The 41,659-nt window shown below is 35.3% G+C and carries 31 protein-coding genes and 2 pseudogenes; 12 read left to right on the top strand and 21 right to left on the bottom strand.

The window, feature by feature from the left end; all coding sequences use genetic code 11:
• Window positions 1–2,614, top strand: a 2,614-nt coding sequence (locus tag F6K27_RS17695) for a HEAT repeat domain-containing protein (protein ID WP_287277668.1), incomplete at its 5' end; no start/stop codon positions are given.
• A 544-nt stretch (window positions 2,615–3,158) separates the two neighbouring features.
• On the opposite strand, the gene rlmN is transcribed toward F6K27_RS17695, so the two are convergent.
• Window positions 3,159–4,199 (bottom strand): 23S rRNA (adenine(2503)-C(2))-methyltransferase RlmN, encoded by a 1,041-nt coding sequence (gene rlmN / locus F6K27_RS17700; protein WP_287277670.1) that lies wholly within the window; start codon window positions 4,197–4,199, stop codon window positions 3,159–3,161.
• Window positions 4,200–4,700: 501 nt separating this feature from the next.
• Window positions 4,701–4,796, bottom strand: a pseudogene (locus F6K27_RS33730) (helix-turn-helix domain-containing protein); the annotation flags it as partial.
• Window positions 4,797–4,910: 114 nt separating this feature from the next.
• On the opposite strand from F6K27_RS33730, the gene F6K27_RS17705 reads away from it, so the two are divergent.
• Window positions 4,911–5,063 carry a hypothetical protein gene (locus F6K27_RS17705; RefSeq protein ID WP_287277672.1) on the top strand — a complete coding sequence of 51 codons (153 nt, stop codon included), beginning with the start codon at window positions 4,911–4,913 and terminating at the stop codon, window positions 5,061–5,063.
• 229 nt (window positions 5,064–5,292) lie between these two features.
• Here F6K27_RS17705 and F6K27_RS17710 read toward each other — a convergent pair whose 3' ends face one another.
• On the bottom strand, window positions 5,293–5,643 hold the full coding sequence (locus F6K27_RS17710; RefSeq protein ID WP_161564577.1) for a hypothetical protein: 351 nt from the start codon (window positions 5,641–5,643) through the stop codon (window positions 5,293–5,295).
• A 329-nt stretch (window positions 5,644–5,972) separates the two neighbouring features.
• On the opposite strand from F6K27_RS17710, the gene F6K27_RS17715 reads away from it, so the two are divergent.
• Entirely contained in the window at window positions 5,973–7,277 is a 1,305-nt protein-coding gene (locus F6K27_RS17715; protein ID WP_124145502.1) for a serine hydrolase, read from the top strand.
• A gap of 83 nt (window positions 7,278–7,360) precedes the next feature.
• Here F6K27_RS17715 and F6K27_RS17720 read toward each other — a convergent pair whose 3' ends face one another.
• A complete protein-coding gene (locus tag F6K27_RS17720) occupies window positions 7,361–7,654 on the bottom strand; it encodes a zinc ribbon domain-containing protein (RefSeq protein ID WP_353736007.1) in 294 nt (97 codons plus the stop codon).
• Between the two features lie 99 nt (window positions 7,655–7,753).
• Here F6K27_RS17720 and F6K27_RS17725 point away from each other — a divergent pair, with 99 nt between their 5' ends.
• The gene (locus F6K27_RS17725) at window positions 7,754–7,870 is read left to right on the top strand and encodes a hypothetical protein (protein WP_287277674.1); all 117 of its coding nucleotides are present in this window, start codon (window positions 7,754–7,756) and stop codon (window positions 7,868–7,870) included.
• On the top strand, window positions 7,855–8,142 hold the full coding sequence (locus F6K27_RS17730; protein ID WP_287277676.1) for a reverse transcriptase domain-containing protein: 288 nt from the start codon (window positions 7,855–7,857) through the stop codon (window positions 8,140–8,142). The genes F6K27_RS17725 and F6K27_RS17730 overlap by 16 nt, the downstream gene beginning before the upstream one ends.
• 311 nt (window positions 8,143–8,453) lie before the next feature.
• Here the strand turns inward: F6K27_RS17730 and F6K27_RS17735 are convergent, their stop codons facing one another.
• From F6K27_RS17735 to F6K27_RS33735, 7 genes are all read right to left on the bottom strand, one after another.
• On the bottom strand, window positions 8,454–8,699 hold the full coding sequence (locus tag F6K27_RS17735; RefSeq protein ID WP_287277678.1) for a helix-turn-helix domain-containing protein: 246 nt from the start codon (window positions 8,697–8,699) through the stop codon (window positions 8,454–8,456).
• A 125-nt stretch (window positions 8,700–8,824) separates the two neighbouring features.
• A complete protein-coding gene (gene clpB / locus F6K27_RS17740) occupies window positions 8,825–11,437 on the bottom strand; it encodes an ATP-dependent chaperone ClpB (RefSeq protein ID WP_287277679.1) in 2,613 nt (870 codons plus the stop codon).
• 420 nt (window positions 11,438–11,857) lie between these two features.
• Window positions 11,858–13,585: a HAMP domain-containing sensor histidine kinase gene (locus F6K27_RS17745; RefSeq protein ID WP_287284421.1), complete on the bottom strand. Its 1,728-nt coding sequence runs from the start codon at window positions 13,583–13,585 to the stop codon at window positions 11,858–11,860.
• 868 nt (window positions 13,586–14,453) lie between these two features.
• A complete protein-coding gene (locus F6K27_RS17750) occupies window positions 14,454–14,975 on the bottom strand; it encodes a hypothetical protein (RefSeq protein WP_287277683.1) in 522 nt (173 codons plus the stop codon).
• Between the two features lie 515 nt (window positions 14,976–15,490).
• Complete coding sequence (locus F6K27_RS17755; protein WP_287277684.1) at window positions 15,491–18,631, bottom strand: DNA polymerase I; 3,141 nt, start codon at window positions 18,629–18,631, stop codon at window positions 15,491–15,493.
• A 198-nt stretch (window positions 18,632–18,829) separates the two neighbouring features.
• A complete protein-coding gene (locus F6K27_RS17760; RefSeq protein ID WP_161564931.1) occupies window positions 18,830–18,979 on the bottom strand; it encodes a hypothetical protein in 150 nt (49 codons plus the stop codon).
• Between the two features lie 424 nt (window positions 18,980–19,403).
• Window positions 19,404–19,508, bottom strand: a complete 105-nt coding sequence (locus F6K27_RS33735) for a helix-turn-helix domain-containing protein (protein WP_161564595.1) — start codon at window positions 19,506–19,508, stop codon at window positions 19,404–19,406.
• 406 nt (window positions 19,509–19,914) lie between these two features.
• Between F6K27_RS33735 and F6K27_RS17765 the strand changes: the two genes are divergently transcribed.
• Window positions 19,915–21,063 (top strand): J domain-containing protein, encoded by a 1,149-nt coding sequence (locus tag F6K27_RS17765; protein WP_287277686.1) that lies wholly within the window; start codon window positions 19,915–19,917, stop codon window positions 21,061–21,063.
• A gap of 346 nt (window positions 21,064–21,409) precedes the next feature.
• On the opposite strand, the gene F6K27_RS17770 is transcribed toward F6K27_RS17765, so the two are convergent.
• Window positions 21,410–21,592 (bottom strand): EAL domain-containing protein, encoded by a 183-nt coding sequence (locus tag F6K27_RS17770; protein ID WP_124145718.1) that lies wholly within the window; start codon window positions 21,590–21,592, stop codon window positions 21,410–21,412.
• Between the two features lie 37 nt (window positions 21,593–21,629).
• Between F6K27_RS17770 and F6K27_RS34365 the strand changes: the two genes are divergently transcribed.
• The 4 genes from F6K27_RS34365 (at window position 21,630) to F6K27_RS17785 (ending at window position 23,691) form a co-directional block, all read left to right on the top strand.
• Window positions 21,630–21,911 (top strand): aldo/keto reductase, encoded by a 282-nt coding sequence (locus tag F6K27_RS34365; protein WP_375339691.1) that lies wholly within the window; start codon window positions 21,630–21,632, stop codon window positions 21,909–21,911.
• 19 nt (window positions 21,912–21,930) lie between these two features.
• Entirely contained in the window at window positions 21,931–22,233 is a 303-nt protein-coding gene (locus F6K27_RS34370; protein ID WP_375339692.1) for an aldo/keto reductase, read from the top strand.
• Between the two features lie 335 nt (window positions 22,234–22,568).
• Window positions 22,569–22,850: a DUF2470 domain-containing protein gene (locus tag F6K27_RS17780; RefSeq protein WP_287277688.1), complete on the top strand. Its 282-nt coding sequence runs from the start codon at window positions 22,569–22,571 to the stop codon at window positions 22,848–22,850.
• 274 nt (window positions 22,851–23,124) lie between these two features.
• On the top strand, window positions 23,125–23,691 hold the full coding sequence (locus tag F6K27_RS17785; protein ID WP_192901147.1) for a Uma2 family endonuclease: 567 nt from the start codon (window positions 23,125–23,127) through the stop codon (window positions 23,689–23,691).
• Between the two features lie 1,557 nt (window positions 23,692–25,248).
• Here F6K27_RS17785 and recG read toward each other — a convergent pair.
• The 8 genes from recG to F6K27_RS17825 all read right to left on the bottom strand — a co-directional run bounded on the left by recG (window position 25,249) and on the right by F6K27_RS17825 (window position 37,647).
• Window positions 25,249–27,741 carry an ATP-dependent DNA helicase RecG gene (recG, locus tag F6K27_RS17790; RefSeq protein ID WP_287277690.1) on the bottom strand — a complete coding sequence of 831 codons (2,493 nt, stop codon included), beginning with the start codon at window positions 27,739–27,741 and terminating at the stop codon, window positions 25,249–25,251.
• A gap of 1,613 nt (window positions 27,742–29,354) precedes the next feature.
• Window positions 29,355–30,347: a hypothetical protein gene (locus F6K27_RS17795; RefSeq protein ID WP_124154312.1), complete on the bottom strand. Its 993-nt coding sequence runs from the start codon at window positions 30,345–30,347 to the stop codon at window positions 29,355–29,357.
• A gap of 302 nt (window positions 30,348–30,649) precedes the next feature.
• Complete coding sequence (gene tsf, locus F6K27_RS17800; protein ID WP_287277692.1) at window positions 30,650–31,309, bottom strand: translation elongation factor Ts; 660 nt, start codon at window positions 31,307–31,309, stop codon at window positions 30,650–30,652.
• A 426-nt stretch (window positions 31,310–31,735) separates the two neighbouring features.
• Complete coding sequence (gene rpsB, locus F6K27_RS17805; RefSeq protein ID WP_124145725.1) at window positions 31,736–32,557, bottom strand: 30S ribosomal protein S2; 822 nt, start codon at window positions 32,555–32,557, stop codon at window positions 31,736–31,738.
• A 331-nt stretch (window positions 32,558–32,888) separates the two neighbouring features.
• Entirely contained in the window at window positions 32,889–34,286 is a 1,398-nt protein-coding gene (locus F6K27_RS17810; protein ID WP_287277694.1) for a glycosyltransferase family 39 protein, read from the bottom strand.
• A gap of 475 nt (window positions 34,287–34,761) precedes the next feature.
• Window positions 34,762–35,427, bottom strand: coding sequence for an HAS-barrel domain-containing protein (locus F6K27_RS17815; protein WP_287277695.1), 666 nt, complete (start codon window positions 35,425–35,427; stop codon window positions 34,762–34,764).
• A gap of 866 nt (window positions 35,428–36,293) precedes the next feature.
• Window positions 36,294–36,488 carry an NAD(P)H dehydrogenase subunit NdhS gene (locus F6K27_RS17820; protein ID WP_287277697.1) on the bottom strand — a complete coding sequence of 65 codons (195 nt, stop codon included), beginning with the start codon at window positions 36,486–36,488 and terminating at the stop codon, window positions 36,294–36,296.
• Window positions 36,489–36,576: 88 nt separating this feature from the next.
• Window positions 36,577–37,647, bottom strand: a complete 1,071-nt coding sequence (locus tag F6K27_RS17825; protein WP_287277699.1) for an Mrp/NBP35 family ATP-binding protein — start codon at window positions 37,645–37,647, stop codon at window positions 36,577–36,579.
• 503 nt (window positions 37,648–38,150) lie between these two features.
• On the opposite strand from F6K27_RS17825, the gene hemF reads away from it, so the two are divergent.
• Both hemF and F6K27_RS17835 read left to right on the top strand, forming a co-directional pair.
• On the top strand, window positions 38,151–39,185 hold the full coding sequence (gene hemF / locus F6K27_RS17830; protein WP_287277701.1) for an oxygen-dependent coproporphyrinogen oxidase: 1,035 nt from the start codon (window positions 38,151–38,153) through the stop codon (window positions 39,183–39,185).
• Window positions 39,186–39,253: 68 nt separating this feature from the next.
• Window positions 39,254–39,628, top strand: a complete 375-nt coding sequence (locus F6K27_RS17835; protein WP_287277703.1) for an STAS domain-containing protein — start codon at window positions 39,254–39,256, stop codon at window positions 39,626–39,628.
• A 633-nt stretch (window positions 39,629–40,261) separates the two neighbouring features.
• Here the strand turns inward: F6K27_RS17835 and F6K27_RS17840 are convergent.
• Window positions 40,262–40,948 (bottom strand): annotated as a pseudogene (locus tag F6K27_RS17840) (chromophore lyase CpcT/CpeT).
• Window positions 40,949–41,659 lie beyond the last annotated feature (711 nt).

A 41,659-nucleotide genomic window follows, 5' to 3' on the forward strand; every position in this document is an offset into this window, starting at 1 on the left:
TAGGGCGTTGATGGAACAGTTACGGAGTCGGAATTTTATTTTGTGTTTTGTTGGGGCTGAATATTATGCTTTTGTGCATCGGACTTTTTTGGAATATTTTTGTGCTAGGGAGTTTGTTTGGCAGTTTAAGGAAACACAAACTCTTTCAAAATATGAGCTGAAGGAAGATGTTTTTGGTAAGCATTGGCGTGATGAAAAATGGCATGAAGTCTTGCGGTTAATTGCTGGAATGATAGATGCTAAATTTGTGGGAGAAATTATTAGTTATTTGATGGAGCAAGATGGGGAAGAGGAAAAGTTTGTGAATTTATTTTTGGCGAATAATTTATTATCTGAAGTGAGGAGTCGTCTGGCTATTACTGATGTAGAGTCTCAGTTATTAAATAAGTTAAAAGATTTGACTGAGTATGACCTTGATTATTTTTATGAATCTTATAGCAAGGAGGAAAACCTGGTTTGTGAAATTCGTACTCAAGCTGTAGAAGTGGTAGCTGCAACCTGGAGGGATGACCATTCAACTTATACTTGGCTCAAACAAAGGGTTAAATTTGATGATAATTCAGATGTGCGAGAAGAAGCGATACAACAACTAGCTACTGGTTGGAAAGATGACTCAGAAACTTTACCCATTCTCAAACAATTAGTAGAGTCTGATGATGATAATTCAGATGTGCGACGAGAAGCGGTGCGACAATTAGCTATTGGTTGGAAAGATGAGCCAGAAATTTTACCCATGCTCAAGCAATTAGTACAGTCTGATGATGATCGGTGGGTGCGACGAGAAGCGGTGCGACAATTAACTACTGGTTGGAAAGATGAGCCAGAAATTTTACCTATGCTCAAGCAATTAGTACAGTCTGATGATGATCGGTGGGTGCGAGAACAAGCAATTCGACAAATAGCTATTGGTTGGAAAGATGAGCCAGAAATTTTACCTATGCTCAAACAATTGGTACAGTCTGATGATGATAATTCAGATGTGCGACGAGAAGCGGTGCGACAATTAGCTATTGGTTGGAAAGATGAGCCAGAAATTTTACCTATGCTCAAGCAATTAGTACAGTCTGATGATTGGTGGGTGCGAGAACAAGCAATTCGACAAATAGCTATTGGTTGGAAAGATGAGCCAGAAATTTTACCTATGCTCAAACAATTGGTACAGTCTGATGATGATAATTCAGATGTGCGACAAGCAGCGGTTAAACAATTAGCTACTGGTTGGAAAGATGAGCCAGAAATTTTACCCATACTCAAACAATTAGTACAGTCTGATTATAATTGGCAGGTGCGACGAGAAGTGGTGCGACAATTAGCTACTGGTTGGAAAGATGAGCCAGAAATTTTACCCATGCTCAAACAATTAGTACAGTCTGATTATAATTGGCAGGTGCGACGAGAAGTGGTGCGACAATTAGCTACTGGTTGGAAAGATGAGCCAGAAATTTTACCCATGCTCAAACAATTAGCGCATTCTGATGATAATTCAAATGTACGAGAAGAAGCGGTTAAACAATTAGCTACTGGTTGGAAAGATGAGCCAGAAATTTTACCCATGCTCAAACAATTAGTACAGTCTGATGATCATTGGCAGGTGCGATTTGAAGTAGTACGACAAATAGTTAGAGGTTGGAAACTTCACCCAGAAACTCTGCCTATGCTTCAAGAATGTGTAAAGTTAAATGTTAATTGGGATGTCCGAGCATTAGCAGTAGAGCAAATAGCTAGGGGTTGGAAACATCATCCAGAAACTTTACCTTTGCTCAAACAATTAGCGCATTCTGATAATAATTGGCAGGTGCGGTTTGAGGCAGTACGACAAATATTTAGAGGTTGGAAGCATCACCCAGAAACTTTACCTTTGTTCAAACAATTAGTGCAGTCTGATAATGATCGTTTTGTGCGAGCAGTAGCAGTACAACAAATAGCTACTGGTTGGAAACATTACCCAGAAATTTTACCTTTGCTCAAACAATGGATACAACTAAATAGCAATTGGGATGTGCGAATAGTAGCAGTACAACAAATAGTCATAGGTTGGAAACGTCATCCAGAAACTTTGCCTTTGCTCAAACAATTAGTGCAGTCTGATGATGATTGGCAAGTAAGAGTTGGAGCTGTAGAACAAATAGTCATAGGTTGGAAACATTGTCCAGAAACTTTACCTTTGCTCAAACAATTAGCACAGTCTGATGATGATTGGCAGGTACGCTCAGAAGCATTAGACCAAATAGCCAAAGGTTGGAAACGTCATCCAGAAACTTTACCTTTGCTTCACGAATGCGCTACAAATGACCCTTTTGAAAACCATCTTGATGTTGAAGAAAACCTTCGACTAGCTCTAGAGTTTGTCAGGTTTAACTTGTTGAGCAATTACGACTACAACGACTCCCTCTATGAATTTATTAGGGAGGTCGAAGACCATGACTCTTTTGAAAGTAAAAATTATGATGAACTCAACGAATTCAACCCTCGACAAATTGCACTAGAAGCAATAGTCAAACATTACCCAGACCATCCGCAAACCCTCCCACTATTACAAGACAGAGCAGAAAATGACCCAGACGAACAACTGCGGGAGTGGGCAAAAAAGAAATTGCAGGAATTAGAAAATTAGTCCAGGTCATTTCAGTTATCAGTTATCAGTTATCAGTACCTCTGTCTATATTTTTTGGTCAGATTTTTCGCTTTTGTTGGGTTGCGTTGTCGCTTAACCCAACCTACCTACTCAGTTATCAGTTATCAGTTAGCCTCCTATCGGAGGAACTGCGTTAACAGTTATCAGTACCTCTGTCTACATTTTTTGGTCAGATTTTTCGCTTTTGTTGGGTTGCGTTGCCGCTTAACCCAACCTACCTACTCAGTTATCAGTTATCAGTTAGCCTCCTATCGGAGGAACTGCGTTAACAGTTATCAGTACCTCTGTCTACATTTTTTGGTCAGATTTTTCGCTTTTGTTGGGTTGCGTTGCCGCTTAACCCAACCTACCTACTAAGTTAATGTTAATTATTCTTATGTTTGCTTCTCCCCTGACTTCTGACTTCTGACTTCGTTAACTCCCCCACTCCTCTACTTCCCCTCCTGGGAGGGGTTAGGGGTGGGTTAACTTCTGACTTCTGACTTCTAACTTCTGACTTCGTTAACTCCCCTACTCCACAACACTAACTAACCCGTGACGCCCGTAACTGCCCACAAGCGGCATCAGCTTCTAAACCACGGGAATAACGAACGCTAACTGCAATATGCTTTTCTTCGAGAGCATTAACAAAAGCATTGATATCTTCTCCTGTTGGTCTTTGATAGTCCACCTCACTAATAGGATTATAGGGAATTAAATTCACATGGCACTGAAACCCCCGCAGATTTTTAGCTAATTCTTTAGCATGATCTGGTAAGTCATTAAAACCCGTTAACATCACATACTCAAAACTAATTCTTCGCTTTGTGAGGTTGACATATTCACGACAATCTGCTATCAAATCCCCTAAAGGATAAGATTTAGCACTAGGAATCAGATGTTCCCGCAATCTTTGATTAGAAGCATGAAGACTAACAGCGAGAGTCACTTGCAATTTATGTTCGGCTAATTGACGAATGCGATCGCGAATCCCCACAGTTGAGATAGTTATATTACGTTGTCCAATACCCACATCTTGATTCAGAGACCTAACTGCAGCCAAGACATTTTTAGTATTCAGCAACGGTTCTCCCATTCCCATAAACACAATATGGCTAACTCGTCGCTCAAAATCTTCTTGCACAGTCAGCACCTGGTCGATAATTTCGTATGCTTCTAGGTTGCGGGTAAAGCCTCCTTTACCAGTAGCACAGAAATCACAGGCCATTGGACAACCGACCTGAGAAGACACACATACAGTTAGACGTTTATGGCTAGGAATGCCCACAGTTTCAATAATATTACCGTCTGATAGTTGCAGCAGATATTTAACTGTTTTGTCTGGAGCAACGGAGCGGTAATGTATGGCAGATCTACCTATGGGAAAATACTTAATCTCCTCGCGCCATTGTTTGGAAAACACAGTTATATCTGCCAGAGACTTAGCCCCTTTTTGATATATCCATTGATACAGTTGTTTGCCTCGATAAGCAGGTTGTCCTTGCTGTTGTACCCACTCTGTTAACTCAGATAAAGATAAGCCTAAGAGAGGAGTTTGGGTAGGAGTAACTAAGGATTGAGTCATTTGAGTTTAGTAATTAATTTATTTGTATAAATAAGCGGTTGAATACTTTTAGGCTTCTTCAACTATACTATAAACTATAAAAGTCGCCTAAGTAGGTAGGTCTAATTAAGGGTTAAAAATACGAACGGCGGTTTAAATCATTCAATGACTGTTGTCATATAGCAATCCTAAATAGATCGTGACAAATCAAAAAGTAAATAAAAACACTGAAACTCTTACCTATTCACTGTTCCCAGTTAAGTGTTCCCAGTTAAGTGTTCCCAGTTCCCTAAAAAGCAGTAAGATTTTTGACACGAATAAAATAGGATTGCAATAGGACAATAGAAAGTTTGCCATTGCACAATCAGGAATGATGAAATCCGAAAGTAGATATTTTTGGATTATTCTTTCCTAAATATATGTACAGTTTAAAATCTATTATCATTCTTTAATGTGCAACCCCGAAAGTTTTGATAACCATTCCCTATTTTCCGTCTTTTTTGGTTGAGTAATAAACAGCTTTTATAGTTCAGAATTAATCTGTTGATTCAATCCTAATTTATACTTGTTTTGACAACAAGCTAGATCATAGTTCCAAACCACACGCACACAAACAAATAGCTTTGCTCATTGGTATTTTTTTTGGTGTTGGATAAATGCGATACTTAAATCTAGCTTTGATAATTTTAATCTAAACTATAGCGTTTCTCAGACTAATAAGGTACATCCATCTTGGTTTCTATTCTATTCCCTATTCTCTGTACCCTAAAACAAAGGAATTTTGGTGTTGGTGAATTAATGTATGATATTAATCTTAATTATTTAGGAGTCAGGAGTCAGGAGTCAGGAGTCAGGAGGAAAGAAAGAAAGAAGAAGAAAGAGTAGTAGAAGGAGAAAGTTTTTTGTTTGCGCTCTTATCCGGACAAGATATCATACCTCTTTTCACCAACGCCGGAATTTTGTACCTCACACTTCTTGGGAAATGCCATATACAGTTATGATAGTATATTTATCAAATAAAAACAAGTTAAAAAGTAGTCCTATCAGGGCGAGGCTTCAAACCCAATTTTTCGGTGAATAATCATGAATCAGAATAATCTTTTCTGGGTTTCTGTCATCTGTAGCAAGTTGCCCATTTTAAAAATTTCCTCCATGCTTTTAGCGATATTTTTTTTAATGTATTAGCTGTTAGCTGTAAAACAACATTATCAACAGAAGAAAAAGTATCTTTCGCACCATCAGAAACTCCTCTATCCTGATCGGATAAATTTAATGGAGTAAGATGAGATTGTTGAGACCCAAATTTCCCAACGTCGTATGATTGCCCTGGAACCCAATCAACCCAGATATCGGATTTTAATAGTGTCGGAAAATCGGAAATTGAGCCAATCAAGGGTGGTATGTGAAAATGCGAATCAAGGGTATCAAACGTTATTGAGTTGTCAGTCAGATTTACCGTAATCACAATTATGATTTTGATGACAAATTAATGCTAACAGCAACTGGATGGCTGGAACTTATACCTAATAGCAGCATAAATAATTAAATTACTAAGCAAATATATCAAATTTTCATTTTAATTTTTTCCTAACCTAAGTTATTTCCCAACAACTCTATTATCTCTTTTCTGCTGCTTACTTTGTTAAAAGATTAATAGGAGTTGACAAAACCACTAAAATATAATAAAAAAGACTATATATTTGTATTCAGTTAGACAAGTTGATACAGTAAAGATTAAAAGATTGTATTTTTATTGGTCAGCAGAAAATTATTTATTTGTGTGGGGCAAATTCAATGCACGGAAGACTAAAAATCAGATATATTCTGACTAGCACTTTAACAACAATAGCTAGTATTACTATAATTTCAATTGGGAGTATAGAGATTTCCTGGGCAGAAGAATCTTATACTCAGTCTTTACAAGAACTCTATGAGCTGCGCGATCGCACAGTTGCGAAATTAGAATCTCTACCTACTCCCAGAAAGCCATTATTCTTTTCTGATCAGAATAACAGTGTATTAGAAAAGCAACAAAACTTACTACAAAAATTACAAGAAATTGAAGTTCAAATATTAATTGAACAACGAGCAAATGATAACTGGAATCAAGCATTAGCCCTTGGCAATCAAGCATCAGAAGTAGGAGGAACGCCAAATGCAACTGTCAAAACTAGAGAAACAGAAAAACACCTCTGGCAACAAGCTATTTATAATTTAGAAGCAATTCCCACCGATTCATTTATAGCAAAAAAAACTACTAAAAAGATCGAGGAATACAAGCGTAGTCTAGATGATTCTTCTTATCAATTAAATCTAACCAAATCAAACTTTTTAGAGAAAATTCGTAAAGACAGTGGTCTATCTAGCAGAGCAACGATCGCTATTTGTAACCTCCGGCGAGAATGTTTAGACCTAAACGGGAATAAACCACCCGCTAGTCCTGCTAGTTTAATTAAAGTTCCAATTGCTGTAGCAACAATGCAGAAAGTATCCAAAGAAAATATCAGTTTAGATACTCCTATATATGTGAGTAGGGGAAACTTTACCGAAGATGCCTCAGAAATTAGGGCAAGAAAACCCTATCCCCTCAAAACTTTAGTTGGGCAAATGATTGACCACAGTAGCAATATTGCCACAAATCAACTTATTGATTATTTAGGACAACCTTATATTAATAAAGTCCTCAAAGACGATGGCTACAAAGTGATGAGTGTCAACTACAAACTGATGGGTAACCGGATCATGCCCAAAAATCCTGGTAAAGGTCGCAATACCCTGACTAGCAACGAACTGACAGACATGATGGTTTCAATATATAATTATGAGTATCCAAATTCTGATGTATTGATAGAAGCCTTAGCCCGTCAGAAGGATAGGTTATTGGGATATGCTGCCCTAGAAGAATTGCCAGAAGTTAAGTGGCTTGGTGAAAAGACGGGAGAAAATTCTCGCGCTCTGGGTACTACTTTAGGATTAAGTATTAATGGTGAAGTGTATGTAATTACTGTAATTGATAGTCGTGGCGGACGCGATCCCCAAATTCGTACCTCTATTAATAAGGTGGCAAAATATCTAATGGATAATGATGGTTTGCTCTAGTTGACATCCTCCCTCGTTAAATCGCTCGATTATAACGAGGGATTCCCAAACCTCACGATTTAGGTTTAATGCTTAAGTGGCACTTATCTAGATTGTTTCCAACTCCCGACAATAGGCCAACGAGCGTCAATTTGTTGAACCACGGTCGGGCAGACCGCAGTGACACCTTGATGACAAATTACTTTTGCTGCTGCCACATCACAGTTAATTTCGTAGTGACATTCACGGCATTTATTAGTACATTCAGATAGGTCTTTTTTACCTGTATATATTCCACAATTCGGACAAATTTGACTTGTATATTCTGTCGTCAACCTTGCCGAAATATACCCCTCGTTTCCAACAAACCCAAGCCAAGATGCAGAAAAGGTAGCCATCCTAACTACTTCGTGAACTTTAACCGATACAACAGGGAAAACCCTACAGTGTACATTCCAAAAGCCAACGGTAAGAAGCGGCCACTCGGAATCCCTACCATGGGAAACAGAGTGCTTGAAACAATAGTTAAAAACTCATTAGAACCTGAGTGGAAAAGCAAATTTGAAGCTAACTCTTACGGTTTTAGAGTTGGTAGAAGTTGCCACGATCCATAGCTCAATGCTTTCTAAAGCTCAATCAAGGTACAGACACATGGGTTCTAGATGCTGACATCAAAGGATTCTTTGATAATGTAAGCCACGAAACCATCCCCAACTTAGTTGGAACACATCCAGCTAGGAAAACAATCAAGCAGTGGTTGAAGGCAGGATACATTGACAAAGGAATATACAACCCAACACATGAAGGAACCCCCCAAGGAGGAGCAATTAGTCCATTGCTCACCAATATAGGCTTATATCATGTCCGGTTAAACAGTGATAAATAAATAACTACGGAGTCCTCAGGAGTCAGTCCTCAGGAGTCAGGAGGAAAGAGGTAATAAAGAAGAACAACAGGAGAAGAAGGAGAAAGTTTTTTTATAACTAATTATCCGGACATGATATTACATGGATTAGAACAACTGATTAGCTCAGTCAAGCTACCCAAAAGAGGTAAGTTGGGCATAATCAGATACAAGGAACAAATTCTCCCGATGATGCCAGTCTCAAAGAATACTGGGATAACCGTAAAACAAAACAGGGCCAACAAATCTTTGCTAAAGGTTCTCAATCTTATCTCCTTGTCTTCCTTGTCTTGTCACAACCAGGATGACAAGTTCTTCATCCAAGGATATAAAGGCTTTGTGTGGTTAGTAAAAACCTCTCTGAGCCTACGTTTGCGCAGCATTCCGCAGGAAATATTTGGTTTGTAACCATCTTGATAAGCAGCATTCCATAAACTTAAACCCCAGTTATAACACCATCTTGAATAACCTGCGTGTTGAGCCAAGAGGGTTTTCTGCTGATTATTTAGTTTGAGCTTTGTACGAATTGACTTGTACATATTTTTAGCTCTTTTTTGAGTTGACGACTGTATTTTCAATGGCCAGAGATGACTATCGTATTATACTGCTTTATAACGTTAGTTGTCAACTAAGTCAAAGCTCTCCCCCCTCTCCCCACACTCTTCTATTTAGCTGTCACCAACTCCAATGGCAACCGTTGAAATGAAAGTCGCTCATTTTCAACATCCACAAAAATAGTGTCACCATCATTAAATTCACTACGCAAAATACCCTTAGCAATTTGCGTTTCTAACTCTCGCTGAATTGCCCGCTTTAATGGACGAGCACCATATACAGGGTCATAGCCAACTTCTGCTAAAAAGTCAACAGCAGCATCAGCAAGCTTCAGTGAAATTTTTCGTTCAGCTAACCGTTTCTCTAGACGCACAATTTGTAATTGCACAATTTTCCGCAGCTGCTCTTTCTGCAACCCTTGAAAAATAATAGTTTCATCAATACGATTGAGAAACTCTGGACGGAAAGCAGCACGCAACGCTTCCATGACTCGACTCTGTACTTGCTCATGATCGTCAGTGACATCTAAAATATACTGAGAACCAATATTACTCGTCATAATAATTACGCTATTCTTAAAGTCAACTGTGTGACCTTGAGAATCAGTCACTCGCCCATCATCTAATATTTGCAGCATAATATTAAACACATCTGGGTGTGCCTTTTCAATTTCATCAAACAAAATAACTGTATATGGACGACGACGAATAACTTCAGTTAATTGACCCCCTTCATCATAGCCAACATATCCAGGAGGTGCCCCTATTAAACGAGACACAGAATGTTTTTCCATATACTCAGACATATCAATGCGTACCATCGCATCTGCAGTGTCAAATAAATATGCTGCCAATGCTTTTCCTAATTCTGTTTTACCAACACCAGTAGGACCGAGGAAAATAAAACTCGCCACTGGACGGTTGGGGTCTGCTAAACCTGCACGCGATCGCTGAATAGCATCAGCAACAGCAGTTACTGCCTCATCCTGACCAATAACTCGCTGATGTAATTCTTCTTCGAGGTGCAATAGCTTCTCTTTTTCTGACTCCACCAACTTACTGATGGGAATACCAGTCCACTTAGAAATAATTTCAGCAATATCTGCTTCTGTCACCTCTTCCCGCAACAAAGTTTGACCACTGGTTTGAGTTGCTTCGAGTTTAGTTTCTGCTTCTTCTACTTGTTTTTGTAGATTAATCAGATTACCGTATTTCAACTCAGCAGCACGGTTGAGGTCATAATTTCGCTCTGCTTGCTGAATCTCAATATTGACTTTATCCATCTCTTCCTTGAGGGTCTGAATTTTACCAATGATGCCTTTTTCTGATTCCCACTGAGCATTTAGGGTGCGTTGCCCTTCTTTCAAGTTTGCTAAATCTTTTTCTAGTCTCTCTAACCTTTCTTTGGAAGCAGCATCACTTTCTTTTTGCAGTGATAACTTCTCCATTTCTAGTTGCAGGATCTTGCGGTCAATTTCGTCAAGTTCTTCTGGTTTGGAGGTAATTTCCATTTTCAGTTTAGCCGCAGCTTCGTCTACAAGATCTATCGCTTTGTCTGGTAGAAAGCGATCGCTAATATAGCGAGTAGAAAGAGTAGCAGCAGCGACGAGGGAACTATCGGATATTTTCACACCGTGATGTACTTCATAGCGTTCCTTGAGACCCCGTAAAATTGAGATGGTATCTCCTACACTGGGTTGATCGACATAAACTTGTTGGAAACGACGTTCTAAGGCAGCATCTTTTTCAATATATTTACGATACTCATCGAGAGTTGTTGCTCCAATACAGCGGAGTTCTCCTCTAGCTAACATTGGTTTGAGGAGATTGCCTGCATCCATAGCTCCTTGGGTTGCCCCTGCTCCAACAACTGTGTGAATCTCATCTATAAATAAGATAACTTTACCGTCTGAGTCTGTGACTTCTTTGAGAACAGCTTTCAGACGCTCTTCAAATTCGCCTCTAAATTTAGCACCAGCAATTAAAGCACCCATGTCTAGGGCAATTAACTGACGGTCTTTCAGAGACTGAGGAACATCTCCGGCAATAATACGTTGGGCGAGACCTTCGGCGATCGCTGTTTTGCCTACTCCGGGTTCGCCTATTAATACTGGATTATTTTTAGTACGACGACTGAGTATTTGAATAGTGCGTCTAATTTCATCATCCCGTCCAATAACGGGATCGAGTTTCCCTTCACGAGCAAATTCTGTCAGGTCGCGACCATATTTTTCTAGAGCTTCGTATTTACCTTCTGGATTTTTGTCTGTTACTTTTTGGTTGCCTCTAACTTGGGAAACAGTTTCTTTGAGTTTGGCTTCATCTAGTTTAAATTCTTGATAGAGATTTTTACCAAAGCGATTGTCTTTGAGATAAGCAAGCATTAAATGTTCGACGGAAATATATTCGTCTCCATATTCTTGACGATATTTTTCGGCATTGTCTGATAAGGAGTCTAGACTACGACCTAAGTAGATATTGTTGGGTGTATTTTTAACTTTGGGTTGACGACTAACAAATGTATCTGTGTATTCTTGTACTCTAGAAGTTGAGATTCCTGCTTTGTTAAATAGACTGGTTGCGAGTCCATTTTGTTCTAACAAAGCTTTCATTAAGTGTTCGGTTTCGATTTGTTGTTGTTGGGAGGTTTTAGCGATGTCAGGGGTACGGGATATAGCTTCCCAAGTTTTTTCTGTAAATTGGTTAGGATTATTTAGTTGCATATTTTTTTGTTTTTCTTTAGTCTGTTTTTCTTTGATTTTAACTGGCTTTGTTGCAGAATTTTTAGTAGAAAAAACCGTTTTTTATTATAGGGTATTCACCCTTGGGTGTTACTTTAATGAAATTTAACTAATTTTTTTTTATCCTAGAGTATTTAAATTTCGCGTTGCATAGTGACGAATGATTTTAGATTTTTGATGAACAGGATTTTGGATTAATCAATTGCTAGAATGATTGATATTAGGTTTTTTTTAGTCAAAGTCTAAACTAATTTTTGGCAATATCATTCCATAATGTGCAACCCCAAAATTTTAGTAGAAAAAACCGTTTTTTATTATAGGGTATTCAACCTTGAGTATTACTTTGATTAAACTTAACTGTTTGTATTTCATCCTAGAATATTTACCAAAGTCAAATACCAATCAGATCATTACTCTTTCTGGAAACCAAACAGTAAATGTAGAACCTTCCTCTGATTTACTTTTAACGTAAATTCTTGCCCCCATCCTTTCACATAAACGTTGACATATTGCCAACCCTAAACCAGTACCACCATACCGACGAGTTGTAGAAGCATCTGCTTGAGTAAAAGGTTGAAATATATGCTTTAACTGGTCTTCTGTCATACCAATACCAGTATCGATCACCCGAAAAACTATGTAACCATTTGAACTATTAAAGGACTGTAAATTTTGATTTTGATAATTTTTCAACTTCTTATTATTTACTCTTTCCACACTCAGAGTAATCAAACCATCTTCTGTAAATTTAGCTGCATTACCCAATAAATTTATCAGTACTTGTCTCACTTTTGGCATATCCGCATACATTGTACCTAAATTTTCTCCTAAAAGTAATTTGAAGGTATTACGGTTTTTTTCTGTGAGATTTTTCGCTGTACCAACTACATCTTGAACTAACTTTTCAACTTCAATACTTTCTAAATAAAGTGTTACTTGACCTGCTTCAATTTTGGAAATGTCTAAGATATCACTAATCATTTCTAGAAGGTGTTTACCTGCAATCCTAATTCTATCTAGATCCTGCATAAAATCTTGATATCCTGCGTCTTCAGCTTCCTCATAAAGAATTTCACTATATCCAATAATAGCATTTAAAGGTGTACGAAGTTCATGGCTCATAGTAGCTAAAAAAGCACTTTTAGAACGGTTTGCTGCTTCTGCTTTCAGTTTAGCTTCCTGGAGTTGTTCTGTGTATTTTGCTACCTTATCAATTAATTCATTTAGAGATAAGGTTAATTGTCCTATTTCATCTTCTGTAGTGACAGGAAGTTGGAGTTCAAAGTTAGCTTCTTCTGTCACTTGTTGGGCAACTTTGATTATATCTTTGAGGGGAGTTACAATGGATCTGCTGGTATAGATAGCCATCATTACTGCAATAATTATCGATAGCAGTAGGCTACCTATTAATATTTTAATTCCTAATGCTTCTGTTTTTTGATAATCTCTAAATCCTTGTTCTACTCTCTGATTAAATAGTGTAGTTAAATTCTCTGAATCTTGCGATAATTTTTCTAGTTTTATTGCTACTTCACTATTATTAATTTTACTAAGTGATGCTGATGACAAACTCTCTACTTCTGATGACGAACTCTCTACTTCTATTGTTGTTTTAGGAGGAATCTGTTTAATTTCTTGAACTAAATTTTCCAATCCTTGAAGATATACTGTCAAAGGATTCAGATAACTCTGAATAAATTCTTGAAGCGGAATATAATATTTTTTCTCTATACTTTCATCTCCGGTTTCTGGTATTAATTGAAGTTGTTTAAAAATAGTATTAACCTCATAAATACTTGATAATTCTTGGGATATTTTTGCTTCTAAAACTTTCCGGTCATTAACGTATTTTGGCCGCTCTTTTTGAATTATGTTGATCTTCAATGCTTTTTTTGTGAGTTTTGTAAGCAAATCTACTTGTTCTTGAGCTTCCTCTATTTGTCCTCTAATTTGATGTTTATTATTCAACTCAAATATCCGCCCTGTAAGTATTCCTAAAGTCGCAATGCTTATTGGTAATATATAGCCAAAACATATTTTTTTTCTGATTCCTATGTTACTAGACAGATTTTTTGATCCGGTTTTCTCTCGGATCATAGACTGTTTTTTTGATGTAGAAGTTAAAGACATCTCTACTGGTATTCCTTGGCCATAATCATATAGTATATTTTATTTTAATCTAATATTCATAACGGCCTTGTTAGTCAAAATTATTTCATTACTTCCGAGGATTAATTATGTACAGTGAAGTTTTTCCTGGGTACCATAATATATTTTTTTTGGCAATACTACTAATACTTTAATTGATCGGGATTAGTATAAATTCTTTACCCTTAGATTACTACTGAATATAGGATTAGAATATTGGTAACTACATCTAAAATATTATTTTCTTTTAATTTTATTTTTTCAGCAGTTCCTAAGCGTTAAGTCAATATTATACTAATTCCAGTCGATCAAACAGATTTATAATTTTTCTCTGTTTTCTAATCTGATGAGTAATATCATGTCCGGATAATTAGTGATCAAAAAAACTTTCTCCTCTTTCTTCTTCTTTCTTCTCTGCTGACTCCTGTAAGTCGCCAATCCGACAGCTCCCCTACCTGAGGACTCCGTTGTTTATTTATAAGTATTCAACCGGACATGATATAACCTATCCAAACCAGATGTAGTATTAATACTAGTTTTTTTGTTTAAATCAGATGATCAATAGAGATTAAGTCCAATCCCCATTCAATAAAAATTTTTTTGATAGTAAAATTTTAGTTAGATTAACTATCCAGGCTTATTTATCACATATTTCTATACAATTTAACAAATAAAGCTTGTTTCTAATTTTGTTTAACAACTTGTATTTCACTTTGAGAAATGTTATTGCATTTTTCACTGTCTGAGTATTGGTCAAACAAAAAATATTAACTGTTCGTATAACTATATTATTTTTCAAAATTTTTCTGAGAATATTAACTTAACTGAATTACCTGTACTAATTTATTGCTTATTCTTGGCAAAACTTAAATAGATATAACTCATCTGGCAGCTCAGAGGCCACATCTAAATCAACACTTTTAGGAACAAATAAAACCATACCAAATTCACATAGTTCAGTTGAACATTTATCTGGTCGTGCAGTAATTCGATAATCACTGTTTTCTGTGGGAGTAAAAGAGATTACTGGTATCCCATCCTGTTTTTCATCATTGGTTATTTTCTCGCCCTGTTGATTTTTAAGGGTTAAATTTAAGTCATTACAATTATCATCACATACTCCTAGAATAGTGTAGGATGTATTAGAAGATAATTTGGCTGTAAAAGGAACTTCTACTCTTTCTTTCACTTTTCCAATTAGTGGCCAGAAAACCAGTTTTTTGCCAGCTTTTTCTTGTTGTTCTACTGTCTCTTTCAGTTTACATATTACTTGTTCTTGTTCAACACTAAGTTCTACACTGGCAGCAGTTGCAACAATCGCACTGCCCAATACCAAACTAATTCCACCTAAAACTAATTTTTTGGTATCCATTAGATTTACTCAAATAAAGATTCTTAGTAAACTACAGTCAGGAGTTTAACATATCTCTTGCACAATAAAAACTTTTTATAGGGAACAGGGAACAGGGAACAGGGAGGAATAATTGATAATTTAGGGAGTAGGGAGTAGGGAGTAGGGAGTAGGGAACAGAGAGAAATAATTGATAATTTAGCGATAAGAATTGATTTTATTTTTGATTTTTTTGGAGATATCTATTCCTTTTACAAAGAGTCTCTTAGGTAGCACTTCAATTATTAATTAATTAACACAAACAGGATCGTCTTTTTGATAATTAGCACTCTAGAAGCGTATTAATTATGATTATGTTTATTTCTCTTTACGGACATTGCATGCAACTCCCTACTCCCCTACTAAAAAAAAGGCGTTGCTGAAATGTTAATCTAAAAATCATTATCAATCAGCATCGCCCAAGAAAATTATGTAAAGCCATTGTTTATTTCTCCCCTACTTTCCTACTCCCCTACTCTTCCACTCCCCTACTAGTATTATTTGGTCTCCATCCAATTTTTTCCAGCATGAATATCTACTATTAGTGGTACTTTTAAATCTATGGCATTTTCCATTGTAGATTTAATTACCTGCTCCAATTCTTCCCACTCTAATGATGGAACTTCAAATACTAATTCATCATGGACTTGTAATAATAATTTTGCCTGATAATTTGCCAATATTTCATGGAATTTTATCATGGCAATTTTAATAATATCTGCACTTGAACCTTGAATAGGCGAGTTAGCTGCTGCCCTTAAAAGTTGAGCATCATTTTGACTTAAACGTTTAAATTCATCTAGGTTAATTTCTTCTGGTTCCGTACCTTTTAAATCTCGGAGAGTTTTAGATTCAAATTCAAAATAACGCCGACGACCTAATATTGTTTCTACATAACCTTGAGCGATAGCTTCTTTTTTTAGCCTCCCTAAATACTCAAATACTTGAGAATATTTTTGTTTATATCTGTCTAAAAATTGTTTACTTTCTTTGACGCTTATTCCGACAGACCTTGCTAATTTTTGCGCCCCCATGCCATAGATTACGCCAAAGTTTATTGTTTTACCAACACGACGTTCATCTGATGTAATTTCTGCTTTTTCAAATAATAGTTTGGCTGTGACTGTATGTACATCTTGATTATTTTGATAAGCTTCTATTAATACTGGTTCTTGACTCAAGTGAGCTAATATTCTTAATTCAATTTGTGAATAATCTGCGGCGACTAATAACCAATCTTTTTTGGGGATAAATGCCTGACGAATTTGCCGAGAAAATTCTGTACCAATGGGAATATTTTGTAAGTTTGGTTCGGAAGAAGATAAACGTCCTGTATCTGTTTGAGTTTGATTGAAATTTGTATGAACTCTCTGAGTATCTGTACGAACTAATTTTGGTATGGCTTCGACATAGGTAGAAAATAGTTTGTATAAGGTTCGGTGATTTAAGATTTCATCAATGATGGGATGATGTTGACTTTCTTCTTGTAATTTTTCTAAGACAACTACATCTGTAGAGTAACCAGTCTTAATTTTCCGAGATTTTTTCTGATTTTGATTGAGTATATTAAATAGTAGTTCGCTTAATTGAGATGGTGAGTTAAGGTTTAAAAAGTCACTTGTTTCTGCTAGATTGATTTGATTTTCAATTTCTTCTGAGTTTTGTCTTTGCTCTTTTGATAATTTGGTAATATATGCTTTTAGTATGGGGCTAGATATTGCTTTTTTTAATTCTTGTTGATTAGTGAATGAGTCAGCTTCTATATTTTGAATTTCTGTTATGAGATATTCCTGTAAAATTCGACTATCTACAGTGTCAAAAGCTCTTTTTTCAATTACTTCTAAATCTTTTTTCAGTTGGACTGAGAATTTCTTGAGATATTCAATATCAATGCTAATTCCCAGATATTCCATTTCTGCTAAAACAGATTCTAATGGCTGTTCTATATCTACTAATAATTTGAGCAAAGATTTTTCTGAAGGTTTATTTTTATCCGCTTTTTCTAATTCAGCTCTTAATTTTTCTACTAACTGAAATGTTACAAAAACTTGAGTTCCACAATAGTGAGTAACTTTGAGAATATCTAAGTCAGCAATAGTTTGATTTTTAGAGACTACGTCATCATAACTTTTTAAATTTATTCCAGCAGTTCTCAGATGTCTAATATATATTTCTTCCAGACTATGTTTTGCTCCAGGATTTAATACATAACTTGCCAACATTGTGTCAAAAACAACTCCAGCTAATTTAATTCCTTGACAGCGAAAAACTAATCTATCAAATTTGGCATTTTGAAATACTTTCGGATAATCATAACTTTCTAAAATTGGCTTTAAAGCCTCCAATACTTTTCCTTTATCTAGATTTTTTCCTACTTTATGTCCGGTGGGAATATAAGCAATATCTTCTATATTTTTTCCCCAACAACAACCAATACCAACCAACTCTGCATCTCGTGGTTCTAAAGATGTAGTTTCCGTATCCCATGCCACGGGAGTCTCATAATTTTTCTGTTCTTTTAAAATATTTACTAACTGATTTAACTTTTCTGGAGTATCAATAATTTGAGGTTTTATTTCTGATTTTATTGTTATTTGTTGTTGAGCTGCCTTTGTATCTTCTGCACTAAAAAACCAATCATCATTCTCTTCCTCAACCAAAATATTGTCTGATTTTTCTTCTTGTTTATTTTCCGACTCTTCTGCCAAAGCTTCAATTCCCGCCAACCCACTAAACTGTTGTTCTAAATAAGGGATTTGATTTAAGAAATGTTGTAATTCAAACTTTTGCAAAATAGGCTCAATTTCTGAGCGAGAGATTTTTTTGAGCTGCAAATCTTCCATCTCAATATCTATTGGAACATTTACTTCAATTCTTGCCATAAACTGAGAATGTTCTGCCTCAGCTTTTCCCTCTTCAAGTTTTTTCTGATTTGCTCCTTTAATTTTATTCAGAGAACTATAAATTTCTGCTAAAGAACCATATTCATTCAACAACTTAACAGCCGTCTTTTTCCCAATACCCCTAACACCAGAAATATTATCAGAAGCATCTCCACAAAGAGCTTTATAATCAACAACTTGAGTCGGTAAAATACCCAATTTTTCCTTAACTTCTTCAGGACCAAACTCTAGAGGAGTGCTACCTTTACCTGCTGCTAAATGTAAAACACTAATACCTTTTTCCACATCTATTAATTGAAATAAATCTTGGTCGCCCGAAAGAATTTTTACCCGAAAACCAGCAGTACTAGCTTTTTGCGCTAAAGCTCCTAATACATCATCCGCTTCATAACCAGCAGCAGTAATTATAGGTATATTAAAAGCACCTAAAATCTCTTGCAAATTTTCCACATCAACAATTAAATCTTCAGGCGCTTCTGCTCGATCTGCTTTATAGTTTTTGTCAGCTTCGTGGCGAAACGTAGGTTTTCCTAAATCAAAAGCGATCGCTAAATATTCTGGTTTTTGAGTCTCCATAACTTCCAACAAAGACTTCAGAAAACCAAAACAAACACTGGTGGGAATGCCTGTAGAAGTTTTTAAGCCCCCACTACGACTTTTGCCAAAAGCATAGTAGGAACGAAAGGCTAGAGAATGGCCGTCAATCAAAACGGCAGTGGGAAAGTTTGCAGACATTTGATATTGATATTTTGAGATATCTCTTTATTTTAGCGGGTAGTTTATACTAGCTAATAAGATAAATCTAAATTACGTTGTTTTAATGCTTTTATTGTTAAAAATTTATTTCTAGAAGTTTTAACCAATTATTTGACCCCTTATTTTTTTTCTTAAGCCTTCTTTGCAGCAATTGTCGGGGCGAATGCCCATTTGCCCCTACCGCAGTTTACTTAATAAAAACTTAGGAGATTTGATTAACTTTCCAGTTGAAGTAGCTACAAAAATCTGTATATCTGCGTCTATTCCTAACCACTTTTTGCCTACTGGATTCTCTGATACTAACTCTGATGAAGTAAAACTAATCATCAAATAATAACCACTAACTGTTTTGACTATCCTAGCTTGTTTAGCTTGAAAAAAATCTGGATATGGCCTACTTTGTTTAATCTTACATCCAACCTACCTGAGGCAGTTTAACTCTATATATTGCCTAAGCAATTTTTCAGCATTGCTGGAAAAATAAAACTTCTCAGTTTTTTCTTAAACCTTGGATAACTTTTTCCTTGAGATTTCATATCAGAAAAAGCTCGATCTAAAGTCTTTAAAGTTTGTTGTAAAACTTGGGCATTTACTAAATTAAAGTTAGTCTTAGTTTTCTTCGCTATTGTTAAGTTTTTTGCTTGATGATTATAATTAGGATAAGCTGCATCACCAGAAATAATATATTCAGCAACAATTGAACAACTATTAATTGGTGATTTTTTTGAACTTAGCCAGTTTTTCCGCTCTCTTAGTGCGAATTATACACGCTTTTGCAAACATCAAGAATCTGATTAATTTCTACTTCTTGATGTTTAGTCGGTTTAAGCTTGTATTGGTAAGTTAGAGTAATCAAGTATCCGTTTATTTTTTTCTGAATTTAAAGGTGCAATTATAACACAAAGACAAATCTTTCACGTGTCGCAATGAATATATTTTCTGGTTGCAATTCATCTCCCGCTAAATCGAAGATGATAATGGGAGATGAATTGCAACATTTTCAGATAGACTCATAATAGTAATATGGCATTTTTCTTACTTTAAAGTCAAAATGGAACTAATTGTCTATGAGTTTTGTTTCATGTATCAAATATTGAGTTGGTTACTACATAGAGTAATGATGAATCAAAGAGGAAATGTTTTTCCCACTCTTCTCGGCGGCCTTTTCCCTGTCATATAATACCAACCTCAAAAAATAAGGCTTTCGATAACGTCACACCACTAAATTCCTAATTGTCCTAATTACTGATTATTTTTCTAATGTGGATGAGATAAATCAATACTATAAAATTTTAGAACTTGAGCCTGGTGCTTCTCTAGATCAAGTGAAACAAGCTTACCGAGATTTAGCCTTTGTCTGGCACCCAGACCGCTTTGCCCAAAATACTCGTCTCCAAGCAAGAGCTACTATTCGTCTCAAAGAGATTAATGAAGCTTACCGAAAATTACGGTATTTTTTGAATGATTCTCAACCACAAACTATTCCGAAACGAAAAACTCCCAGTCAAACACAATACTCATCACCTCGTCGTCCACCTTCTCCTCAACCTTCCCCCTCTCCTCAAAGGCCAGAAAATTCTAACGCTAATAATCATTTTCAACAGTTCTCTGTCCACACTCATCAACCACATTCAGCAACTTCCAGTATTCCTTGGGGTAGTTTAATTGCCACTTTCCTGTTTTATGCTTTGACTGCCTGGGTATTAGTTATTTACAAAGCTCCTGTCTGGAGTTGGGCCGTGGTTGAGGGCGTGGCATGGATGGGAATGACTGTTTTGGCAATTGAAGGAACGGGTTCTCAAAGATGTTGGGCGATCGCTTTATTGGGTGCTGGAGGGGGAGCAGGTTGGATAGCTGGAAATTCTGTGGGAGGTATAATCACTGCTTTGGCATGGGCCATGGTTGGATGTAGTTTAGGGTTAATTGCTGGCACTGAACCTAAGGCCAGGACAGTTGCTGCTGTGGTGACTATTGATGGAGTAATTGCTTTGGGGGGATTTTTGGCTGGTAATGAGGCTGAAAATGTATTATTGGTGATTGTTGGTTCTATTATTTGGGCTGCTGCTGGATTTATTTTTGGGACAATAGTAGATGCTGTGATTGGTTTGAAGACTGGTACTGGTGTTGGCAGTATGCTTGGGTTTATTGTGGGAGCTTGGGTTGGAGCTTGGTCTGCAGCTTGGAATTCTACTCGGTCTAAAGCTGTGGCGATCGCTTTGGCTAGTGCTGGGCCTAATATTATTGTTGGGTTATGGGTAGCTATTGGTATTGTGGCAGGAGTAGTTGCTCAAATGGTTGCGGGAGAAAAGTTGATAGAGTTGTTTAATGGATTTTCTACTTTTTTGATTTTAGCTATTATTTCTGGATTAGGTTTAGGTTTTGGCTGGTGGCTTTCCACAATTATAGTGTGATTTATGACTTCTTCAGCTTTGCTCTTTCCCTTCTACTTTCTGGTGATTTTATACCAAATTGATAAATGTTTGCTACAAATATCTAGGGTATTTCGTAATAATTCAGAATTGCTGAATTCAGCAATTCTGAATGAATAGATTTAATGCCATTTTTGATGTTGTAAATTATCTTTTTCGTCAAATAGACTTTATATGAAACTATGCGCTATGGTGCTGATTATTCGTAACTCTTTTTTGATGCATGGTATTACTCTTTAATAATGAGCTGGTCTCTCATCCTAAAAACCACATATTTCTATGATTTCTTCTTCCTTATTCCTCCTTCCTCCTTCTTTCTTCTTTGTCTTTAAATGCTAGGGAATTTTGATAGTTGATTAGTTTTTAATAAATTTTCAAACTTGGATGTGGGTAATGGAGCACTGAAGAAATAGCCTTGAATTTTGTCACAGTCATATTTACGAAGAAAGTCTAATTCGGATTGAGTTTCTACTCCTTCAGCAACTACTTTTAAGTTTAAATTATGAGCCATTATTCAAAATAAAAGTTATTTGGATGCTCTTAATTATATGTCGGAGCTTCAGTCGGAGGGAAAAATTAAGCATTTGGCTTTAACTAATTTTGATACTGAATATTTGAAAATTATTATTGAAAGTGGAATTAAGATAGTCTCTAATCAAGTTCAATTTTCTCTAGTAGATCGTCGTCCTTTAATAGAAATGGTACAGTTTTGCCAAGAGCATAATATTCAGCTTTTGGCTTATGGTACATTATGCGGTGGTTTGCTCTCAGAAAAATATTTAGTATTTAGATTCTTCAGAACCTCATCCAAAAGACCTCAATACTGTTAGTTTGAAAAAGTATAAAAAGATGGTTGATACTTGGGGTGGTTGGAGTTTATTTCAAAAATTATTAAATCTGCTAAAAAAAATTGCTGATAAACACAAAGTTAGTATTTCAAATGTGGCAGTTCGCTATATTTTAGAACAGCCTTCTGTGGCAGGTGCTATTGTCGGAGCAACGCTGAGTATTTCAGAAAATTTGCAAGATAATTCTCGGGTGTTTCATTTCAATTTAGATGTAGAAGATTATCAGCAAATTGATAATTTAAGTAGGGAGTCACGGAATTTGTTTAAAATTATTGGTGACTGTGGTGATGAATATCGAAGATAGGAGTCATGAAACATAAGTCAAAATACATGAGACAGGAGGCAGAAAATTAACTAAGCACTCAGAAGTTAGAATAAAATTATTAGGACTTATGCAGTACAATGTATCTCCATCATTGCAACCGACAGGGTTTGCGTAGCAGTCCGGAACGGAAAGCAATCTCAAATCCTAATTTTTCGTACCTTATGCATTTTACTTTCATCTGGGAATATGGTTGATATTAAGATTTTTCTAGATGTTTATAGCTCAATCTATAGTTCTCTTACCTAGTTTTTTTAGATTAAGTTTTTGAGCTTGTTTTATATTTAAAAATAATACTCATAAAAAGATTTGAAAATATGACTAATTCATTTACTTCAGAAATTAGTGCTCGCATTTGTTCCCATATGAATGAAGACCATGCAGATGCTGTACTTCTTTATGCTCAAAAATTTGGTAGTTCTGCCAATGCTACAGCAGCAAAGATGCTTTCTATTGATGCTCAAGGTATGAACTTAACTGCTGAATTTAGTGGGGAAAGTTTACCGATAAGGATTGAATTTGACCATACTTTAAAGGATGCTGAAGATGCTCATCATACTCTTATTAATATGTTGAAACAAGCTCGTGTTCAAGAATGAGACTTGAGCACAAATATAGTAATAATTATCGCTAAAATTGGATTCGCTATTATAGGTATTCGTCTTTTATTTTCTAGTGAATTATACCAATTTAAAAAAAGAATACTACAAAAAGGTAGATATCGATCGGATATGCTAAAAAAAATAGCGACTATAGTTCATTTTAGATAGTTATTTCTATCGTCTACCCCTTTTTTTCAATATTTACCCCTTATTACTTCTTCCCTCTTCCCTCTTCCTTAAATAGTTAAGCTTAAATTGAGGCAAAATAATTATGTTAACTACTGTTAATTCACCCCAACAAGTTACTCTCGAAGAGTTTTTACAATTGCCAGAAACAAAACCAGCAAGTGAATATTTTAACAATCAAATTTATCAAAAACCAATGCCACAAGGAGAACATAGTAGAATTCAAATTTGTCTATCGTCAGCTATTAATCAAGCAGGTGAACCACAAAAGTTAGTAATGGCATTCCCAGAATTAAGATGTACTTTTAACGGACGTTCCATAGTTCCAGATATTTCAGTTTTTGCATGGCAACGTATTCCCACAAAAGCAAATGGTAGAATTGAAAATAGATTTGAAATAGCACCAGATTGGGTAATAGAAATTCTCTCGCCAGACCAAAGTTCTAATCAATTAATTAATAAAATTCTTTTCTGTCTCAATAATGGTACTCAGTTAGGTTGGTTAATAGATTCTGAAGATGAATCTGTAGTGATTTTTCAACCTAACCAACAACCAGAAATTAGGTATAATTCTGATAATTTACCAGTTCTCAATTTATTAACAGATTGGCAATTATCTATTGCAGATTTATTTAGTTGGTTATACAAGTAGTCGCAAAATAAATTTCCTATCATCTATAAATCTTTAAATTACAGCCTATTTCTCTGTTTTGATTTGTCTGGAGCGATCGCTCCATATCTAGAGAAGGGAAAGTAGGTTGCTTTGAGTTGAGTCTTTCTAGACTTTTGAGATTCTACTATTGCGTATGAAAAAATAGTTATGAATAAATTTTTGATTTTGAATTAATAATTAGTTTCTGTTTGTCTGTCTAGAGCGATCGCTCAACATCTGGAGAAGGAAGAGTAGGTTGCTCCTAGTTAACTATTTCCAGACTTTTGAGATTCTACTATTGCGTATGAAAAAATAGTTATGAATAAATTTTTGATTTTGAATTAATAATTAGTTTCTGTTTGTCTGTCTAGAGCGATCGCTCCATATCTAGAGAAGGAAAAGTAGGTTGCTTTGAGCTTAGTCTTTCCAGACTTTTGAGACTTTACTATTGCGTATGAAAAAATAGTGATGAATTTATTTTTGATTTTGAATTGAAAATTAGTTCCTGTTTGTTTGTCTGGAGCGATCGCTCAACATCTGGAGAAGGAAGAGTAGGTTGCTCCTAGTTAACTATTTCCAGACTTTTGAGACTTTACTATTGCGTATGAAATAATAGTGATGAATTTATTTTTGATTTGGAATTAATTAATTATTTCCTGTTTGTTTGTCTGGAGCGATCGCTCCATATCTAGAGAAGGAAGAGTAGGTTGCTCCTAGTTAACTATTTCCAGACTTTTGAGACTTTACTATTGCGTATGAAAAAATAGTGATGAATTTATTTTTGATTTTGAATTAATAATTAATTCCTGTTTGTTTGTCTGGAGCGCTACAACATCTGGAGAAGGAAAAGTAGGTTGGTCTGAGCTGAGTCTTTCCAAACTTTTGAGATTCTACTATTGCGTGATAGAAAAATAGTGATGAATTTATTTTTGATTTTGAATTAATAATTAGTTCCTGTTGATTTGTCTGGAGCGCTACAACATCTGGAGAAGGAAAAGTAGGTTGTTCTTAGTTAACTATTTCCAGACTTTTGAGACTTTACTATTGCGTATGAAATAATAGTGATGAATTTATTTTTGATTTTGAATTAATTAGGGCTTGCTGATTAAATATCAAAGCATTGACTGATATTGGTTTCAGCCTTTTTTTGCCTTTAAAAAGTGCAAGTTTTTCGGTCTAAAAAGCTCAAAAAGCTAGTATTTTGGGATGATTATGGCAGAAAAATCAAGGGATAATTCTTCCTACTGCCTCCTCGCTCATTCCCCATTTCTCCTGTCTCCTGTCTCCTGTCTCCTGTCTCCTACCCCTGCCAACAGACTTTCCATACGCAAACCCTAATTAATTATTTCCTGTTTGTTTGTCTAGAGCGATCGCTCCATATCTAGAGAAGGAAGAGTAGGTTGCTCCTAGTTAACTATTTCCAGACTTTTGAGACTTTACTATTGCGTATGAAATAATAGTGATGAATTTATTTTTGATTTTGAATTAATAATTAGTTCCCCTTGATTTGTCTATCTTCCCTACTCCCCCACTCCCTATCTCCCCAACTCCTGACTCCTAATTTAAAATCGACCCTCCCATTATCTTCTGATACCGCCATTCCAACTCCCTCCTCAACAAAGGCCAACTATTCAAACTTTCATCCTTCTCCATCACCCGAAAAGCAGCACCTCGCGCCAATTCCAAAACCTCCTGGTCTTCAACCAAACTCGCCAAAGCAAAATCCGGCAACCCAGACTGCTTTGTCCCCAACACCTGACCAGGTCCCCGCAAACGCATATCCATCTCCGCAATAAAAAATCCATCCTGAGACTGCTCCAACACTTTCAAACGTTCCACAGCATCAGTAGAACCCGCACCCCTCATCAACAAACAATAAGAGCGATGGACACCACGACCCACTCGCCCCCGCAACTGATGTAACTGAGATAAACCAAACCTTTCTGCATTTTCAATCAACATTACCGTAGCATTCGGTACATCCACCCCCACTTCCACCACAGTTGTAGATACTAAAATCTGAGTTTGATTATCCCGAAATGCACTAATTGTTTGGTCTTTTTCTACACTTGTCATTCTGCCATGAAGTAAACCTATTTGAAATTCTGGGAAAAATTTTTCAGCTAGTTTTTGATGTTCTTCAACTGCGGATTTTACATCCAATTTTTCTGACTCTTCAACTAAGGGTAAAACAACATAAACTTGTCTGCCTTGAACTATTTCTCGGCGCATTAAATCGTAAGCTTTTTTACGTTGTCTTCCAGTTAAAGTAGTTGTTTGAATTGGTTGTCTTCCTGGAGGCAATTCGTCTATTTGACTAACATCTAAATCTCCATGTAATGTCAAAGCTAAAGTTCTGGGAATGGGGGTAGCTGTCATTGCCAAAAAGTGGGGAGATTCTCCTTTTTGTTGCAATTTTGCTCTTTGTTGAACTCCAAATCTATGTTGTTCATCTATTACTACTAAACCTAATTTGTGAAAATTTACTGCTTCTTGAATTAGAGCATGAGTGCCTACTAATACTGGTAATTCTCCAGTCTCAAGTTGAGAGTGAATTTCTCGACGTTTTGCTACCTTTGTCGAACCAGTTAATAGTTCAACTGGCAAATGTAAAAGATTAAACCAAGCAACTAATTTTTTATAATGTTGTTCTGCTAATACTTCTGTTGGTGCCATTAAAGCAGCTTGATAACCTGCTTGAATTGCTGCTAACATCGCCACAACTGCTACTACAGTTTTTCCTGCTCCTACATCTCCTTGTACTAATCTTTTCATTGATTCAGGTTTTTGTAGGTCATTGAGTATTTCATTAACTACTCTTTTTTGAGCATTAGTTAATGCAAATGGAAGTAATTTATAGAATTGCTCGATTAATTTTCCTGTAGTTGGTAAAGCTATTCCTGTTTCTACTTTTTTTTGTAGTTGCCGACGTTTCAATAATCCTAATTGTAGGTAGAAAAATTCATCAAAAACTAAGCGACGACGAGCTGCTGCTAAACAATCTCGATCTATAGGAAAGTGAATATTTTTAATCGCATTTTTTAAATCTATTAATTGATATTGATTTAGTAATGCTTCAGGCAATGTATCTGATAATTGTTCTGCTGTTGGTAAAACTGTAAATATTGCTCTTCTAACAACATCTGCTCCTACTCCATCTGTTAAGGGATAAACTGGTACTAAACGACCAACTTTCATTGATTCAATTTTACCCCCTTCACTATCAAGAACTTCTATTTCTGGGTTATCTAAATTTTTTCCATATTTGTTTTCTTTAACTAAACCTGAAGCAGCTACTGTTGCACCGACTGGATAGATTTTTTTCTGCTGCATTTGCCAACCTTTATTACTAAATCTAGGTCCGGCAAAAAAGCGACTTATTTTGATTTGACCTGTAGCATCTGTGAGAGTAAGTTCAAGAATGGTTAATTTCTTATTTTTCGGGCTAGAAAAACAGTTAAATCGTTTAACTTTGCCAATTATTGTGACAGTTTCTCCAGGTTCTAGGTCGCGAATATGTACTTGACGAGCATAATCTATATGGTCTCTTGGGTAATAATAAAGTAATTCTCTAACTGTATATAATCCTAATGTCGCTAGGCGATCGCTGTTTCTTTTGCTAATATCTTTGACTTCTGTTAATGGTTGTTCTACATCAAGTTTATCGCTGTATTTTTGAGAAGTAACGGAGTTGCTTTTTAGTGTTTTTTGACTTTTTTTTTCTGATTTAACTCTCTCTTTTTTTATTGTTTCTTCTGGTTTTACACCTTCAGAAATATATTGCATTTTTTGTAAAAAATATTTAGTTGTTTCTAGTAATTTTTGTCGCTCTTCTCTGGTCATTTCTGGATAGCTGACAAATTGATTAGATATCTCCTGAAATTGATTTTGATAACCTTTTAATATTATTGGTGACTTGCTCAAACTGATACTTAAAAAGTCATTAAATATATATTGTTTTCCCTGGATATTTTGAAATCCATATTGTACTTCTACTGACAAAGCTTTTTGTAGTCTTTCCCAGTCTATATTTTCTCTTTCATTATTCATGACATATTATTTCTGTAATATTTTCTTAGTCGCTCATTTATAGAAATTCACACTTAAATAAATATCAGCATTCAGTTTTTTGACTTCTTTTATTTTGCTTTCTTTGAGGAAATCCATTTATATATTTAATGAATTTATTCATTAAATATATATTGTTTTCCCTGGATATTTTGAAATCCATATTGTACTTCTACTGACAAAGCTTTTTGTAGTCTTTCCCAGTCGATATTTTCTCTTTCGTTATTCATAGCATATTGTTTCTATAATATTTTCTTAGTCGCTCATTTATAGAAATTCACACTTAAATAAATATCAGCATTCAGTTTTTTGACTTCTTTTATTTTGCTTTCTTTGAAGAAATCCATTTATCTACCTATAATATATACAGCAGATTGCAGATAAATGAGGTACACATAAGAATGGTCAAGTGTTTGTCGTGTGAGCATCTTGCCCGCGACTGGTGTACCTTACTAATATGAAATACGCTGTAGAATAATATTTTAATCAGAGTTGACTGTAGATTGAGATAGACAAGTTAATAAATTTCATAATTCTGTGCCATTTCACATAAAATTCGTATAACAACCAATAGACATCTCCGGAAAAGAGGGAGTAGGGAGTAGAGAGTAGGGGGGAAAGAATTGATGATTTATCTATGATAATTAATTTGGTTTTTTATTATTGGAGATGTCTAATATTTAATACCAAGGATGATAAACTTTTGCTACAAATAGCTAGGATATTTCTTAGGAGTCAACCCACCCCTAACCCCTCCCAGGAGGGGAAGTCAGGAGTCAGAAGTCGTATGGGAATGGCTTCAATACCATTTTTGACCTAGGAAATTCTCTTTTTTCTCCAAGGGACATCTCCTTTAAAGTCTTTTAATCATGCTTATTATTCGTAACATTCTTTTTTCAAAATGGTATAACACCTAATAACTAATTCTCTGCCACCTCACATAAAATTAGTTATAGCGCTGTGCGCAGGCAACAGGCAACAGGCAACAGGCAACAGGGGGAATAAATTGCTTATAATATAAGACTTTTAGCTATTTGGCCTCTCCTGCAATTTGTAAATATACCAGCGCTCATTGCTATATCTACCAAATTAATGAATAAGCAAGAAAAAATTAAGAAAAAACTCCTTTTAGGCATGATTTTCCAATTACCTTTTTGTATAATTAATCAATAATAATTAGCATAAATTCTGTCCTCGAATTACTTTAGTGTGAAAATTTTTAGCCCATATAATCTTAATGTATAGCAGAAATTACTTATCTAGGCGATTAGTTATCTAGAAAAGAAAAATATTGCATTGTCTGAATTTTAAGCTTTTGATATGTCAAATACAGTAATAGCGACTGCTATATTTACCACAAATTTTATCGAATAACTAAGGTTTAAAGCTTAATTAAATCAAGGATAAAAAAGAAAAAAAATTATTTATAGAACTCCGTTCCACTGAAATGACCAAAAAACCTTCGTCCTTCTACTCCTCTTTACTTCTTCTTTCTTCCCTCCTGACTTGGTTCTTCCCCTCCTGGGAGGGGTTAGGGGTGGGTTGACTCCTAAGTAATTAAGATTAATATCATACACATGCTTGAGCAACACCAATTATTCTTCATACCAACTAGAACGCCATGCTGACTCTGCCTCTATTACAGCTCGTTCACGTTGCTTTTTACGATATTCTCGCTGCAATTGGTTAAGTCTTCGATCAAGGTTACGAATTTTATTACGCCAGGCAGTAATATTAATATCAGTAAATTCTATTTCAGATAATCTGAGATTTACTGCTATAACTTTAGTAACTCTAGAATTTTTTTCTTCTTCTGGATCTTCTGCTTCAATTAATAAATTTAATAAATTAGGTTTTCCACCTAAAGGAGTATCACCTGATTCCATTTTTGTCGCAGCTTCTAAAACTTTTTTCGGTATTTTTTTCGGTAGTATTTCTGCATTTTTAAGGATGCAATTTGCCTGATGAGAAATTTTTTTGAGGATTTCAGGTATTTGCCTTTCTATATTCTCTTGCCAAGATATTAATGTATCTAAATTATCTAATTTATCAATAATATTTTCTGGGGAATTTTCTATTTCTTCTGTTTCAATTTTATTCAAATTTTCTTCTATCCGATCTGCCAATTTTTGCTCTTTATTATCAGATGTTTGAGTTGGAAATAATACAGCAGAATCAAATTCTATGTTTGTCTTTTGGTCTTTTAGTGGGGATGTTACTTCTTGCTGCTCCCCATCTTCTTCACTCAAAAGACTTATCATTAATTCTGGTGCTGAAGTCCCATCTAAATTTTGCTGTTCTTCTGGATTTTGTTCTAATAATTCTTCTAATTCTCTAACTGGTAATTTTGCTATTTCTCGCAACTCTGACTGCATTTTTTGTCGCTGAGGAAATGATAAATTAAGAAAAGCTTCTGGATATCCTTGAGTACATATATGATAACTAGCAAAAATTAATTGTTGGCCTATCCCTTGACCTAATACTTTGAAATAACCTTCATAAGTACCATAAAATTCTTTGGCAATTTCAGCGATCGCTACTTCTATTTCTTTCAATTTTTCCTCTACTTGCCTTGCTGCTCCCACCATAGTGAATTATTTTCTATCTATCAACAATTAAAAATTAAAAATAAACAGATTATCTCTGCTATTTTGTAAGCATTCAGCCGTCAGCTATCAGCATTTCTCTACGGGATGCTACGCAAACAGCTATTGCTTGCGTGTTTTAGATAAAAGCTTTACTAATTGAGGCAGGGTAAATTTTACTATAAAAGCTGACTTTAAATTCTATGTTCATTTAAACCCCCTCTTGAAAGCTAATAGCTGTTTGCGCAGCATTCCACAGGAAATGCTTACGCTATTCTTAATTTTTAATTATGATTATTTATCAATTATTCCTTTGCCATTTGTGCTGCTACTTCTTCAGCAAAATTCTCCTCTTTTTTCTCAATACCCTCTCCCAAAACAAATCGTGTAAAACGACGTACTTGTACTTTTTCACCTAACTGAGCGCTAGTTTCCTTAACCAACTCTGCCACTGTGACATTTTGGTCTTTAATATAAGGTTGATCCATTAATGTTAATTCTTTGAGTCGCTTTTCTATTCTTCCCTGAACTATTCTTTCCCTAATATTTTCCGGCTTTTTACTAAGGTCTTCTCTACCCATTTCTATAGATTTTTCACTCTCCACAAATTCCGTAGGAATCTCATCTACTGAAATATATTCTACCTGTGGACAAGCTGCTATTTGCATAGCAATACTTTTCACTAAATGTTTGAATGCTTCATTCCGGGCAACAAAATCTGTCTGACAATTTACTTCTACTAAAACGCCAATTCTGCTACCTGTATGAATATAACTTTCAACCAGTCCTTCTGCTGCTACTTTACCCTCAAGTTTTCCTGCAGAAGCAATACCTTTTTGTCTTAGCCATTCTGTAGCCTTAGTAATATCGCCATTATTTTGCTCGAGAGCTTTTTTGCAGTCCATCATGCCTGCGCCTGTTGCTTTACGCAATTCTTGAACTAACTTTGCAGATATTTCTGGCATATTTTTTATTCCTCAATTTAACTTGACTACAATTTTAATATTTAGGAATTAATCCTACTTTAGTGCCTTAATTTAAAGTAGGCTTTTTAGAAATAATTTACGTTGTATTTTATCCCTAAAAACCCCACCTCAACTACTCAATAATATTAAAGCATTCAGCTATCAGCAGTCAGCTATCAGCAATTCGTAATTATAGTCATTTTAGTTTAGATTAAGAGAAGTATTTTTTGCGGTGAAAGGGTTTCCGCCGAAAAAGTATTTCATTCTTATTTAAAATGACTATATTCATTACTTCTAAGGTTTTTGTCCTGGAACCCATGGCAGTAACTTTGTATTATTTTTCAATTTTAAAGGTTGCTTTTACGCATACTCAAAATTAATAGCTGATAGCTAATAACTGACGGCTGAATGCTTACCTAGAATTTTTTATTCTTCTTCATTATTTTCTGCTGATGACTCTTCCTGATCATCACTTACATTAAATTCTTCTTCCGCTCCATCATAATCATAATCTTCTTCATATTCTTCATAGCTATCATAATCTTCTTGATCCAGTGTTTCTAGTTGACCATGACGACCTTCATAGATAGCATCAGCCAACTTACCTACTATAAGTTTGATTGAGCGGATAGCATCATCATTAGCTGGAATTGGAATATCAACCTGAGTCGGGTCACAATTTGTATCCAACAAAGAAACTATAGGAATATCCAACTTCTGACATTCTTGAACAGCATTATACTCTCGTCGCTGGTCTACCATGACAACTCCATCTGGCAAGCGACGCATATTTTTAATACCCCCCAGATATTTTTGTAACTTAGCCATTTCACGACGGAGAACCGAAGCTTCTTTTTTCGGGAGTAAATCTAGTGCCCCATTTGCTTCACGACGCTCTAGGTCTTTGAGTCTTTCTACCCGAGTTTTAATAGTAGTCCAGTTAGTGAGCATCCCACCTAACCAACGTTGGTTAATATAATAAGCTCCACATCTACTAGCCTCTTGAGCGATAATACCAGCAGCTTGACGCTTTGTACCAACAAATAAGAATTTTTTTCCTTGTTCAGAGGCAGTTCTAATATAGTCGTAAGCTTCTTCCATTAATTGAGCTGTTTGAACAAGGTCAATAATATGAACGCCGTTACGCTCTGTAAAAATATACTGGGACATTCTTGGATTCCAGCGACGGGTCTGATGCCCAAAGTGGACTCCTGACTCTAACAATTGAGCCAAACTAACAACTGGCATAATTATAATCTCCTATTCGGGTTTAATCCTCCATCCAGGTGCATTCTCATAGATTCTTAATCTGTAGAACACCCGACTACCCAGATGTGCGATTTTAGACAACTTTTCTAGCTTATCATATAAATTATTACTAATACTACTAATATACCAATCTGAAAAAACTTAATGGTTGCTTGGCAAATTTGTTGATTGACCAAGATCATACAACTTTCAAAAAAGGGCGTTGCTGAAATGTAATGGTAAGTAACTGAAGGTAAAATTGAAAAACTTATGTTTTGCATTGATACTTAATTTAAAAATCATTACCATTCAGCAATGTCCAAAAAATAGGTTATTTTAAAGACTTTAAAATATAGTGATCGACAGCAGAAATATCATTGCTTTTTGAATAGAATTTGTTTATATATGAGTCAACATCACTAGATGTATATATAAAACCCTTAAATCTACCGATTAAAATTTGTTCAGGGCGATATTTTACAAGTAATTCATATACTTCATCTTGAGTCAGTTGGCCTGTCTTTATGCGCTTAGTAGAGAACACCGCAATTTCTGGAGGAACAAGTAAATCTGCATAAAAACCATAAATTGGAACATCTGTAAATAGCCATTTTGTTGAATTTTTATGCTTTATTAGACGATTTATAACTGCAAATTGTGGTTCATAGTTTTTTTGAAGACTAGGAATATCTTTTGAAACTTTAGGTTTTAATGTTAATAATGCAAATATCATTAAAATCAATGAAATACTTGCCCAAAAATAATTTCCTAATCTAAATTCTCGTTGCTGAAAAAGGTCAAAGAATGGAACAGATGCATAAGCGGTCAACCAAGCCATAGGAATAGCAATGAGACAATAATGATGTGGCCATACTGGTCTATGATTTAAAAGAAGCAATGTTCCTGTTCCTAGCCATGCAACTGGAAATATACCTTCCCATCTATGCCTCACAAAAACTACTAATATACCGAAAATAGCTAAAGAAAATAGATCGTAATCTTTATTGATGATGACTTTACTTAGCTTTTCAAAACCATTTTTCATGGTAAATGCAGCTTGAATTTCTTCTCCAAAATGAGTACCAAAAAGCTGTTGATAGCTTAACTCATTAAATAATAATGAAACAATCAAGAAAATAACAACTAAACTTATTATCCAAAGTAGTAAAGGGTACATCAATTTACTTCTTGGCTTCTGATTTGATTCAAAATTAATTTTATTGACATCAAATAGAACAAGTAAAATAATTGGGATTAAAAAAACTGTAAAAAATTTAATTTTTAAAGACAATGCAAAAAGAACACCGGAAATAATCAATAAATATTTTTGCTGACTCTTTTTGTAAATAAATAAAAAGTAGATAGAAATTACCCCTAAAGATAATGAAGGAATTCCGATCATAACAGCACTACTAAATCTGATAAACCCTGATGAAGCAGCCAATGATATTGCTCCAATAATAGCTGGGAATATTCCTAAAGAAATACGAATAGTTTCAAAGAAAAACCATATTAGTAATGCTGAAAAAATTACAGTCAAAAGGCGTGCTGAAAAAACAGATTTTCCAACTATACTAAACCATAATGAAAGCAGGGCTGGGAAAAAGAAAGGCTGATCGCTCCAAATTTCTGTCTGCGGTGAGTAACCTTGCATATAAAGTGAAGCCCTCATTAATTGAAGCCCCTCATCAAAATTGAGTTGGAATTCCTCCTTTAAGGGAACAACCATAGGTACTATGATAATTGCTAGTACTAGATACAGTAGAAGTAAAAATATGTACAATATTTTTCGTTTAATAATCATGTTTGGGGTGCATCTCAATATTTGCAAAAATACTTTTTTCCTATATATTCCCTGTTGCCTGTTGCTTTCCGGAGCTTTTGCCTAAAAGCGATAAATTTTTGGCTTTATTCAAAATTGAGATGCACCCCATTTTTGAGTTATGAATTTGATTAGTCAACTTAACTAAATATCTTAGTTTAGTCTAGCTTTGATTAAATTGTACTTCTCCTAACTATAACTGACAAAAACTTTGTATTGGAAATATAGCAATCCGCGCATAAGTTGCGGGTAATCAAAAAGTAGATAAAAAAACTGAAACTCCAATCTGTTCCCTGTTCCCTGTTCCCTAAAAGCGGTAAGATTTTTATACACAAATAAAATAGGATTGCTATAGTTCAATATTTACTGGATAAACCAGGTTTTAAGGATGTATTTGCCCTAATATTATTTTTAAGCGGTCATAATCATCTCTCAATAAAACACTCATATTTCTACCTGCCTGAACTAACCAATTACGGTCGGCTTTTCTCAGTTGATAAATTTCTCTAATAGTAGCAGCTACTAAAGCATCAACAGGAGCATTAAATAACTGTAATAAAGTCCGCAAAAAATCTAATTTTTCACTAAATCTAATTATTTCTTCTGATTCACATAAATAAACTGCTTGATGAATTTGAGGTGGACGGGGTGGAAGATATTGGTAAATTCTGCCATTTTCTGCTGTAGAACCATTTAATTCTTCTTGAGACTTAAAACCTACTATTGCTACCCTAAATTCTGTCTTCAACATAGCAAAAATTTGTGGTTGTTGTTCCCGTAACTGAGCTAAAGACATCCCTAAAGCTCTTGCTCTATGTACTGAATCAATAGGCAAGGTAGTTGCATAATAAACCACTCCATAAATCTGATTTCCTGATTGTTCATCCTCCGATTTTACCCAAGTACCAAAAGCAGGCATCATCGGAAAATCTAGCTCATCTGGTTCTAAACATTGAGCCAAAAATTCTGTTGTTGCTGTTTCTATTACTTCAGCTATGTAATTGTTCTGACGATTTGTATTAGCAAATTGGGGTAAAGGAAGACGCATAAGTATATAAGAAGGTGGTAGGTTGTAGGTGGTAACTTGTAGGTTTTAGGTGGTAGATGATTAAGATTTAACCCAAAAACTCATCTTGATGTTTTTCTACAATTAATAATTACCTCTCCTTAAAATTTATAGAATTGGAAAACAGAATTTTTTTCTTGATTTCCACAGGAAATAAAAGACTTTAAACCTGAATTATTAAGTAATGAAAAACAACTTAGTATTTACTAACTAAATTATTTGGCGTTGCTGAGTGGTAATGATTTTGAGATTAACTTTGGGCGCAAAACATCAGTTTTTCAATTTTACCTTCAGCTAATAGACATCTCCAAGAATCAAAAATCAATATCTATATCCCAAATAAATTATCAATTCTTTCCCCTCCACCGGAGGGGGAGGGGCGAGGGGTGGATTCCCTACTGCCTACAGCAAAGCTGCCTACTCCCTATGGGTGGAGTAGATGTCTAATTATCATTACATTTAAGCAACGCCAATTATTTTTTCTTGCCACCTGCCGTTGCATCTACTACAGGGGTTTTCATTTCGGTCACTGTAGTGACATTCCATGGAACTTCCCTACAGGATTTTGATTGTGGCGATGTAATTCATCAATATGAAAAGTGCTGTAACTCTAATTATGAGAGTCTAAATGTTACTAACTTATCCCAAAGTATTGAAGAAGGTTGTAGGTGGTAAATAATTAAGATTTAATCCAAAACATCATACCATTCTTGATGTTTTTCTACAATTAATAATTACCTCTCCTTCAAGTTATATAATTTGTTTTGCTCTTGATTTATTCTTGCAAATAAAAGACTTTCAACCTGAATTGTTCAGTAATGAAAAAAATCTAGTATTTACTAGCTAAATTATTTTTTCTTGCGACCTGCCGTTGCATCTACTAACTCTAATTCTGAGATCCTAAATGTTACTAACTTATCCCAATTTCCACCTTCAAATAATACAGCAGCTTTACCGTCACTTACTCGTTGAACTTGTCCTTGAAATCCATAATAAGTATCACTAATATTTTTAACTTTAACTGCTACACCAGGTAAAATCATAGTTTTCTACTCCTATCAAAAATTTTCTCAATTTTAGGAAAATGAAGGCTTTTCCATTGTAATATTTTTGGCATCTATAAATCTTATTTTATGCCAAAGCTACAACAGAAACTCTACCAGCAATTTTTTGAGCGATCGCTTTCAACTCTTGAGCTGAACTAGAGTTAGGAGCGCCAACTACAATAGGAACTCCACTATCTCCACCTTCTCTAACAGGCATTTCCAAAGGAACCCCTCCAAGTAGTGGTACACCTAGTTCCTCTGCTGTTCTTTTTCCACCACCAGAACCAAAAATGTCATACTTTTTCTCTGGCATATCTGGAGGGACAAAATAACTCATATTTTCAACTATTCCTAATACAGAAACCCCTAACTGCTGAAACATTTTTAGACCTTTGCGAGAGTCTAATAATGCCACTGTTTGAGGAGTTGTTACAATTACCACTCCAGACATAGGAACAGCTTGAGCTAATGTTAATTGAGCATCCCCAGTACCAGGAGGCAAGTCTACCAATAAATAATCTAAATCACCCCATTGCACTTGGTACAAAAATTGTCGGATAATTCCATTCAACATTGGACCACGCCAAATTACAGGTTGATCTTTATCAATTAAAAAAGCCATAGAAACCAACTTTACTCCATGATTAAAAGCTGGTTCCAGGACTTCTCCAGACTGTCCTGCTTGTACCATAACTTTAGCATCTGCTAGACCTAACATCGTTGGGTCGTTAGGGCCATAAATATCAGCATCAATCAAACCCACTTTAGCGCCCATTTGAGCTAATGCCACAGCTACATTCACTGCTACTGTGCTTTTACCCACTCCACCTTTACCACTAGAAACAGCAATAATATTTTTCACTCCATCAATACCTTGGCGGTCGGGTATAGTTTTCTGCTGAGGAGTCTCTGCTGTGACATCTACTATTACTTCCTTCACCCCGGGAAGTTGCTTGACAGCTTTTTGACAGTCTTCGACAATAAATTCTCGTAATGGACAAGCTGGAGTTGTCAATACTAAGGTGAACTCAACTTGTCCATCTTTAACTTTAATATTGCGAATCATATTTAGTTCCACCAAACTCTTTTGCAGTTCGGGGTCTTGTACTGGTCGTAAAACATCTAAAATAGATTGAGTCTCAGGTATAGTGGACATATAACATCCTTCAAAAATTAAATTTTTATTACATTATATCTGTTATTTGCAAGATAATGTTAAATATTTTATTCACTTAATTACTAATAATTAAATTAATTATTAATTTGATATTTTAATAAAAGTAATGAATCTTAACCTAAGAATTAATGTAATTTAGGTCGTCTAGAGAAATGATTGCCAATGAGATAAAAAATTAAATTTAGTAATTAGTAAAAGAATCAATAATAACTAGCTACAAAATCTTTTTTAAGCCATCAATAATTTATCGTCTGCAATATCATAATCATATAGTTTAGATGTAAATAAATAGGCAAGAGTAATTCAATAATTAAGAATTATAGTTGAGTATTTGACATCTTCTGATGACAAGATAGGTTGATTTACTCAAAAAAAACTGGAAAAAACAGGAAAATTTTACTAGACGATCGATAGCATGGTAGGATAAAAAGTCTGGAAAGATACATATAATTTTTAGCCAATTTGAAACACATATTGTACCTATGACAGCTTCCACTGAAACTCAAAAAACAACACCTCTATCTCTATCACTGGGTAGTACCCAAGGTCGAGTCAGTAAATTTATGCAGGATATACAAGATGAAATTTGTCAAGGACTGGAGCAACTAGATGGAATAGGCAAATTTAAAGAAGACCGTTGGGAACGCCCAGGTGGTGGTGGAGGAAGGTCTCGTGTAATTAGAGACGGTGCGGTTTTTGAACAGGGAGGAGTTAACTTTTCAGAAGTGTGGGGAGATAAACTACCACCAAGCATACTAGCACAAAGACCAGAAGCCGAAGGTCATGGTTTTTATGCGACCGGCACTTCAATGGTACTGCACCCTGAAAATCCTTATGTACCAACAGTGCATCTTAATTATCGCTATTTTGAAGCAGGACCTGTATGGTGGTTTGGTGGAGGTATAGATTTAACACCTTACTATCCCTATGCAGAAGACGCAAATCACTTTCATCAAACTATTAAAGCAGCCTGTGACAAAAGCCATAAAGAGTATTATCCTGTATTTAAAAGATGGTGTGACGAGTATTTTTACTTAAAGCATCGTCAAGAAATGCGAGGTGTAGGAGGTATCTTCTTTGATTATCAAGATGGTCAAGGAGAATTATACAAAGGGCCAGATAGTCAAGGACCAGCAGCAATCTATAGTCAGCAGTTAGGAGTTCCTGAATCTCGTAATTGGGAATCCTTATTTACATTTGTACAAAATTGTGGTATATCATTCTTGCCAGCATATAAAACAATAGTAGAGCGACGGCAACCCATGGAATATGGCGATCGGGAACGCAACTTTCAGCTATACCGACGTGGCCGTTATGTTGAATTTAATCTAGTGTATGACAGAGGTACAATTTTTGGATTGCAAACCAATGGTCGTACAGAGTCAATCTTGATGTCTTTGCCACCTTTGGTTCGTTGGGAATATGGCTACAGTCCAGAACCCAATACACCAGAAGCTGAACTATATGAAGTATTTTTAAAGCCTCATGATTGGGCTAACTGGAAACCAAATCATTAATTTATCTGAGTTAAACTACAGTTATATGGGCAAACACCATAGTTTATATCATCCCGAGGGAAGGGTCAGTGATTCATATTGAGCAAAAAACCCACACAACTCAGGACGGCACAACAGTAATCGTCCTAGCACCAACTGGACGCTTGGATATCACAACAGCTTGGCAGTTTCGCCTCAAGTTGCAGGAATGTATCTCCAAACTAAGTCGTCATGTAGTGGTCAATTTAGGTCAGGTTAATTTTATTGATAGTTCTGGACTTACATCTTTGGTAGCAGGCATGCGAGATGCTGACAAAGTTAACGGTAGTTTCCGAATTTGTAGTGTTCATCCAGAAGCCAAACTGGTATTTGAAGTAACCATGATGGATTCTGTGTTTGAGATTTTTGAAACAGAACAAGAAGCTCTTGATTATCGTGATGTCCGTGAAGGGAATAGAGCTTAAACAGTGTTGAGTTTAAGCAGAACTTAATCAATTTTATATCTAAACAAACTGTCCAGCAGAGTACTTCTTTAATAAATTCAAATTAGATTGAAATGGGATTACCAAGACCAGTCACAATACAGTAAAAGTATATAGCTGACAAGATGATTGTCAATTAGTCATCATAAATTGTCATTATTTTAGTAAGGGTATGTTGGGTTTTTCAGTCCTATTTACCATTATTATTTAGAACTATTGGTGAATTTTCCTTGGATTAAAGGCTGACAATTTTGTTTAACAAAAAGTTTTATGGTAAATCCACTGAATCTTCTAGAATTGGTGTCAGTAAAAGTTATCATAGTTTTTGTAGAAACTGACTTTTTGTTGATGACTAAATGCAGACATTAATTTGTTCTAGCTTGGCATCAGTTCAAAATCCCCAATCAGAATTTTAATTGCACTTGTTTAGAATGTGTTGTTTTTGCCTTATGGTATACCTTACTTGCAATTAATGCAAATTCAGTGGTTATGGATTTGTTATTTGGTTAAATATATATTTAAGTTGAACTCAGAGTTAAGCTTAATAATCTGAATGGCTGCCAATTATTAAAAACTGGTGGCCTTTTTTGAGAAATTAGAATATTACTGCACTACTTATAACATCAGTTCTGAACTAAAGCTACGACTTTTCATAAATTTATATAGCCCCAATAAAGCCCCCCAAGTACCTTTACCTGTTTGCGGATCTATACCTTTGTCATAACTAAGAAACTCTTGAGCGTTAACTTCAAAACCTAGTTAAACTTGGTAATATTGACTTTGATAGGTAAAGCCACAAACTGCATCAGGAGGTAGAATAGCTTGAAAATATTCATTATCTTGGCCATAGTTGTGATTGATCACTTCTAGAGTGCAACCAGGTAAAAACTTCATTTGGCTAGGTTTAAGCTGTTTAAGAATTTCTGGGTTTTTCCCCGACCCGAGAATAGAAGGCACATCTTTTGGTAAATAGTACTGAATTTGTAAGGATGTGGAACTATCTGAGGATGTGGGACTATCTGATAATTGTCGAAGTTGCATAATTCTAGGTCGATATGGTTGGTCTAATTTGAGAATATTTGCTTGCTCGGCAAATAAAGCAATGCTAGGTTCTGGAAACAGAGTAATAGGGACCGGTCTGTGCCATAGTCGAAGCTGAACATACCATGCGGGGTCTGCGATCGCCTGGGTAGAATTATCAAATTCGCCAGCAAGATATCTAGCTAAAGATATTAACTCTGGAGAAAATTCATATTGATTTTTGATTTTGATTAAAATAATTATACAGATTACCTCAAGTATTAATTTAAATAGCTTCTAGCTATGTAGTGGTTAGCATTTTGTGAAACATAAAATGAACAGTAAGTAAAAACTATCTACTGAAATTGCTATGGAGGCTTGGTAAAATAGACTCTAAGTTGCAATTGTTTTAGAGTATTCCGTAATCTTGAAGGCTGAAGGCTATTTTCAACTTTAAAATCAAAGAAAATTAATTATAGTTTTATGTTTAATCCTTACTTGTGCTATTTTTAACTAAATTATCATAATTTAAAGGTTGGAAGCGACAACTTTTAAAGCATTGACTGTAGCAAAGTTGTAAAATATATATAGTCTATATATACACAATATGCTACAACCAAATTTGTGATGGAAAACAATTACCTTGTTTATACCTGGTTGTGTCACCACAATTCCTAATAGGACTAATAGGAAAGACAAGGTAGTTGGCCTAATATTTGTGTAGTAGTTTTCGAGAAGATTAAAATAATTCGTACTTGGCCTTTAAGTTGAATATTATATTCAACTGTGCCATACAGTCACGATCAATTAAACCAGTAAGAACTAGGGCGTGTCATCAATTAAAGAGGTTGACATTAAAAGTATAGTATGCTTATGAAGAATAACTACAGGAATAATATGCTAAGGACTGCTCTAAATGACTAGACGTTATGGTTTGCGTGACGACCAATGGGAACGCATTCAACATTTACTACCAGGCCGTGAAGGAACTGT

The organism is Okeania sp. SIO2F5 (genome assembly GCF_010692685.1).
Lineage (GTDB): Bacteria > Cyanobacteriota > Cyanobacteriia > Cyanobacteriales > Microcoleaceae > Okeania > Okeania hirsuta.

What these genes read in the sequence shown, in the direction of transcription:
- rlmN (WP_287277670.1), bottom strand. Translation starts at nt 4,199, where the DNA reads ATGACTCAATCCTTAGTTACTCCTACCCAAACTCCTCTCTTAGGCTTA.
- F6K27_RS17715 (WP_124145502.1), top strand. Translation starts at nt 5,973, where the DNA reads ATGCACGGAAGACTAAAAATCAGATATATTCTGACTAGCACTTTAACA.
- F6K27_RS17720 (WP_353736007.1), bottom strand. Translation starts at nt 7,654, where the DNA reads ATGGCTACCTTTTCTGCATCTTGGCTTGGGTTTGTTGGAAACGAGGGG.
- F6K27_RS17725 (WP_287277674.1), top strand. Translation starts at nt 7,754, where the DNA reads ATGGGAAACAGAGTGCTTGAAACAATAGTTAAAAACTCATTAGAACCT.
- F6K27_RS17735 (WP_287277678.1), bottom strand. Translation starts at nt 8,699, where the DNA reads ATGTACAAGTCAATTCGTACAAAGCTCAAACTAAATAATCAGCAGAAA.
- clpB (WP_287277679.1), bottom strand. Translation starts at nt 11,437, where the DNA reads ATGCAACTAAATAATCCTAACCAATTTACAGAAAAAACTTGGGAAGCT.
- F6K27_RS17745 (WP_287284421.1), bottom strand. Translation starts at nt 13,585, where the DNA reads ATGTCTTTAACTTCTACATCAAAAAAACAGTCTATGATCCGAGAGAAA.
- F6K27_RS17750 (WP_287277683.1), bottom strand. Translation starts at nt 14,975, where the DNA reads ATGGATACCAAAAAATTAGTTTTAGGTGGAATTAGTTTGGTATTGGGC.
- F6K27_RS17755 (WP_287277684.1), bottom strand. Translation starts at nt 18,631, where the DNA reads ATGTCTGCAAACTTTCCCACTGCCGTTTTGATTGACGGCCATTCTCTA.
- F6K27_RS17760 (WP_161564931.1), bottom strand. Translation starts at nt 18,979, where the DNA reads ATGATTAGTTTTACTTCATCAGAGTTAGTATCAGAGAATCCAGTAGGC.
- F6K27_RS17770 (WP_124145718.1), bottom strand. Translation starts at nt 21,592, where the DNA reads ATGGCTCATAATTTAAACTTAAAAGTAGTTGCTGAAGGAGTAGAAACT.
- F6K27_RS34365 (WP_375339691.1), top strand. Translation starts at nt 21,630, where the DNA reads ATGTCGGAGCTTCAGTCGGAGGGAAAAATTAAGCATTTGGCTTTAACT.
- F6K27_RS34370 (WP_375339692.1), top strand. Translation starts at nt 21,931, where the DNA reads ATGGTTGATACTTGGGGTGGTTGGAGTTTATTTCAAAAATTATTAAAT.
- F6K27_RS17780 (WP_287277688.1), top strand. Translation starts at nt 22,569, where the DNA reads ATGACTAATTCATTTACTTCAGAAATTAGTGCTCGCATTTGTTCCCAT.
- F6K27_RS17785 (WP_192901147.1), top strand. Translation starts at nt 23,125, where the DNA reads ATGTTAACTACTGTTAATTCACCCCAACAAGTTACTCTCGAAGAGTTT.
- recG (WP_287277690.1), bottom strand. Translation starts at nt 27,741, where the DNA reads ATGAATAATGAAAGAGAAAATATAGACTGGGAAAGACTACAAAAAGCT.
- F6K27_RS17795 (WP_124154312.1), bottom strand. Translation starts at nt 30,347, where the DNA reads ATGGTGGGAGCAGCAAGGCAAGTAGAGGAAAAATTGAAAGAAATAGAA.
- tsf (WP_287277692.1), bottom strand. Translation starts at nt 31,309, where the DNA reads ATGCCAGAAATATCTGCAAAGTTAGTTCAAGAATTGCGTAAAGCAACA.
- rpsB (WP_124145725.1), bottom strand. Translation starts at nt 32,557, where the DNA reads ATGCCAGTTGTTAGTTTGGCTCAATTGTTAGAGTCAGGAGTCCACTTT.
- F6K27_RS17810 (WP_287277694.1), bottom strand. Translation starts at nt 34,286, where the DNA reads ATGGTTGTTCCCTTAAAGGAGGAATTCCAACTCAATTTTGATGAGGGG.
- F6K27_RS17815 (WP_287277695.1), bottom strand. Translation starts at nt 35,427, where the DNA reads ATGCGTCTTCCTTTACCCCAATTTGCTAATACAAATCGTCAGAACAAT.
- F6K27_RS17820 (WP_287277697.1), bottom strand. Translation starts at nt 36,488, where the DNA reads ATGATTTTACCTGGTGTAGCAGTTAAAGTTAAAAATATTAGTGATACT.
- F6K27_RS17825 (WP_287277699.1), bottom strand. Translation starts at nt 37,647, where the DNA reads ATGTCCACTATACCTGAGACTCAATCTATTTTAGATGTTTTACGACCA.
- hemF (WP_287277701.1), top strand. Translation starts at nt 38,151, where the DNA reads ATGACAGCTTCCACTGAAACTCAAAAAACAACACCTCTATCTCTATCA.